The sequence below is a fragment of the Rhodopirellula bahusiensis genome, from assembly GCF_002727185.1.
GTDB classification, from domain to species: Bacteria; Planctomycetota; Planctomycetia; order Pirellulales; family Pirellulaceae; genus Rhodopirellula; species Rhodopirellula bahusiensis.
In genome coordinates this window covers 57,672-115,342 of sequence record NZ_NIZW01000020.1, presented here as the reverse complement: position 1 = coordinate 115,342, position 57,671 = coordinate 57,672, and the positions used below count along the sequence as shown (strand labels likewise).

Genomic DNA, 57,671 nt, shown 5'->3' with positions numbered 1-57,671 from the left:
TTCCAGGCGGGCTTGACGTTGTCGTGATGCTTCCAGAGCACGCGCCTGACGCAGTTGCATCGCCATCGATGGCATTTCTTCCGCGACCGAGCCGGCGGAGTGGACCAGTTTGCGATCCGATGGGCTGTCCACCGGATCGGCTTCCACGTCGGCTACCGCGGGCGTCATTGGAGGCAACGCCAAACGCTCAGCGTTTCTTTGGGGCGTGTCTCGTTGTGGCGAAGCCGAAAAGAGATCGTCCAATCCCTGTGCCGAAGCAGCTGGGGCCAAGGTTGCACCGATCAACAAAGCGAACAAATAAGGGACGGTCGATTTCATAGGTAAACCCAGGTGAATGGACTGATTTCGGTGGTGGTATCGACCCGTTCGAGAGGGAGTCTGATTGGGGATTGATCAAATCCCGCAGGATAGAAACGTCAACGCGCGGCTCGAAACGATTTTGGCAGACCGAACGAAAGCGGTGTTTTGCAGTCTGGAAGCAGTCATGACAGATGGATTCATCGCCGACTTTGGGAAGGTAATGAGGTTTAGGCAGGTGACAAGGGTTGGCTGAACGCCACGAACGGCCTGTTGCGATGGATTCTCGCAACGAGAGGGTGCAATTTATGAACGTTTTGCTAATCTAAAGGCTGGAAAGCGAATTCGGGTTGCCGAATCGATCTCAAGTTGTCCCACCTACTTCCTTCCCGAGTCACCATGATTCAACAAACTCTTCGTTGCGTATTCGCACTTGCATTGCTGGCCACAACCGTTGGTTGCCCACCGCCAGCTCCACCAGCCGACGTGGATGTCGACACCGACACCGCTCCTGTTGTCAGCGACAACGCCACCGGCGCTGCTGAAATGCCTTCGGACAACGTGACCGGCACCGCAGAAACTCCCTGAGTTTCCGACCCACTGGAATCGAAGTCAGAGGATTGAATTTGGTCACACTCGACCAAGTTGATTTGAAAACACTCGCTCGGCTCGCGGACGCTTTTGTTCGCGAGCCGATTGCGTTCCCGGTCTGCTTTGCCGTCACCGGAACACTTGGTGCGGGCAAGACGCGATGGGCACAAGAGCTCGCCCGAGCGATGGGTTTGGATGCATCAGAAGTGACCAGTCCTACGTTCACGTTGCTGCGAACCTATCACGCACAGCATCACACGTTGCACCATGTTGATGCGTATCGCGTTGGCGATGAGGACGAGTGGTGGGAGTTGGGTTTGGAAGAGTGTTACCAAGAGCCCAACGCTTGGACGGTCATCGAATGGGCGGATCGTTTTGCGGAAGCGATGCCACCGGACGCGATTTGGATGCAAATTGACATCCAGGCGGACTTGCCTGATTCCGGGACCCGCGAAATTCGGTTTCGATGTGAGGATCCCGAGCGTTGGAATTGGGTCGAGCGAGTCCTGCAAAGTTTGCGTTCAACTGAGTGAGTAATGCAGCAATTCATTGCTGCTGAACAGTTCTGCTCGGTCGCTTACAGCACGCCCTTCGTGCTCGGGATGGCATCGCTGCGAGGGTCGCTCTCGACTGCCATGCGGATTGCTCTCGCGGTCGCCTTGAAGACACACTCGCTGATGTGGTGAGCGTTGCTTCCGTAGTGCAACAAGACATGTAAGTTGCACTTCGCATTGACGGCGAAGGATTGCCAAAAGTGTTCGACCAATTCGCTGTCGAAGGTGCCAATCTTGGATGCCGCGATGGGAGCGTTGTATTCGAACGCATAGCGTCCACCCATGTCGACCGCCGATGTAACCAAGCATTCATCCATCGGCAACGTGAAGTGGCCGTATCGACGCACGCCCGCGCGGTTGCCGAGGGCTTCGTCAACCGCGGTGCCGAGAGCGATGCCGATGTCTTCGGCAGTGTGGTGATCGTCGACGTGCAAGTCACCTTTGGCTTCCACGGTCAAGTCAATCAACGCGTGTTTGGCCAGCAGATCCAGCATGTGGTCAAGGAAGCCGATTCCGGAGTTTCGTTTTCCCGCACCGCTGCCATCAAGATTGACAGAGAGTTTGATTTCGGTCTCGCCAGTCTTGCGTTCGAGGCTGACTTCGCGTGACGAGTTGGAATTGGAAGAGGTCATGTTGAGTCCGCTCGGGCGGGAAGAGAAAAGTTGAGTGACTGCATCGCTCGCTCGATCATCAACAAGCACGCATCGATCTGTTCGTCGGTCCCGACGCTGATTCGCAGTCCATCGCCCCAGTCGGGAAAGTCCATGTATCGGATCAGGATCTGGCTTTGTTTGAGATACTGGTGAATTTCCGCGTGTTTTCCTTCGGGATGGCGGCACCACACGAAATTCGCGTGCGATGGTGTCACGTCGAACCCGAGTGTTCGCAAACGCTGCGTCATCCGTTCGCGAGTGACATTCATTTTTGCAATCACATCGGACAACCAATCTTGGCATCCCATCGCTGCGGTCGCGGCGGCGATGGAGATCGCGTCGCAGTTGTAGCTGTCTTTGATTTTGGTCAGTTCCGCGATCACCTGCGGCTGCGCGACGAGGAAGCCAAATCGAATGCCCGCCAACCCATACGACTTGCTAAGCGTTCGCGTGACGAGGATGTTCTCATCGGATTGGACAAGGTCGAGACAATTGTCTTCCGCGAAGTCGGCGTAGGCTTCGTCGACGACCAGTGGGCAGTCCAGTGAGCTCGATAGTTCAGCGATCTGGCTTTTGGAAACGATCGTCCCGCTGGGGCTGTTCGGATTGGGCAACAGCACGAGTTTCAGGTCGTCGCGATTCTCGCCGAACGACTGTGGAAGTTCCCAAGGATCGTTGAACGGGACTTGTTCCCAGTTTGCACCTTGGATATCGGCCAAAGTGCGATACAGGATGTAACTGGGGTAAGGCAGACGCAGCGATTCGCCCTCACCGACGAATCCACGAACGAGCAATGTCAGGATTTCGTCGCTGCCGTTACCGGCCAGGACCCATTCCGGTCCAGGCAATCCCAAGGCATTCGCGGCGGCTCGTCGGAAAGAAGTCGCCATCGGGTCGGGGTAGCGATTCAGCGGGCCGGTCGCGGCGGCTTGGATCGCGGAGACAACCGGCGCCGGTGGTGGATACGGGTTCTCGTTTGTGTTGAGCTTGATGAATTTGCCCGGCGGAGGTTGTTCCCCCGGGACATACGGTTTCATCTTGGAAAGCGCGGGACGGTATAGCAACGAATCAACTCGGAGAAGAATGTTGGATGAGCAGTCGGGGGAGCAGGCATTGTAGTCATTTCACGACAACATCCCATTCCGGGCGAAGCCGAAATGGGATGTTGGGTTGGACGTCGTGGAGTTTGATTGACCGCGAACGGGTCACCGAGGTTCACCGGTTCGGAAAGAACGGTTGATTGAACGATGGTGTGCTGACAGCCGCGGGACGTTGTGTGCCAGATGGACGAGTGCTCGGGGTATTCGATGGATTCGTCGAAGGGCGTTGGGGAGTGTCCTTCTTTTGGATGTCGCTGAGGTTCCAGCGTTTTCCATTTAGCCCGTCGGATGGGTTCCAGCTGAGGCCGGGAACAAACATCAGCGACGCGATGCTGGGTCCATTGATCGACGCCGTGCCCCATTCGGTTTCGACCGTGATGAGTTTGACGTCTGTTGCTCCGGTGATCGAGTCACCATTGAGCATGACGACGGTGGTGGTCGCGTCGTTGGCAGAGGCGAATCGGATGCCGGCAACTTCCGACAACGGAATGCTGGCGGTGCCAAACGACGTTTGCATTTGCAACTGAGTCGTGTCGGTCAGCGTGCCTTCGATTTTGGAATCGTTGACCAAACCAACGGTCACACTGAGTGGCCGAGCCTTGGACGATAGGCCTGCGTCTTGAACCGGAGCCGCCTTGGTCGGTTCGGCTTTCGCGGGCGATGCCTTGGGAAGTTCTTCGTCTTGGGCGTGGGCCGAGACGGAAACGACAGCCAACGCGGCAGCCATCAAAAGGTGGAAACAACTGCGTTTCATCGGGAAGGCTCCGAGGAGATTCAAGCGAATGGGAGACCGCTCCCTCGACGGGGGCGGGCCAGTCTAGGTTAACCGATCAACGGAAAGAGAGAAGGCAACCCGCCAGACAAAACTGGCGGATTGATCCGTTGGCGATTGTCAAATCAGCCTATCTGGTGCGATCCATCCGAATACTTCATAGCATTCAGATTCTCATCGCTACTCAGCGAGCAGTCCGTCCATGGTCGAAACGAGCGATTTGACCGCGTCGACGCTGTTTTGGAAGGCCTTGGTTTCTTCGTCGGTCAGCGACAATTCGATGATGCGTTCCACACCACCGCTGCCCAGGACAACCGGGACGCCGACGTAGTAGCCACCGACGCCGTATTCCGAATCGCAGTAAGCGGCGACAGGAATGACTCGCTTCTTGTCTTTGACGATCGCTTCGACCATTTGGGCACAGGCCGCGGCGGGAGCGTAGTAAGCGCTGCCGGTTTTCAGCAGAGATACGATTTCGGCTCCGCCCTTGCGAGTTCGGTCGACGATTTCGTCCAGGCGTTCTTTCGAGATCAGTTGAGTGATCGGGATGCCGCCAACGCTGGTGCAGCTTGGGATCGGCACCATCGTGTCGCCGTGTCCACCCATCAACAATGCGCTGATGTCTTCGACACTGACGCCCAATTCCATTGCCAGGAATGTTCGGTATCGAGCGGTGTCCAAGACGCCAGCTTGGCCGATGACTTTGGCGGGTTCGAAGCCGGTGACTTTGAACATCTGCTGAACCATCGCGTCGAGCGGGTTGCTGACGACGATGATCACCGCGTTGGGGCTGGTCGCTTTGATTTCTTCCGCAACGCTGGTCACAATTTTCGCGTTGGTGGCCAACAAGTCATCGCGGCTCATGCCGGGTTTGCGTGGTAGGCCGGCGGTGACAACGATCACGTCGCTGTCGGCTGTGTCGGCGTAGTCGGTCGTGCCGACGATGTTCGAATCAAACCCCATGATCGGTGAGGCTTGCATTAGGTCCAAAGCCTTGCCGCGAGGCATGTCCTCGGTGCGGGGAATGTCCAACAGAACGACATCGCCGAGTTCGGCTGCCGCGCACCAATGAGCACAGGTGGCACCGACGTTTCCGGCTCCGACAATGGTGATTTTCGCGCGACGCATGGGATTTCTTGGGGGTAAAGGAGAGCGGGGACGGGCGGGGTGAAATCTTCGCTTATGGTGGCATCCATCGACGGAGCGTCAAGAGGGCACGGGTGCGGCGTTTGTGGCCAACCAGCCCGCAAAATGGCGGCAGCCGCGATTCCTCGATCGGCAGAGGTGGCGCTGCTTTGAGCCTCAATTCTACGGTCTGCAAGCGGACCGTGAATTTTGGGGTTTGCAGGACGTGAGAAAACGTCCTTCGTGCGAGTGAACGCGAAGATAAAAAAACGAGCCAGTTTTGCTTCATGCAAAACTGGCTTCGCTGTGCTACCAATTCAAATTGTTACCCGATGCAAACAATCCTTGTCGGCGATCGGAATTCAAGTTCACCAATGCACCTTGATTGCGTGAGAGAAATCAAGAAGCATCGTTGGGCAACATCGAAATGAAGGGAGTGACGTCCGTGTCAATCGAAGCAATGAAGCGACGACGTGGAGTCCAAACCGTCTCCCGTGAATCGTTCACAATCGTTGTGACGAACAAAAACATGGCGAGGCCCTTCGCCATGATTTAGTCAATGGAAAAATGCCGAGTCAATCAAATGACGCCGGATGGCGACCCCGCTTGCCAAGGGGAAACGTCGAAGAAAGTGTGGGGCGATCGGTGATTGACAGACTGAAAAGGAACTCTGGCAAACCGCATCGAACACACTCCGTTAGAAGAGACAAATCATCGACCACAATCGGTTGAACAGAACGTTCAATGCAACCGCCGCACAAGTGTGTGTGGGGATCGAAGATGTGTGGGTCAAGCGAGCGAAAATTTGGCGTGACGGTCGATCAATGTCAACAACAAAGTCATCAAAAAATCATTCGCGTCGACCGGTCGATTGATTTGACATTGGAAAATGCGACTCGTTCGAGTGAAGTTTTTTTTGTCAACCAACTTGGGAAGCAACTCACTTCCATTCGTGGATGCGAAGCAACAACATCGACGATGCGAAGTGTCGTATGATGTGCGCAAACAGGTTTCCTTTTCTTTGTTGTTGCATGTTGTCCGAAGGACGAACTCGATGACGTTTCAGTCGTTGATGCAACATCCGGTGAACGCACGTGAACGAATTGAATGCGCCTTCCGATGTCGTATCGGACGAATCGCAACCGCAATTGAATCCCCCGTCATTGGGTGTCGATTCAGCCGTTGATCCCGGCTATTGGTTCAGCGACGAATACGTTGCTCGCATGCGTCAAACGATTGGCCCCGATGCTTGTCGCGCGCTTTCGATCTATCCGCTGCCAGATCAGTTTCGTTTGTCGGTGATCGTTCCTGTCTACAACGAATGCTCCACCGTTGAATCGGTGCTCAACTCACTGCGCAACACCGGACTACCGATGCAAATCATCGTGGTCGACGACGGATCGAACGATGGCTCAGGGGAAACCCTCGAACAATGTCAAAATGACCACCAAGTCACGTTGCTTCGTCATCCCGAAAACCGTGGCAAAGGTGCGGCAATCCGCACTGCCATTGAAGCGGCGGAAGGCGACGTGATCGTGATTCAGGATGCCGACAGCGAATACGATCCAGGTGACTTTCGGGTCATGTTGCAGCCATTGTTGGCTGGTGAAGCCGACGTGGTTTACGGCACGCGTTACGGCCATTGCGACCGCCAGGTCTCTCCTTGGTGGCACCAAGCCGTCAACGGGTTCATCTCGTGGTTGGCCAGTGTCGCGATTGGTCCGCGGCTGAGTGACGTCGAGACCTGTTACAAGATGGCTAGCCGTGAAAACTTTTTGGACATCCTGCCAAAGCTGAAAGAAAATCGATTCGGAATCGAGATCGAAGTGACGGCACGTTGGGCCAGAAAGAATCTGCGTTTCACGGAACGGCCGATTCGCTATCACCATCGTTGGTACGACGAAGGCAAAAAGATCGGTTGGCGTGATGGCGTCGCTGCTCTCGGATGCATCTTCCGCTACGGCTTGCTTCGTCGATGAATTCTGGCCGGAGTTGTGCCCACTGGATTGTTCGTTTGAATGCTAGCAAGCCTCTCGCCAGCATTCGCTTCCATCGTGGTGAGGGCTATCCCGCGTGTAGGTTGAATTTTGATGCCTGAGCAAAAGATGGTTTCTTCTCACGTCAGTTTCACGACTTCTTCGTTTCTTGTTTGAGCGAACCTCGCGAAGACGAGTTTCACGATGGTTTGCGAGCGTGAAATGGTCGTCCACCGAAACAAAATCCAGCCCGTTTCGATCTGTCCTTTCGCGGAACGAGTTGAGTATGGTCGCAATCGTGAAACGGAGACTCAACGAGGTCTCAAAAGCCAATCGGCAAATTGCCTAACGCGGATGCCAGCCATCGATGGCGGCGGACGCGATGCCTCGTTGAGAAAACGTTTTCGTCAACCCAGCACATGCAGCGCGAAGGATTCGCCGAATGCACGAACGGACGATGCGAGCCGTGGCTCGAAGTTTGTTCGTTGCCTGCTGCGCGGTTCCGACCTGCGTGACGATGTTGATCATTTTGGTGTTGTGGTCGCCGTGGTATCACCGTCGATGCGTTCTCGCGACCGAAGCCTCGCTGGCTTTGCAGACAGGTTTGGATGTTCGCATCGGTTCGCTCGAACGTGTCAGCCCATCGACGTGGCAGCTGGGCGACGTCCAATTGCGAGACAACGAGACCAAACAATCGATCGGCCGCATCCGGATTGTTTCTTGGGTTCAAGAAGACAATCGAACCGTCGTGCGGTTGAGCCAACCCGAGATCCGTGCAGAGTACCTTGATGACGTTTGGCAGCTGGTGCACGACCGGTTCCTCTGCCGACCCGAACACACAATGAATCCGATCCGGTTGGCGGCTGATGACCTGACCATCCAATCCGCTCATTCGCAGCTCACGATTCGCGATTTAGACGGAACCATTTTGCCGGACGAGAAACAGGTCACGGCAATGCTGAGTTGCATGTTGGCGGGTGAGCGTCCGGACATCGAGCCGATGGAAATCGAAATCAAGCGGCGTCGCGATGAGGCTCAACCTCGGACGATTGTTTCGTTGCGGACGGGTGAGCTGAACGCACCGCTGGCTTGGCTGGCTGGTTATCATCCCGCGTTTCAAAAACTTGGCGACGAAGCAACGTTTCACGGAGCCGCGAAGCTCGCTCAGGTACCCAATCAATATGGCGGCGGGGCCGGCGGATTGAACTGGATGTTGGATCTCAGCAGCGCTCGGATCGAGAACATCGACCTCGCGAGGATGACTGAGTTCTTGCCGCACCGTTTGGTTGGCAAAGCGTCGTTGCAATTGAACCGTTGCCAGATTGTTCGCGGAGGCGTGGTCGATGTGGACGGAGTGGTCCAGGTTTCTCGCGGTTGGATCTCGGCATCGTTGTTGCCGCGATTGGCCGAAGACTTGGGATGCCAATTGTCCACCGCCGTTCCCGAAGACTTTCAATTTGATTTGATCGCGATCGACTTCGATTTGTACGATGGCAAACTCGCCATGGAAGGCTTGTGCAACAGCCAGCGTGGGTTTGAAAAGATGCCACCGGGAACCATGTTGTGCGCCGGAGGCCAGCCAATTGTGATGACCGGTCCGCAGCAGATTGCCGCGACGCAACTGATGCGTCTGTTTGCGGCTCCTCACAGCGTGTCGGTACCGGTGTCCGGGCAGACGTTGGAGATGCTTTGGTTGCTGCAACCGCCGCGTGGCCCACTTACCCTGAACGATTCCGTCGGAAGTATTCCCGGTTCGCCACAGTTCGATGAATCGGGACAACCCATCGGCGAAAACGCACCGCGAATCTCTGGTCGAATCAGCGGCTTTCAATCGGCTCCAGTTCCCAGCGACGCACCGCAGTCGCGTGGGTATTGGTAGACGGTCAAGGCGTTGGTCACTGAGTCGCAGCTGTCAGTCGTTTGAGTGATGGGTCCGTTGCGTTGCCGCCCAGGATCACTCGGTCGGCCAATGCATCGCTGCTGTTGATGGAGTCCACGTCTTGCGTGATCCGGTAGATTCCGGCCAGACATGCCGCTGACACGATGAAGCAACAAGCGGTCCAGTAAGGATGGTACGCTGGCCCATTGGCAGTGTTTTGAATCAGTTCGTTCATGACTGGCAGATCCAATTCGGCGACACGCTGGAGTGATGCTGACATCGCGTTGTTGGAAAAGTGAATCGCGATGCCCGGCAGCACGCTACCGGTTCGAAGAGCGATCCAGCCGAGCAACATTCCCATGAAGGTCGCTGAGATTGATTGTTGAAGAACACCGTGTGAGATACCAAACATCAATGCGGTGACCAACACAGCTCGCAGCGGATGACCGCCACGAACCAGTCCACCGAAGATGAATCCACGGAACGTGATCTCTTCGCAGATCGCAGGGACGAATGCCATCAACAGAATCACGGATGTCCATGGTGCCGATGCGATCTGCTGGGTGAATGGCAGCATGGCTTCAACAGCCTGATCGCTGAGCGGATACATCGTGCTGATCCATCCTGCCAATTGGATGTACAGCGGATGAAGCATGACGCACAGCACACCGATCACAGGCCAAGTTCGCCAGCTCGGAAGGCTGAGCCGCAGGCTGGTGCGAAGTGATGTTGTCAGCATGATCGACATCAACAACGTGGGGCCCAGGATCAATCCAAGTTGCGGGATCAGGACCAGCGTTGCGATTCCTGAGAACGTGGTTGGCATCTCGGTCACTGCCAACTTGCCAAAGAACAGTCCAACCAGAACGACGGCTCCGCAGCCAAACGCGACGGTGGGAGTGGCGGCCAATTGGCGGTCACGCCAAAGGTGTCGGAACCATGCTCCGAGTTCCCATTGATCGCCGTCGCCGAACAAAACGGATTCGGATTCGAATTGACGCCGAGCCCATTGGACGGCCATCCACAAGCAGATGCCGGTGACAAGTGCGACGGTCGGAACGTACGTGAGCGCTTCGAACATGTGTCCTTCAACCAACGTTCGAACGAGCAGGAACATTCCTGTCACGGGGATCAAGCTGGTGCCGAGGCTGAGCGTTGTGCCTGGCAACATGGGAAGCAGCACAAGCGGCAGCGTCAGCATCATCAACGGCATCAAGTAGTACTGGCCTTCTTTGCTGCTGCGTGCCATCGCAGCGACCGCGAGGGCCAATGCACTGAACAACGCTGACAAAGGAACGAGCGCGACAAACAACCACAGCATCGGAATCAACGGCGGCGTCCCCATGGATCCGCCGGCGGGACCGATCGCGATTTGGTTGAACACGAACGTGCTGGTTACCAGCATCGAACAAGCATTCAGGATCGCGGTCATCATGCTGAATGACATCACGGCGCCGAGTTTGCCCCAGACGATTTCGCTTCGAAGCGTGGGGCTGCAGAGCAATGTTTCCAAAGTGCCGCGTTCTTTCTCACCGGCGACCAAGTCGATCGCGGGATAGAACGCACCGGTCATTGCCCAGATCAGCATGATGAACGGCAGAAGTTTGCTCCAGAACGCGGCCTCGCGAGTTCGTTCCGGTGCGATGTCGACGTCACGAACTTGGAACGGGTCCAATACCGAAAGCTCCATCCCTGCGGATGACAATCGATTGCGAACCCATGTGCCGCGCCAACGATTCAAGATCGACGCCATGCGTTCTCGGGCGACCAACGATTGATCGGATGCAACGTTGTAAAACAGTCCGATCGTTCCCTGTTGATTGGGCTGCGTTAGGTCGACTCCTGACAAAGGCGTTTCAAAGCAAACCACGCAGTCATAGATCCCATCGCGAACCCAGGTTTCACTTCGTTCGCTCAAATCGCCGGTGCGTTGCAGTTCGCTGGTTTGATACGTCGTCACGTTCACATTTTGAACGCCTTCGGATACCGCGTCGGCGAATCGATATTGCGGCAACGCCTTTTCCGGTTTGTTCGTTTCCTCTTCGGCTTCCTTTTCAACCAGCAGCGGTGGAATGTCGCCGACCGCGGCCGATTGGACATGTTCCATTCCGATCACGCAGACCGAAATTGGGTGCTGTTGAGTGAACTGAGCGATCTGCAACAGCAGCATTCCGACGATGGGATACAGTAAGATCGGCAAGACGATGATCGTGAACAGCGTTCGACGGTCTCGCAATTGATCTCGCATCTCACGCGCGTAGATCAAGCCAATCGTTTCGAGTCGTGGTCGGTTGACCTTGGCAGCTCGTTCGCGTTTTTGTTTGGACGATTCACTCATCGAACAGCCTCCGTGGTAGCGAGCGTTTCAGTCGGGGATGGATTGCTTCCCAGCCCTTCGTTTTGTTCGTTTGCTTCTGCCGTTTCATGTTCGTTGAGCAGTGAGAAGAAAAGTTCCTCGAAGTTCTCTTCTTCGTGCCGGTCGACCAGTTCACCCAGCGTTCCTGAATCCAGGATGCGGCCACGATGCATGATCGCGATTCGATCGCACAAACGTTCGACTTCGCTCATGATGTGAGTCGAAAAGATCAGGCACTTGCCTGCTTCGCGTAGTTCGCGAATGACTTCCAACAGATTGCGAGCAACCAACACGTCCAGACCCAGGGTCGCTTCGTCAAAGACCAGCACGGGAGGGTCGTGCACCAAGGCCCGTGCGATGGAAACCTTTTGCTGCATCCCCGTGGACATTTTGCTGCCGGGCACGTCGCGAAATTCGTTCATGCGAAGTTGGCCGAACAGCTTTTCGAGTCGATCGTTCAACTCGTCGCGTTGCATGCCGTGAAGCCGTCCAAAGTAGCCGACCATTTCCCAGGCCGTCATTCGGTCATAAATCGCGGTGTTGTTGCTGACAAAACCGATGCGGCGACGGACCTCGGCGGGCTCATGCGAAACGTCGTAGCCGTCGATCGTTGCGATGCCAGAACTGGGACGCAGCACGGTCGAAAGGATTCGCAGCACAGTTGTTTTGCCGGCTCCGTTGGGACCGAGCAGTCCAAAGATTTCTCCTGGTTGGACACAAAACGAAATGTGGTCAACGGCTAAGAAACGTCCCCGACGAAGGTCTTCGTAAGCCTTCGTCAGGTGTTGGACATGAATCATGAGGTGTCAGCCAGACGCGGTAGCAAGCAATTAATCAGAGGTCCGCGGTCGATCCGCGCGGGTTCCTTTGGGAACCGTAACTCTCAGCTTCGTGTCAGGCCCCCAACCAAACACCGATTGCGTGCTGCAGAAGTCAAACCGACGACGTGATGGGCCGTTTGATCGGGCTGGTTCGGTCGACCGGATTGTGTCGATCAACCGACACCTTGCTCGTCATTCGCTTCGTAGCACCAAGCGATCCGCTTGAACGCAAAGAGAGATGCCGCCGGGAAGATGACCGCCATGGTTCGCGGCATCGTCGGCTTGGCCGGCTGAAGAATCTGCCGTTGGGGAGATTGATTGCGAGTCAGCATGAATCAGCATCGACAGTCGTTGCCAGTGATCCATCGTCATGGAACCGCGAGGCCAACCCAGGCGATCCCACGCCAGTTGGCTCGCCGCGACGATGATCGGCCGTTCGGTCGCCCAGTGGACGCTGTTGGTTGATTGGGCTGTTGAAAAATCGGAGTTGGTCGATCGCGACAGTCGCTCGGTGTGAACGGTCCATCGGTTGTCATCCAATTCCGAGTATCTTTCTAGCCACTGATCAGCCATCCGGCGAACCATCTCGTTCGTTTCACGTTGCAGGGTTCCTGCACGATGGATCGCTTCAACCACGTTCGGGTATCGACTCTCGACGAGCGGCAGCACATCACGGCGAATCCAATTGCGGGTGTAGTGCGTGAGTTGGTTGCTGGCGTCCTCTCGCCATGGTTGTCCGATCTCGCGAAGGCCGGCTCGCAAGGATTCGCGACGGACTTGCAGCAACGGTCGCCGCAGAACAATGTCCGCGTTTAAATCGGATGACTCTGCGATGCCGGCCAACCCGAGTGGCCCGGTGCCGCGAATGAAATGGTGCAGCATTGTCTCGGCTTGGTCATCGGCCGAATGGGCGACGGCCACGTAACGGCAACCGTGTAGCTTCGCGGTTCGCACAAAAAATTCGCGACGGATCTGTCGCAGCGTTTGTTCGTCGCTGGCCTGGATGGTTGCAGCGGATCTCGCTTGCTCACGAACACGATGCACGACGAGAGGCAGTTGCAATTGGTCGCAGAGTGCGTGAACAAATGCTTCGTCGGCATCGGATTCTTCGCCGCGAAGTCCGTGATTGCAGTGAGCCACGACGAGCGGTGCCGTGGGAATCGGTCGAGCTTCGTCCGAGCCGCTGATTGCACGTGACTCCTCCGCCCATTGTTCCGCCAGCAACCGAACCAACGCGACGCTGTCGGCACCGCCACTGCATCCGATCAGCGTTGCGACGTCGGATGACCTGCCGTGTCGGTTGGGCCAGGTCAATCGGATTGCGTCACGCAAGGATTGCCAGGTCGACGACTCGTTGGGATTTGTTGGAGGCACGTCGCCGATCATTTGGTGGTTGGGAGCGTCCTGCGGGGGCGAGTCCGTTTCCCGCGTCAGTGAGGTCGGTTACACTCGCGATTCCGTCTTAACACCACCGCTTTCAATCCCGTGCTTTGCATCGGACGTTTTGCTCATGTGGCTGATAATTTATCTGCTGTTCACTCGCTTTGCGACGGTTGGCGTTCTTTTTGCCAGCCCAGTTTCGCCGCGATCATGTGTGAAGCAAGGCGTTCCGCACCTCCTCGACCAATGGTGCGCGCCTGGGATGAACAAGCGGCTTCGAGAATCTAATGAATCCGCAACTCGCCACCACCATCCTCTATTGCCTGTTCTTCTTTTTCCTCGGTATTGCCGCCGTTTTGGCCTTCATCCAGCGTCAGGCCGTCAAACGCCGAGAACGGCTTGATGAAGAAGCCAAGGCGGTTCTCGAGACCGCTCGTCGAGAAGCAGAAACAAGAGGCAATCAACTCATCGTCGACGCTCGCGAAAAAGCACTGGCTGTCAAAGCCGATGCGGATCGTGAAGTGGCGACCATGCGCGAAAAAGAACAAATTCGCGATCGCAAACTGGACGCCCGGGAAGATCAATTGGCGTCCGGCCAAGAGTCCCTGCGGAAAGCCCAGCGTGGTTTGGAAAGCAGCCAAACTCGGCTCGCTGCGCAGATGCGAAACCTGACCGAGCAACGTGCCGAGCTGGATCGATTGGTGCAGGAAAGCCAGCGGTCGCTCGAGAAGGTCAGCGGCATGACTCAGGAGGAAGCGGCCGACCAGTTGATGCAATCACTCCGTCAAGATCTCGAGCACGAAATCGGTTCAACGGTGCTGAAACATCAGCGTGAATTGGGCCGACGAGTCGATGCGCAGGCTCGCGAGATGTTGTTGACGGCCATGCAGCGTTACGCGTCGGTGCACACCGCTGACACGACCACCAGCACGGTTGGCGTGCCGACCGACGACATGAAAGGCCGCATCATCGGCCGCGAAGGTCGCAACATCCGTGCGTTCGAAAAAGCGACCGGTGTGGACTTGATCATCGACGACACTCCCGGCGTGGTTGTGGTCAGCGGCTTCGATCCGGTCCGCCGCGAAGTCGCTCGCATGTCACTTGAAAAGTTGATCGCGGACGGTCGGATCCATCCGTCGAAGATTGAAGAAACAGTCGAGCAGGCCGGCAAAGAAATCCAGGCGTTCATTCTGCAAAAGGGGCACGAAGCCGCCGGCGAAGTCAATATATCGGGTTTGCATGATCGCGTGATCGAAATGCTTGGTCGATTGCATTTTCGGACCTCGTATAGCCAGAACGTGTTGCGGCACAGCGTCGAAGTGGCGTTCTTGTCCGGGATGATGGCGGAGATGATCGGTCTGGATGGCGACCTGGCCCGTCGTTGTGGATTGCTTCACGACATTGGCAAAGCGGCTGATCACGAACTCGAAGGCGGCCACCCCAAAATCGGTGCGGACCTTTTGCGTCGCAGCAAAGAAAACGACGAAGTGGTGCACGCCGCCAAAGGCCATCACGACGAAATTGTGACCGAGTTCCCCTACACGATGTTGGTCGCGACGGCCGACGCCTGCAGTGCGTCCCGTCCCGGTGCCCGACGCGAATCTTTGGAGCGATATGTCAAACGGATGGAAGAATTGGAATCCATCGCCCAACGGTTCGATGGCGTGCAGCAGGCCTATGCGATCTCGGCCGGTCGCGAGCTACGAGTGATGGTCGGCAGTCAGCAAGTCAGCGACGAGCGAGCCGCTGCGATCTGCCGTGACATCGCGTCCACGTTTGAAAAAGAGTTGACCTACCCTGGTGAAATCAAAGTCACCGTGGTCCGCGAAGCCCGCTTCACCAACACGGCGAAGTAAGACTGATTTGTACGACGGCCTTCCAAGGCCGTCGAGTGCGGTTTTGGCTAAACGGAAGACTAATGGACTGGTCTTCGACGGCCTCGGAAGGCCATCGTACGGTCTTTCGTCGTGTCCGGCGGCCTTGTTGGGCCACCTTACGTTCAGCCTGCCATCGGGACGATTTGGCTGAGGATAATCGTGGTGACCAAGCCACCGATCGACAGGGTCGCCAAGAGCGGTGTCCAGCTTCGCAGCGATTCGCTTTCGGTCAGCCCGCCCATTTTGGTGAACACCCAAAATCCGCTGTCGTTCATCCAGCTGCCCATCAATGATCCGCTGCCAACGGCGGTCGCAACGTAGACCAAGTGGAACGGCGGTTGTTGCCCGCCCAGGATCGCGGCCATCATTCCGGCACCGATGATCATGGCGACGGTGCTGCTGCCTTGTGCCACTTTCAAGACCGCGGAAATCGACCAAGCCAGCAGCAAAATCGCCAGCCCGGCGGCTTCACGGCCTTCGAAGAATTGCTGGATCGTGCTGGCGATGTTGGTCCCGCTGAGCATCGCTCCGAAAGCACCACCCGCGGCGGTGATCAAGATAATGACGCCACCACTCATCAGTGATTCTTCCACGTCCACGCCGACCTCTCGCCACGACAGTTGACGAACGATTTTGAAGGTCAGGATCGCCGACAAAGCTGCCAGCAACAACGCAAAGTTCGGGTTGCTCCACAGTCCGAGCGAATTGGCCGTCTTTCGCATTGAGCTGTCCCAGCGATGTGCGGCGAGCAATTCAGGGTAAGCCGAATCGAAAAGAGCCCGGTTCATGCGGCGACGATCAACGGGTTTCATTCGCAGTTGGTTGGCAGCCATCAGTTCGCTGCTGACCTCTGGGATTTCGACATCGTCAAACGCATCGGCGTCGTAGAAGTCGGGGTCGAGCAACGCGTCGTTCATCGCGGCGACAAACAGGGCTTCTTGTTCGGGAGTGGTCGGCGGTGCCTTCAAAGTTTCGCGTTGTTCATCGGTCAATTTCGAACTATTGACCATGCGGCCCGCTGGTGACAAGGCACTGGCGTCGGCGAATTTTTCGCTCAGGAGTTCAAAGCTTTCGATGTCCGCTGCGGTGACCGCCGCGCGATCTTCTTTGTCTGCCAACGTGGTGGCCAACGTGCCCGCACCGATCAAAGCAACCGGCAGGATGACAGGCAACATCGAGGCCCAAAGCGATGGAAGCTGCTCTTCGGCCAAGGGTTCGTGTTTGTCTTCGTTGGCACCCAGCGGACGCATTGGGACGGGCATCTTCTTGTCGACCACGATCGAGAAGATCAGACCGAGGATCGCGGATGGAATGGCGACGGCGGCACCGACGGCCATCATCATTCCAATGTCGACACCCAAGATCGCGGACACCAAAAGCGGGCCGGGTGTCGGCGGAACCAACGTGTGAGTGATCGCGCCGCCGGTGGCGATGGCCATCAGGTAACGCAAGTAGTTGGCTTGGGTGCGTTTGTGAAGGCTGCGAGCCAGCGGCACCAAGAGGTAGAAAACCGTGTCAAAGAAAACCGGCACCGCCAGGATGAAACCGCTGACCATCAATCCCAGTGAGGCTTTCTTTTCGCCGGTGACACCAACGGCGGTGCGGACGATTCGGTCCGCGGATCCGCTGTCGAGCATGCACTTGCCGATGATCGCCGCCATGGCGATGACGATGCCAACGCCGCCGGCTGAACCACCAAAGGCGGAAACGACAGCTTCCATCCGGGAGCCCGCATCGTCACCGGACTGAAACCCGATCAGAAGGCTGACGAACAATGCCGAGATGATCAGCGCCAGAAAGGCATTGAGCTTCAACCCGATGATCATCGCCAGCACGCTGACGATGCCTGCCAGGACCATCCAGATGGGAGTCATCGAAATGGATTCAGCCGTCTGCGCACCGACATCGCCGACCGACTCCGCGGCAAAAACGTCGCCCGAAAAAATCACGAGCGAAAACAAACCCAAACATGCGGCCAAGCGTTTCATCGCTGACCCATTATCCCAAGGCATCATCCGATTCGTATCCAATGTCGATTTGAAGGTCCAGAGTTTGGTGGGAAGGCAATCTGCCACCCAATTTCGGTCGCCGTGTGGTGCGATTCATTCCCTACAGTTCGACCGAACGCCAGATAGTAGCAGAAAGCGTCGCTGAGTTTGGGTTTCGGGCGTCGTTCGCGCCGTTTGGGTGGATCGCTAGGATGTTTGTCCCGACGGTTTTTTGCTTTTGATGACCCGTTTCACTCTCTGTTGATCCAACCACGCCATGACCGATTTCCGAACTGAACGCGACTCGATGGGTGAAGTCCGCGTGCCGCAAAATGCTTACTACGGTGCCCAGACTCAACGGGCGGTCGAAAACTTTCCCGTCAGTGGTTGGCAGCTGCCTCCATCGATGATCGCCGCGATGGGACGCGTCAAACTGGCTTGTGGGATCGCCAATCGTGATCTCGGAAAATTGACGGGCTCGGGCAAAAACCCGCTCAGCGACGGCCAAGTCGAATCGATGTTGTCCGCAGCCAAAGAAGTCGCCGATGGACAGCTGGTCGACCAGTTCCCCGTGGATGTGTTCCAAACGGGAAGCGGCACCAGCAGCAACATGAACATCAACGAGGTGTTGTCCAATCGCGCGATTGAAATCGATGGCGGCGATCGGATGGCCGAGGCGAAATCGATTCACCCCAATGATCACATCAACATGGGGCAGTCGACCAACGACACCTTCCCGACCGCGATTCATGTGGCGGCGGCCTATGAAATTGAGAATCGTTTGCTGCCCGCTTTGCGCCGCATGCACGAGTCACTGACGGAAAAGGCCCAGGCGTGGGACAAAATCATCAAGATCGGGCGGACTCACTTGATGGACGCGACGCCGTTGCGTTTGGGGCAAGAGTTTGGTGGGTTTGCTCGTCAGATTGAGTTGTCGATCGCCCGCGCCGAGGCTGCCCGAGACGCGGTCCTTGAACTGCCCGTTGGCGGCACCGCGGTCGGCAGTGGAATCAATACGCATCCGGAGTTTGGTGCTCGCGTCGCGGCCAGTTTGTCGGAGCAAACCGGCATCGCTTTCATCGAAGCGGTCAATCACTTCGAGGGCAACGCCAACCGTGACGGATTGGTGGACTCGCACGGAGGGCTAAAATGCGTCGCCCAAACATTGCTCGGTCTCGCCAACAACATTCGCTGGCTGGGCAGCGGGCCGCGTTGCGGTTTCTACGAAGTGAAATTGCCAACTCGCCAACCGGGCAGCTCGATCATGCCCGGCAAAGTCAATCCGGTGATGTGTGAGTCTTTGATGCAGGTTGCCGCTCGCGTGATCGGCAACGACACCTGCATGACGGTCAGCGGCGGATGCGGAGGAAACTTCCAGCTCAACATCATGATGCCCGTGATGGCCCATACCGTTTTGGAATCGATCGAGTTGTTGGCCGGTGGCGTGACCGCGTTCATCGATTTCTGCTTGGACGGCATGGAACCCAACGAAGAAGCTTGCGAAGCCGCGGTGGAGCAAAGCCTTTCGATGTGCACCAGCCTGAACCCGTTGATCGGCTACGAACAAGCCGCGGCGCTAGCAAAAGAAGCGTTCAAGTCCGGCCAAACGATTCGCGAGTTGTGCAAAGAAAAAGGGATCTTGGAGGACGACGTTTTGACCGAAGCGTTGGATCCATGGAAGATGACCGAGCCCCAAGCGTAGCTCCAATTTCCCCAACCTGTAGCTCGGCGGTCCCCGCCGAGACGAACCAACAAGTCCAGTACGATGGCCTTCCAAGGCCGTCGGTATAGATGTCGACCGACTTGGAAGTCCGTCGTACTGTCGCTCAACCCGAGAACCTCTGGTCGCGAATACTCTATAAATCCAATTCGTCCAGCGAATCGATCAAGCGATCCAAGTTGTCTTTGGGTTTCTCGTTCAGAGCAGCTTGGCGTTTTTTCAGGTTGTCGTCGATTCCCACCGCTTCGCGACCGGTGAGCAACAACTGCTCATCGCGTTCTCGCGCGGCGGTCGCGATCGGGTCGCCTTTGTCGGTAGGAGCACCGAACAACTGCGACAAATCGATTTTGAATCCTTCGTCGCCCTCGGTCACGGCTCCTGCGATGGCGGGAGCCTTGTGTTGAGGGAAGATGATCGCGTTCTCGGGACACACGCGACTGCATGCGGGACAACCTTTGCGGCAGTTGTCCGGTTGTTCGACCAAGATGTTTTCAACCCCGTCGACTCCGTAAACGCCGAACAAGCAGAAGTCGATGCACTCCATGCAATTGGTGCAGCGGCTGAAATCGATGACCGGGTACCAGCGTCGATTGGTCGTTTCATCGACTTCGACGATCTTTCCGCCAACAATCGGCAGCGATCGATCATCCGCTTCTTCGAGCTGGAGGATGCGTTTGATTTCGCCAACGAAGTCGTCCACCGATTCGGAAACCTTCAGGTCCAGGCAGTGGATCGTGCGATCCGGCCGAGGATACAAATCCGTGACCCGGTCGACTGGTTCTTGTTCTTCGGCGGCTGGATCTGGTTCCGCCAGTGATAGTTCTTCCTCGTCTTCGTCATCCGCACCCAGTTCGACTTCGCCGGTGGCGCCGCCGATTCCGTTGCGGTCCAGAACCCAGTGGGCGGCTCGTGAGAAAATCCAGCTGCAGACGATCAGGTCGCCTTCGATTTTCTGCAGCAACTCCAGGGATTCACCACCCTTGGGCAAATCGTACAGGTGAGGGACCATGATGACTTCGACGCCGTCGAGCTGGCCCGCGGCCTGTGCAATCGCCGTTTCCAGGCCTCGTTTGGCCGGGTTGCGAGATTGTCCCTTGGAAACAACCAGCGTGCACGTGGTGGGTTTGGCGGCGGAGATCATGTTTCATCCGAGGAAAGCAAATGAGGTGGCGCTTCATCCTGACTCTACGGAAGCGACAAATCAACCGGATTCAATTCTGCCGAGGGCGTTCTCTACGGCGGTGGACCTGTAGTCTATACTCTCTGCGTTAGCGTGATTTGTTTGCTTGCATGCGCGATTTTCCTTTCAATTGCCCAACGTCCCCGCCTCGCATGACTGTTGCTCTGTTCATCCCCTGTTACATCGACCAGTTCTACCCGGATGTCGCAATTGCGACGTTGACAGTGTTGGAACGTTTAGGGGTTCAGGTCGAATATCCGGCCGGTCAAACGTGCTGTGGCCAGCCGATGGCCAACACGGGGTGCGATTCCGACACGGCGCCGGTCGCGAAGCAGTGGGTGAAGCGGTTCGCCGGATATGACGCCGTGGTGTGCCCCTCTGGCAGCTGCGTGTCGATGATCCGGAATCACTATTCGGATTACTTCGGCCCCGAAGACACCGATTTTCAGCATCTGCGGGACAACACGTTCGAATTGTGCGAGTTCATCGTCGATCAGTTGGGGGTTCGTTCCATCCCTGGGCGTTTCGATCGCCCGGTCAGCATTCATTCCAGTTGTCACGGGCTGCGAGAGTTGCGATTGGGTGCATGCAGCGAGAACATGACTCCGCGAGAAGACAAATTGCGGATGTTGTTGGAATCACTTGAAGGAATTGAAATCAAACCCATCACCCGTGTCGATGAATGCTGTGGCTTCGGCGGGACGTTTGCGGTTGCTGAACGAGAGACCAGTGTGGCGATGGGAGTGGACCGAGTGACGGATCACATTTCCTCTGGCAGCGAAGTGATGGTCGCTGGCGACATGAGCTGTTTGATGCACATGAGCGGATTGATTCGGCGACGCAACATGCCGATGTCGGTCAAGCATGTTGCCGAAGTATTGAACGAAGCGATCCAGTCAGATTCCAGCGGTTTGGATCGGTCTTCGTCAGCGATGGCGAATCAGTGACCGACTGACGATCCGGCGTTCTTGTTTGTTTGAATGAATTCCAAAGCGAAGTGACTTCCTTGACCTCCACTCTTCCCATCGTCGATCACCCGAGTGCCGCTCGCGAATTCGTGACCAATGAGCCGCGGTCGCATTGGCACGATGACTCGTTGTGGTTCGTTCGCAGCAAGCGTGACAAACAAGCGCATTCAATTCCCGAGTGGGAATACCTTCGCGAGCAAGCGTCGACGATCAAGACCCACACGATCGCGAAACTGCCGGAGTACTTGCAGCAATTCGAGGCCAACGCGACTCGGTTGGGTGCGGTTGTTCATTGGGCGGCCGATGCTGAGGAACACAACCGCATTGTGCTGGATCTGCTTCGTCGCAACGACACGCTTCGCATCGTGAAGAGCAAATCGATGCTGACCGAAGAGTGCGGCCTGAATGAGTACTTGATCGACAACGGGATCGACGTCGTCGACACGGACTTGGGCGAACGCATTGTTCAATTGCGTGGTGAAACCCCCAGTCACATTGTTCTGCCTGCGATTCATATCAAGAAGGAAGAGGTCGGCGACACCTTTCACGAGCACCTTGGAACGCGGGCTGGCGAGTCCGATCCGCAGGTGCTGACCGAAGCGGCCCGTGGTCACTTGCGAGGCAAGTTCTTGAGCGGTGAAGTCGGAATCACCGGTGTCAATTTCGCAATCGCTGACACTGGCGGATTGGTCGTTTGCACGAACGAGGGCAACGCGGACCTGGGAGTTTCTCTGCCGCGAATTCACATCGCTTGCATGGGAATTGAAAAGCTGGTGCCGCGGTTTCAAGACCTTTCGGTCTTCACTCGATTGCTCGCTCGCAGCGCGACGGGGCAACCGATCACCAGCTACACATCGCACTTCCATGGGCCTCGTGACGAGAACAGCGAACTGCACATCGTGTTGGTCGACAACGGCCGATCCAAAATTCGCGACAGCAAGACTTTTCGCGAATCGTTGCACTGCATTCGCTGCGGCGCTTGCATGAACACATGCCCGGTGTATCGACGCAGCGGTGGGCACAGCTATCGAGCCACCGTGCCTGGGCCGATCGGCAGTGTGCTGGGGCCAGCGAAGAATGCGAAGGCTCACAAAAGTTTGCCGTTTGCATGCAGTTTGTGTGGTTCGTGCACCGACGTTTGCCCGGTCAAGATTCCGTTGCACCATCAATTGCTGGCGTGGCGAAAGGTGTTGGTGGGAAAACGTTTGGTCGCTTGGAACAAACGGATGGCGATGAAGGCCGCTTCGTTCTTGTTCCAGAATCCGCCGTTGTTTGCAGCCGCTGGCTATTTCGGACGAGTCGCTTTGAAAGTGTTGCCGAAAGCACTGACTCACAATCGATTCAACACGTGGGCGAAGGATCGAGATCTTCCCGAGCCGCCGAAGCAGTCATTCCACGAGTGGTATGCCAAGAATCGTCCAACGGCTTCGCAAGCGGTTTCAAAGGAGGAGCGGTCGTGAACGAAGCGCATTCCAACAGTCGGCAAACCGTTTTGGATCGATTGAAAGGTTGCGTCGTGGACGCGCCCGAGTTGCCCACGATCGATCCCGCTCGCGTGATCCAGTTCGAAGATCGTTTGCAGCATTTTCAAGAGACTTTGGCGTCGGTGGGCGGTGAAGCCCACTTGGTCAACACTCCCGGCGAAATTCGCGAGAAGTTGGATACCATCGAGGTCTTTCAGTCTGCTCGCCGGATCGCTTCGACGGTTCCGGACGCGGTTGCATCGACGGTGGACTTGGCAACTGTTGACGACCCGCATTCTTTGTCGACGTTGGACTGGACGATCGTTCGCGGCGAGTTCGGCGTGGCGGAAAATGGAGCGATTTGGATCGATGGAAAGACATTGCCTCACCGAGTCATGATCTTCATCGCCCAGTACTTGGCCATCGTGATTTCGCGATCCGATTTGCTCAACAACATGCACGAAGCGTACGCCCGAATCGGAACACCGGATCCTGGGTTTGGAGTTTTCGTATCCGGCCCTAGCAAAACCGCTGACATCGAACAATCGTTGGTCCTCGGAGCCCACGGTTGCCGCAAGCTACAGGTGTTCCTGTTGCCTTGATTGTTCAGCGGCGAGTTGCAGCGGTTGATAGAATGGTTTGGTCACGTCGGTTGAATGTGGCGTTACGGTTTCTCTGGTTGCGAATCAGTTGGGTTGCTGCAATATGACCACAATGAAAGAGATTCTGACGGCGGCGAAGGCTCTTCCCTCTGCGGAGAGAGCAAGGTTGATCGAGGCGCTTTGGGACGACATCTCGCCCGCTGATTGGGTGCCACCAAGCACGCAGTGGATCACTGAAGCGAATCGTCGAAGCGACGCCTATGACTCAGGCGAAATGTCTGGTTCTTCCTGGGGAGAGGTTCGAGAACGCGCTCGTCGTCAGGCCGGCCTCGATGACTAGTGTCATCGTTCTCGAAGGTGCTGAACGCGATTATTCCGAGTCGCTTGCGTGGTATGCGAAGAGAAGTACTGGTGTTGCCGAGGATTTCGACATTGAGCTGGATCGAGCATTCTCGTTGATCGATGCGGAGCCCACACGTTACCCGAAATGCGATGCTCGGCACCGCTTTTTTCTTTTACGTCGATTTCCGTTTCGAGTGATTTACCGTATCGAGCGCGACGCTGTGGTCGTGGTTGCTGTTGCACACGGATCGCGGGTTCCCAGCTATTGGTCTCACCGATGACCCCATTCGTTTGCTGTTGTCTCGGTGGCAAGGATTCATGTTGATTCGCAAGTTTGTCGCCGAAGATCGTGATGCCGTCGCGGACCTTTGGCTTACCGTGTTTCCACGTTCGACCGGGCACAATGACCCAGGTGCATCGATCGATCGCAAAATGGCAGCGAGCGATGACTTGTTCTTCGTCGCGATCGAAGAAGGGAATGTTGCCGGGACCGTGATGGCCGGGTACGACGGGCACCGAGGTTGGTTGTATTCCGTCGCCGTTTCGCCCGTCTATCGACGACGAGGCGTCGGGTCGCGATTGGTCCAGCATGCTGAATCGGAACTGACCCGTCGCGGTTGTCCCAAGGTGAACTTGCAAGTGATCGCGGACAACAGTGAAGTCGTTGCGTTCTACCGGTCACTTGGCTTTGGTGTCGAAGAGCGAATCAGCATGGGAAAGCTGACCGGTCAGTGATTGATGCGGCCAAGGGAAATCGGGGCGAAAGTCTGGCGTTCCCTAACCCGCGTCCTCGACCATCGCTTTTCGATGAGCGACGGCTTCTTTTTTGGTCTTGAACGTCAAGAAACGTTGGACCCCGTCTTCCTGCCAAGTCGCGACCCAGCGGCCGTAGAAGTTTCTGCTGACACCTGTAATGCCAGATGTGTTGTTGGTGGGTTTCTTGCGAGGCCCTTTGCGCCATTGTCGCTCGCCGAGCTCTTTGATTTTGGCATCACGCCATTTCTGGGCCTTGGCCAGTGACTTTCGGATCCCGCCATCGGAGAACCGAAAGTACTTGGAGTGCTGCTCGCCTTCGCGAACGATTCGAACGGTCCAGCCTTCGGGACCCCGGGAGATATTTAGGTTTTTTTTCTTGCTCATGCTTTCTACGATAACCTGCCCAAATCGGCCGATCAACATAGAGTTCACGCACGGTCCCCGGATCCCGCGGGTTCAAACCGGCGGAAAGCAGCGAATCAGGGCGATTCCCAGCCAACGGGCTGGGTCCAGGCTTGCTGTTTTTGGTCCTTGAACGACGGGTCTCGGGCAGGTTGGCTGCTGGTCACAACCGCCCGGATGTACAGCTCCTTTCCGGTCAGCGTGTATTCGGGCTGGAGGCTGGCGGATGTGGCGACGGTCACTCCGATCCGGTGTTCGTCGATCAATCCATCCGCTTTTGCCAGCGTCGCGATGAACTTGGTTTGGTAAGTCGTGTCGAGTTCGGATTGAATTTGCAGCGACAAGGTTTTCGATTCGGCGTCGTATTTCACATCGTCCAAGCTGACTCCGCTGGACGCATAGAAATCGCCGCGTTTCATCGCTCGGATCAGGTGCTCGGGCGTCAGGTATTGGCTGCGGACCATCACCCATCCGCGGCCGGGACGCGATCCGGGTTTACCGTGGTATTCGTGGCTGTCATCGGTCGCGATGCCCATCATCGGCGGGACGTTCAGAGAAGTCTGACGCAGAGCGTTGATGATGTCCCACATGCGTTCGATGCTGGGGTGTTCGTCATCGCCAAGATGGTTGACTCCCGGGTGCCCGTTGTAGACCTCGAAGAACCGTTCCGACACAACCGAGGCGAGGTCCTCGGCAGTGACGGCGTAATGGAAGTTCGGGTGGTTCACGTGAGGAAGAACTTCCCGGCCATGGGCCTTTTCATGTTCGAGAATCGCTCGGAGGTTGTTCTCGATCACTTGGCGAACGGTGTCACCGCCGGCGGGTTCCAGGGCTTCGGCCAAGTTGGTCGCGTTGATGTGGACCGGTTTGCCGTCGCCACGGTCGCTGATCTCTTCGGCCGGAATCATGATGAATTGATGGTGTTGCTCGACCAAGTAACGGAACTCATCGAGTGGTTTGAGTCGCACTTGGTAGTCGGCCTCGCCCTCGGTGCCGCGAGTTTCGACCCATGCGTCGCCGAATCGGGCTCGGTAGCGATCCAAAATTCCATCGTCGCTACGTTGCAGAATCTTCGAATACGCCATCCAGCGTGAGCCTTCGCTGAGAACGTTGTGATCAGTCAGGGCCAGAAAGTTGTAGCCTTCGGATTGGTACCAGTCCGCAATCATCTCAGGGAATTGATCGCCATCGCTCCAGAGCGAGTGTGTGTGGATATTTCCCTTCCACCATTGGGGTGCCGGTTCATCGGCGTGACACAAAGGTGTGAAACACGGAATGGTGAAGCAAAGTGTGACGAGGGAAAAAGGCAGGAGACGACGGTGCAAACGCTTGGTGAGTTTCATGGTGGAATTCAGGCGAGAGAGTTGGCGGGAGGTCGAAGGCAAGTTTCACGGAAGTCTTTCATGACGAGCGTCCTTTGTACTGGACGCTTCAGAATGAAACATTCGTTGCCCATCAAATCTTCATGGAGCGAGCCGCCAGAATCCTTGCGGTTTTGGCTCGAAAAGGAGCCTCAAGGACGGCTGGCGAAAAACTTCACGATTTTTCGGATTGCCGTCAAAGTTTACCCGATCGGAACCCGATACCTACTTTCGGATGAAGGTCTCGTTCCATTCGGTGGAACGTTGATGGGCGAGACTTTTGTAGGGGGGCTTTCCACACTCGGCCCGACCGGGGACATGCCATGCCGCATTCGCGGCACTCGTGGGGTATGTTCTGCGGCGGCACCGCGCCAGGGAAGTCCAGGGCATGAAACGCTCATTGATCCGTATGACTGCAAAACTGCAATTGGGAATCACCCTCCTGATCGCCAGTGGATGCGCACAAACTCAGCCGTTCTTCTTGAACGAGTCACCGGACCTGAACTACTATCTCAACTCAGCCACCCAGATAGAATATCCGGATGTGGACGTGGAGAGTCTGCCTGAAACGACGGAGTCGCTGCCTCCGCTGGCCCTTGGCAATCACGACTACCAGTTCTGGGATTTGACGCTGGAAGAAGCGACCAACATTGCGTTGCAAAACGCGAAGTTCTTCGTCACTACCAGCGGCATCGCAGAAACACGTCAGAACGTGGCGGAACAGTTCATCAGCAGTAGCTTTGAGCAAGTGGGTAGCGTTTACGACGTCGCTATTCAACAGTCGACGACTCAGTCGGTCCCGTTGACTGTCGACAGCAACGGCAACCGCACGCTGCCTCGTGGTGTTCTGCGAGCCAATCAAGTTGGTGGTGTCGAAGACGCGTTGGCTGAGTTCGATGCTCAAGCCAGCGGGTTCATCAGTTACAGCAACACCGATCGTCCACGGAACTCGGGCAACAGTGCTGTTTCGACCTCGCTGTTCCAATCGGATGATGTGACCGCACAAGCCGCGATCAGCAAACGATTCGCTACCGGTGGTGTCGCCACGCTGCGTCACCAATTGGTCTACGGCTACAGCAATTTGCCGACTGCACCGTTGGCACTTAACTCAGCATCACGAGTGGTTCCGAGCGACTACACCGTTACGATGGAAGCTCAAGTCCAGCAACCGTTGATGCGAAACCGTGGCACCTTGGTCAATCGCATTCCAGTTGTCTTGGCCAGCCTCAACGAAGACGTGTCGATCGCTGAATACGAACTGCAGGTTCGCAACTTGGTTCGTGACGTCGAGAACGCTTACTGGGATCTGTATGTTGCTTACCGCAACGTGGCCACTTCGGTGGTTGGTCGAAACAGTGCGATCGCAACGGCACAGTTTGCTCAACTCGCTATGGAAAACGGTACTGGCACGCTGCAAGAGTTGTCGCAAGCCAAAGGTCAATACTTCCAGTTCAAGGCACAGCTCGAAACCGCATTGGCGGGATCGAACCTGCCCGGCCCAGACCGATTCGGTGTCTACGGATCCGAAAACCGTCTGCGTGAGTTGATGGGCTTGGCGGCAACCGATGGTCGCTTGATTCGTCCCATCGACGAACCGACACTCGCTCGCGTCGAATTCGACTGGAATGAATCAGTCGCACAAATGCTGTACCTCTCGCCTGAACTTCGCAAGAGCAAGACTCGCGTCAAACAACTCGAACTGGAATTGATCTCGGCGAAGAATCAAATCCTTCCAGAGGTGAACCTGTCGTTGCTTTACCGCTGGGTGGGTGTCGGTGACACGCTTGGTCCTCCCGATGGTGGAACCGGCGAATTTCCTGAACCCGGAAGTTCAGCACTGGGCAGTTTGACCGGTGGTGATTTCCAGGAGGGGGCAGTTCGTCTCGAAGTGACTCCGCCCGCGATTGGTAGCCGCCGAGAGCTTGCTCGAATCCAAGGTTCGAAGTTCCGATTGGCAGCAGCCAGAAGCAAACTGCAGGAAGATGAGCGTTTGCAGGTCAGTTTGCTAACGGGGGCGATCCGCAAGGCTCAGTCGCACTACCAACTGACGCAAACCAACGCACAACAATGGCAAGCTTTCGAAACCGAAGTGGAAACTCGATTGGCTGAATTCGAAGCCGGCACACGAGACATCAACGTGGTCCTGCAAAGTCAACAACGAAAGGCTCAAGCGGAAATCAACTACTACCGTGCCTTGGCTGAATACAGCAAATCGTTGAGCTACGTCGACTACTTGAAGGGCACTTTGCTGGCCAACAGCGGCATCGTGTTGCGAGAAGGACCTTGGAACAAGAAAGCCTACTGGGATGCACTGGAACGTGCTCGTGAACGAAGTGCTGGCAAGAAGTTGCAGTACGGCGTGACTCGTCCAGGCGTGGTTCGCCAAGGGCCGGTTCGTGATGCGGACTCCGCTTCGCAAATCATTGGCAGTGGAACGACCACTCACGGACAAACGTTGCCACCGGGCGAGTTCGAAATGAACGCGGCTGACGGCCAAGTCTTTTTCGGCGATGCCAATGGCGAAGCGTTGCCAATGGACATGGGAATCGTTCGCGATCCAATCCGGATCGACGATCACCAACCGTTGATGGAGTACGGCAGCAGCACTCAAGAAATGTTGCAAGCTCCTCAGCCGATCGACCGACTGTCGCCACCCGTGACCGTCCCAACTCCGGCTCCTTCGATTGAATCGGCTCAGCCACTTCGATCGCCCGCCGCATCGTCCAACGATGGTGCGTCGTGGGGAACGGCTCGCCGAGTCCAACCTGCCGCCTACACGGCACCCGCGGCGACATCGGCTGCGGAACCCGCCGAGTACGCACCGCAACCCGTGCGACGGAAACCCATTCCTCGCTGAAGCACCTGAACACGAACCAGGTCTGAGTCACTGACCGGCTGATCGCTGGCAGACTCGGAACGGTTCTCATCACCTTCGTAGGGGCGGAGGCTTGGGTGGTTGTCGTCCGACACACGCGCGTTGGATCCACGACCCACCCCCACGACTAGCTCGACCGGTCTGCTTGCGGGCCCGTCGGGCTTTTCGTCGTTTTCAGGACAGTTCGATGGGCTTCCTAGCCCGTCGCGAACTTGAGCCGAGCACCGACGGGCTTGGAAGCCCATCGTACGGGGCAACTCGGAAGCCCGTTGTGGTTTTTGCAAGTCGGGACGAGTTGCGGTTGGCGGGTTAGGAAAGTTTCGGTGGCCTGCTAGCATGAACGTTGCACACCGGTCGACTCAATCCATCCAAACGTTGAGGACTCCCGGTCGTTCCTCACACCATTTCATCCCAAGTGTTTTTCGACCATGATTCGCACGCGATTTGCCCCCAGCCCGACCGGATACTTGCACATCGGAGGCGTCCGCACGGCCCTGTTCAATTGGTTGCTCGCCAAGCAATCCGGCGGCCAATTCATTCTGCGAATCGATGACACGGACGCCGGACGAAATGTCGAGGCGGCTCTGAAACCCATCCTGGATGGCTTTCGTTGGCTCGGGATGGATTGGGACGAAGGCCCCGATGTCGGCGGTCCACACGGTCCGTACTTTCAATCCCAGCGAGGCGACCAGTACCGAGCCGCGGCTGAAAAGCTGCTCGCTGACGGACATGCCTATCGCGATTTTGCCAAGCCGGATGAGTTGCAAACGCTTCGTGAAGAAGCTCAGAAAGCTGGCGAGGCGTTTGTCTACGATCGACGCTGGATGGCGGAAGACGATGCGGCCGCGGCCAAGTTCGAAGCCGAAGGTCGCCAAGGCGTTGTGCGTCTGAAGATGCCACGCGAAGGCCAATGCGTGATCCAAGATTTGATCCGCGGCGAAGTCATCGTCGAATGGGCGTCCGAACAAGACCACGTGATCGCGCGTGCCGATGGCAGCCCGCTGTATCACCTGGCTAGCGTCGTCGATGATCACGAACTGAAGATCACTCACGTCGTTCGCGCCGCGGAGCACTTGCCCAACACCGCTCGCCAAGTCTTCATCGCTCAGTCGCTTGGGTATGAGTTACCCACGTACGCTCACCTACCCTACGTGGCCGAACCCGGCGGATCTGCCAAGCTGAGCAAACGCAAACTGGACAAGTACAAAAAGAACCGCGACTTCGCCGTGTTGCTGGCTCACGGTGAAAAGATCGCCGAGCGTTGCAACATGCAAGTCGACGCGGACACGTTCAATCCCGTGTTGGTCGACTTCTACCGCGAGATCGGGTTTTTGCCAGATGCGTTGCTGAACTACCTGTTGTTGCTCGGTTGGTCGCTCGATGGCGAGACCGAGAAGTTCACGATCGCGGAAATGATTGAGAAGTTCACGCTGGATCGTGTCAACAAAGCTCCCGCCTCGTTCGACCCGGCTAAATTGCAATCATTCCAAGGCGACGCGTTCGCGGAACTGTCGGATGAGAAACGAACCGAGTTGGTGCGTCCGTTCGCGGTCGCAGCTGGCTTTGTCGCGGAAGACGACTCGGCCGACACGCTGTCAGCGGTTGTGGCCGCGGCGGGCGATCGACTGAAGATGGCCGGCGACATCATCGATTTCGATTATTGCTTCGTGGACGACTATGCCGTCGACGACAAGGCCTATCAAAAACGTTTGGTCAAAGCGGACGGAGCGAAGGAGTTGCTGGCGAAGTTGAATGAGACTTTGAAAGCAGCAACCGAGTTCGACGCCGACAGTGTGGAAACGACCGTGAAGTCATTCTGCGAATCGGAAGGCATCAAGATCGGCCAAATCATCCACGCGTTGCGAGTCGCGACGACGGGAGCGGCCAGCGGCTTTGGCATGTTCGATACGTTGGCAGTCTTAGGCCAAACCAAGGTCACCGCACGAATCGAAAAAACGATCGCGAATCTGCCAGAGTAGAACGGCTCAACCTGTAGCTCGGTGGTCCCCCACCGAGACGAATGCTAACTCACGGTGGGGGCCACCGAGCTACTGACAACAGTCGCCCATCGACTCCGATCGATGGAAACGGGCCTTCACGCCGATTCTTGCTGAACGCCGAGTCTTCGACTTTTCCCGGCTTCGCCGAGAGAGTTGACTCTCTCATCTACAAAAGCTGAACTTCGATCAGGTTGCCGTTTTGCCGAATCGGGAACACCGCCTGAAGCGGTTGCCGACTGGTCGTTTGCGTGCCCGTGTCCAGCTCGTATTGCCATCCATGCCAAGGGCAAGTCACGCAGCCATCGGCGATGTGACCTTCCGCCAGAGGACCGCCTTGATGGGTGCAAATGCCGTCCATCGCGTACCACCGACCCGCGTGAAAGATCACGGCAAGAATCCGATCGCCGACCAAAGTCTCTCGTGCGAAGGATTCGGTGTCGGGGTTGGCGGCCAATCGTTCGGCGAGGCCCGTCTCCACCTCCTCCAGGTCAAACGCGAGGTGCCACGGCAGATCCGCGCGGGGTTGGCTGCTGTGGTTCTGCTCCGCGAGTTCGTTGGGATACAAATCCCGCTTCGGTTTTGGATCGGAAGGGTTGGGTTGCGAATCGCTCATGGGGGCTGTCCGTGAAAGGCAGTTGGGAACACACAGTGTGGAGTTTGCCGTCAATCGCGGCGACCCCGGGGGGACACAGTTGTCGACTCGCCGTTACAATTCGGGCGTCCCTCAGCTCACACATCACTCCAACGAGACGATCGGATGAATTTCGCAATGCTTTCACAACTGGATGTGGCGGCGGCTCGATGCCGCTTCGGACGCAGAACGTCCGCTTTCCTGCTGAGCAGTCTGGTCGCTGCTCTCTGTTTGATTCCAACCCTCTGTCCTGCCGATGACGCGGCAAAAAAGGATTCGTCCGTGCCATTGAAACTCCGCGAAGTCGAGGGGATCAGCGAGTACGCGTTGCCCAACGGCGTGAAGGTTTTGCTCTTCCCCGATGAGAGCAAAGAGGTTGTGACGGTCAACATGACGGTGTTCGTTGGCTCACGTCACGAAGGCTACGGCGAAGCCGGGATGGCTCACTTGCTCGAGCACATGTTGTTCAAGGGCACGCCCACTCATCCGGAAGTTCCCAAGGTGTTGCAGGACCGGGGAGCTCGGTTCAACGGCACGACTTGGATGGACCGAACGAACTACTACGAAACGCTGCCGGCCAGCGAAGACAATCTCGAGTTCGCTTTGAACTTGGAAGCCGATCGGTTGCTCAACAGCAACATCAAAGGCGAAGACCTCGAAAGCGAAATGACCGTGGTTCGCAACGAGTTCGAACGCGGCGAGAACTCACCCATGCGAGTCTTGATGCAGCGGATCGAATCGGCGGCGTTCGATTGGCACAACTATGGCAAATCAACGATCGGCAACCGCAGCGACATCGAGCGTGTGCCAGTGGTCAAACTGCGTCAGTTCTATCGCAAGTATTATCGCCCGGACAACGTGATGGTCATCATCGCGGGCAACTTCGAAGTCGATCACGCACTCCAATCAGTCAACGATGCGTTTGGTAGCCTGCCAGTGCCAGGCACTCCGATCGACGAAACGTACACGGTTGAGCCACCCAAGGACGGCGAGCGAACGGTCGTGCTGCGTCGGGTCGGCGATGTGCAAGTCGTCGGTGCCGCGTATCACATCCCCGCGGGCAGCCACCCTGACTATGCCGCAGTCAAAGCACTCACCAACGTTTTGGGTGATGAACCGAGTGGCCGTCTGTACAAAGAAATGGTGGAAACTGAGATCGCCAGCAGCGTTTTCGCAATGGCATTCGGTTTTCGAGAGCCTGGTTTGCTGATGACGATGGCGGAAGTGCCCGAAGACCAATCCATCGAACAGGCTCGAGCCAAACTGATCGAGCTGATGGAAAGCGATTGGGATAAGAACCCAATCACGGAACAAGAGGTCGAACGAGCCAAGCAGCAAATGCTGAAGGCTCGCGAATTGGAGGCGGCCAACACGGACAAGATCGCTGTTTCGCTCAGCGACTGGGCCGCTCAAGGCGATTGGCGTTTGTATTTCTTGTACCGCGACGCGGTGGAGGCATTGACCGTTGATCAAGTCCGCGACGTGGCCAGTCGCTATTTGAAACGGAACAACCGCACGGTTGGATTGTTCATGCCATCGGAAGAATCGGATCGCGTCAGTGTGCCGGAGTCGCCCGATTTGGCAGCCTTGTTGAAAGACTACAAAGGCCGCGCCGCGGTTGCCGCCGGTGAGCGTTTCGATCCCGATCCAACCGCGATCGAAGAACGAGTTCAGCGCGGCAACTTGACTGGCGGAATCGATTACGCAGTGCTTCCCAAGAAGACTCGCGGTGGCTCGGTATCCGTTCTGATGACGCTGCGTTTTGGGACGCCGGAATCGCTGAAGGACAAATTGGGTGCGGTCGAGTTGTTGGGCATGATGATGGCTCGCGGAACCGAGGAACTCGACTACCAACAGTTGCAAGACGAGTGGACTCGGTTGCGTGCCGCGGTGCAGATCTACAGCCTGAAAGGCGTGCTGCAGGTTCAGGTGCAGACCAAAGAAGAGTTCTTGCCTGAAGTGATTGAGTTGCTGGGCAAGATTTTCCGTTCGCCACGCTTCGAGCCTTCGGAATTGGAGGTCATGCGACGCCAGGTCATCACCAGTTTGGAAAAGAACAAGACCGAACCGAACTCGCTTGCACCACGCCGGGTTCAGCAAATGCTCTCGCCGTTCGACAAGGACGACATTCGCTACGTCATGACGATCGAGGAAGAGATCGCAATGTACTTGGCAACGACGATTGAGCAAATTCGCCAGTTGCACGCTGAATACTTGGGCAACCAGGCTGGCGAGTTGGCCGTGGTGGGGAACTTTGAAGTCGAGCCAACGCTCGAGAAATTCCGCTCGGTCGTGGAAGATTGGGAAGCCAAACAGCCATTCGAGCGAATCGTGACGCCGGCTCAGCCTGATATTCCCGGTGCCGTCGTGACGATTGAGACTCCCGACAAATCCAACGCGTTGTTGTACAGCGGGCAGCAATACAAGTTGGCGGATTCGGACCCCGAGTACGCTTCGTTGGTGCTTGGCAACTTCATCTTGGGTGGCGGTTCGCTGAGCAGCCGTTTGGCCAACCGCGTTCGTCAGCAAGAAGGTTTGTCGTACGGCGTTCGCAGTGGTTTGACCGCCGCGAATTTTGCGGTGGATGAGAAGGTCAGCTTCACGCTGTACGCGATCACCAACCCGGCCAACAAAGACAAACTGCTTCGTGTGATTCGCGAAGAGGTCAATCGGGTGTTGGAAGAAGGCGTCACCGAGGAGGAGTTGGAGCAAGCCAAGGGAGCGTACTTGCAAGCTGAACGAATTGGCCGAACGGGTGATTCGAGACTGGCTAGCATGCTGGTGAAATCGGTCTTCAACGATCGCACGATGGAGTTCGTGGCGGATCACGAGGCGAGAATTCAGGCGGCCACGGTTGATTCGGTCAACGCGGCACTGAAAAAATACGTCGATCTCGATGGCTTGGTGATGGCCATCGCGGGTGACTTTGCGGCGGTCGAGCAACCAGCAGAGTGATCAAGCCGCAGTTCCGCTGCGATCGATTCACAAAAATGTAACGAAGCCGGACCGGGCGGGTGCCAGGTCCGGCTTTTGTTGTTTACACTCGGCACCAACATTGATCTTTTTCATCCGAGTGTTTCGTCCTTGTCCAGGGTTCCTGTTGGCTGGTGTTGTGCCGGTTGGGAGAGAATCCCTTCCGATGAGGTTCGTTTTTGCCTGCGTTGTCGAGCGTTTTTTATGACAACTTCATCCACCAACGATCCTGTGGGAACTCCAGCTTCCCCGGCGGACTTTCTGCAAACACCGTTGGATGCTTGGCATCGCCAAGCCGGGGCCAAAATGGTTCCCTTCGCCGGTTACGAGATGCCGATCCAGTACGAAGGCATCGTTGCGGAGCACCAGGCCTGCCGCACCAAAGCCGCTTTGTTTGATGTTTCGCACATGGGCCGGTTGCGGTTCGACGGCGACCACGCAGCCGAATTTCTCGATCATGTTCTGACGCGTCGCGTGACCGACATGGTGCCCGGCCAAGTCCGCTATGGAATGGTCTGCAACGCGGAAGGCGGCGTCCTCGACGACGTGCTGGTTTCGTTTTTGCAGACCCCGTCGGAACGACGTTTTCACCTGTTGGTCGTCAACGCATCGAACCGGGAAAAAATCCTGAAGTGGTTCGAGCCTCACTTGGCGGATTTTCCCACTGTCACCATGTCGGATCGCACCGAGTTGACCGCGATGATCGCGATCCAAGGACCGATGGCGATCGAAGTTTGCAAGAAACTGTTCTCAGTCGATCCATCGCGACTGAAAAATTACAACGCGTTCATCACCGACCAATTTGCGAAGCCGGTCATCGTCAGCCGCACGGGATACACCGGAGAAGATGGGCTGGAATTGATCGTCCGGGCGGAAGAAGCCCAGCGGGTATGGGAGAACGTCTTGCTCGCCGGTCGTGAAGCCGGGTTTGTTCCCGCCGGTTTGGGGGCTCGCGACACGTTGCGAATGGAAGCCGGGATGCCGCTCTACGGACACGAGCTCGATGAAACAATTGACCCGATCACGGCCGGGTTGAAGTTCGGTTGCAACCTGAAAGACCGTCACTTCATCGGCGAAGATGCCTTGCGAGCCGTCGCTGAACAAGGCCGCACACGTTGCCGGATCGGTTTGCTTCCCACCGGCAAACGTCCCGCTCGGGAAGGTTGTGCTGTGCTCAGTGTGGATGGCGAAACGATCGGGCATGTCACCAGCGGCGGGCCTTCCCCCACGTTGGGCGTTCCAATCGCGATGGCAACCATTGATGCCAAGCACGCGAAAGATGCGAGCTTCCAAATTGATATTCGTGGCAAGACAACGGATGCTTTGCCGACGAAGCTGCCGTTCTACAAACGGCCACCCGCCGCGTCTTAGTAGTGCGACGCGAGCCGTCGCGACGGCGGCTCGCGATTGTTGTTCAATAAGTTTTGATTCATCCATTTCCTTTTCATTTTTCATTGATTCGTTAGGAGCCTCTGATGGCACGAGACCCTTCGACCCTGCGTTATGCCGAGACTCACGAGTGGGTCGACGTTCAAGAAGAAGGCGGCGACAAGTTCGCAACGATTGGTATCTCAGCCTTCGCCGTTGAGCAGCTCAACGACTTGGTCTATATGGACCTTCCCGAAGTCGGACGGGTTCTCGAAATCGGCGAGGAATTCGGTGAAGTCGAATCGGTCAAAGCGGTTAGCCCTCTATACAGCCCGGTGGCTGGAGAAGTCGTCGCGGTTCACTCCGACCTGCCAGACAACTTGGACAATTTGAACGATGACGCGTTCGATTTTGGATGGATTCTGAAAGTGAAATTATCAGCGGATCTGCCTGATTCGTTGATGGACTATGCCGCTTATCAAAAACAGTGTTCCGAAGCAGGTTGATCGAATGAGTTATCTCTTTCACACCGACGAAGACCGCCGAGAGATGTTGAAATCAATCGGTGCAGAAAGCATCGATGAGATCATCAACGATCAGGTGCCAGAAGCGGTCCGTATGAAACGCCCGTTGGATTTGCCACCGGCCTGCAATGAGTTGGCGTTGACTGCCGAGATGACTCGGTTGGCCGCTCGCAACGCATCGGCCGATTCGCACGTATGCTTCTTGGGTGGCGGTGCGTACGACCACTTCATCCCTGCCGCCGTCGATGAGATCGCGTCGCGGGGTGAGTACTACACGTCGTACACTCCTTATCAAGCCGAAGTCAGCCAAGGCAATTTGCAGGTGATGTTCGAGTACGAAACCTTGGTCACGCAGTTGACCGGGTTGGGCGTCAGCAACGCCAGTTTGTACGACGGCGGATCCGCAGCGACCGAAGCTGTCTTGATGGCTTTATCGATGCAACGCGGACGCAACAAGGTCATCACGACCGATGTGGTTCATCCACAGTACCGCGATATCTTGGTGGCTTACCTCAAGAACATCGACGCTGAGTTGGTGGTGGTTCCTTCGGATGAAAATGGGCACTCCAAGCCCATGATCGATGCGATCGATGACAAAACCGCTTGCGTGCTGATCCAGCATCCAAACTTCGTCGGTCAACTCGAATCAGTTTCTGAAATCGCAGCCGCGGCCAAGGAAGCTGGGGCACTGACGATTCAGGTTTTCGATCCAGTCAGCCTCGGACGTTTGAAGCGTCCCGGTGACATGGGCGTCGACATCGCGATCGCGGAAGGTCAAAGCCTGGGCAATCCGCTGGCATACGGTGGACCCTACCTTGGCATCATGGCGTGTCGCGACGAATTGGTTCGTCGACTGCCCGGCCGAATCGCGGGACAAACGACCGACCGTCGTGGCAAGCGTTGTTGGGTGCTGACGTTGCAAACTCGCGAGCAACACATTCGCCGTGAAAAGGCGACCAGCAACATCTGCAGCAACCAAACGCTGTTGGCTTTGCGAGCGACCGTTCACTTGTCGTTGCTTGGCCCCGAGGGGCTGAAAGAGACGGCGGATCACTGCATCGCGAAGACGGCTTATGCCAAAGAAGTGATTGCGAAATCGGATCGATTCGAAATCGTTGGCGAGGGGCCGTCGCTGAAAGAGTTCGTCGTGCGAGACCTCGGTTCGGACGTCGATGGTTTGCTGGCGTACGCTCGCGACAACGGCTTGCTAGCCGGGATCGACATGACGCCGATGTGCGTCGGTGGTTCCGAGTGCTCGGAGACCGCGGTCGCTTTGCCGTCGCGATACGAGCAATGTTTCCTCGTCGCGGTGACTGAAAAACGTTCGCGTGTGGAGATCGATCGCTGGGCCAAAGTGCTCTGCGAAGCTCCCGCGATGGCCACGGTTTGATTCAACGAAGTTCACTCTTTTATTCACGCAACCATGCGAAACCAACAATCGACTCAGCTTCTGTTTGAACTCAGCCGCGCTGGCCGACGTGCACACCGACTCGGTGATTTGGACGTGCCGTCGGTGAATGTGGACGACTTGTTCGCGGACGAAGCCCTCGCCGAGACTCCACCGCCACTTCCTGAGCTTGCCGAAGGCGACGTGGTCCGCCACTTCGTTGGATTGTCGACGTTGAACATGAGCGTCGACACGCACTTCTACCCCTTGGGTTCGTGCACGATGAAGTACAACCCAAAACGCAACGAACGCATCGCGTCGTTGCCTGGGTTCCTGAACGTGCACCCGCTGCAACATGAGTCGGGTCTGCAAGGACTGCTTGAACTGTTGTACGAACTGCAAGGCATGTTCGCTGAGATCAGCGGGTTGCCAGGCGTTTCGATGCAGCCTGCGGCAGGTGCCCATGGTGAGTTGGCGGCATTGTTGGTCGCGGCGGCTTACTTCCGCGACCAGGGTAGCGATCGCAGCGTGGTTTTGACGGCGGATTCAGCTCACGGCACCAATCCCGCCAGTGCTCAAATGGCCGGTTTCAAAACCAAGACGGTCAAGAGCAACGCGAATGGTTTGGTGGATCTGGAAGATCTCAAAGCCAAGCTCGATGACAAGACCGCCGTGTTCATGTTGACCAACCCAAACACTTTGGGATTGTTTGACAGCCAGATCGAAGAAATCAACCAACTGGTTCACGATGCCGGAGCGTTGATTTACTTGGACGGTGCCAACATGAATGCGATCTTGGGCATCACTCGTCCAGGTGACTTCGGTGCGGACTTGATGCACTACAACCCACACAAGACTTTCTCAGGACCTCATGGCGGTGGTGGACCTGGTGCAGGTCCGATCTGTGTTCGCGACTTCTTGGCCAAGTATCTTCCCGGTCCGATTGTGACTCGCGTTGAGAACGAAAATGCGACGGGCGAAGAAGATCGCTACACCTATCAACTGACATCGCCATCGGATGATTCCATCGGGCGTGTGCGAAGTTTCTTTGGCAACACCGGCGTGTTGGTGCGAGCCTACATCTATCTGCGGACTTACGGTGGCGACGGTTTGCGTCATGTCAGCGAAGACGCCGTGCTCGGTGCGAACTACCTGCTCAGCAAGGTCAAGCATTTCCTCGATGTGCCTCACGGCGATCGTTGCATGCATGAGTTCGTTGCATCGGCGACCCGTTTGAAGAAGGAAAAGAAGCTTTCCGCGATGGACATCGCCAAACGGATTTTGGACTACGGTTTCCACGCACCCACGGTGTACTTCCCGTTGGTGGTTGATGAAGCTGTGATGGTGGAACCAACCGAAACGGAAAGCAAGCAAACCTTGGATGCGTTTGTCGAAGCCCTTTTCCGAATCACGGAAGAAGGCGAAGAGTTGATTCACGATGCACCGCACTCGACTCGAATCAGTCGACCCGACGACGTGACCGCGGCGAGACGTCCCGTCTTGAAGTGGACCGACGCGGCGGGCGAATCGACGAAGTGAGTGAAGCTTCCTGCATCCCTGGCCGACTGATCGAGTTGTCGCAGCACGCTGGTGCGGCGAACATGGCCATGGATGAAGCGTTGCTCAACAGCGTCGCTGCGGGAGCACCACCAACCCTGCGTTTCTATGTCTGGAAACGGCCGACGTTGTCACTCGGGTACTTTCAACCTTTGGCCGAAGCGAAGGCTTGGGCGGAGCAAACGGGAGTCACGTTTGGCGATGCCGGCGAGGTGGATCTGGTCCGCCGGTCGACGGGTGGCGGAGCCATTCTGCATGACGCCGAGCTGACATTGTCTTTAACGCTGCCGATGAATGTGTCGGACACCGGGGCTCGTGAGGCGACGTATCGAAACGTGCATGAATCGATCGCGGACGAACTCAAAGCTTTGGGCGTCGATGCGAAACCGTTTCGAACGCTGGGAGTCGGGGCGGTGGAACGGGAGCGAGACAGCGCAGCGATGTCTTCACCTGCAAGCAAACGTGACGAGCCATTTTTGTGCTTTCAGCGTCGCACCGACGAAGACTTGATCGTCAGCGGATACAAGGTACTCGGCAGTGCTCAACGACGAACAAAGGGAGCGTTGTTGCAACACGGTAGTTTGCTTTGGAGCGTTTCGCGTTTCGCGGATGTCTTGCCGGGGATGCAGCAATTGGCGGGACGGCGATTGGACTTGGATGGGTTCGTTCGCGGTTTGCAGCAACGATTGCAACGGAGCTTTGGAATTGATTGGCAGTCCGGTGCACTGCTGCCCAGCGAGCAGGCGGCGGCTGATCAAATTGTTACGCAACGTTACGCCAATTCGGATTGGACCACGAAGCGGTAGCCCACATCATTGCTTGTTGAAGTTGAATCGGAGTGCGAAAAGATAGCAGTGGGTGGATCCGCTCCCACGGAGAAGGTGGCGAGCGTTACACTGCAGGCTGTCCTTACTATACGCGCTCCTCGCCGAAGGCATCTCATGGCGATTCAATTCAACTGTTCATCGTGCAACGCTGTGTTGCGAGTCAGCGACGAATCGGCCGGCAAGTCGGCTCGCTGCCCCACGTGTCAAAGCGTGCAGCCGATTCCCGGGCCATCGGCTCCTGCCGCCGCCGAAGATCCCTTTGGTGCGTTCAAGTCGGAGTTCAACGAGCCTCCTCAGGCTCCGTCAGCCAATCCTTACGCTGCACCGGTGACTTCCCATTCACACGCAAGCGTGTCCGCGGGCGGTTATCAACCAACGGCAGCTGATTTTGGTGAGGCTTTTTCGCATGCTTGGCAAGCGTTCAAACCAAACATTGGCGTCTTGGTTGGGGCAACGGTGATCTTGTTTGGGGTCTCGTTCCTGATCAACGTCATCACATCGGTGTTCAATGCCATGGGGCAGCAAAACGATCAGATGGGGCTGCTTTTGCTTGGGACTTTGGTCAGCTTGTTTGGCAGCTTTCTGAATATGTTTCTGGGAATTGGAATGGCTCGCATTTGTTTGGGGGCGGCCCGTTTTCAACCTGTGAACGTTGGCATGCTGTTTAGTGGCATGGATGTCATCCTGCCGGTTTTTGGTGCAAGCATCCTGTTCGCGATGGGGATGTTCGCTGGGCTGTTGTTGCTGATCATTCCGGGGCTCATCTTCATGTTGTTGCTGTGGCCGCACTACTACTTCATCGTGGATCGCCAATGCGGTGTGATGGAATCCTTCTCACGTGCATTTGCTGTCGGAAAACTGAATTGGCTGACGTCGATCGTCCTGGCAATCGCCGCCATGGCGATCTTTGTTGCTGGTCTGTTGGCGCTCGGAGTCGGGTTGTTGTTTGCTGCCCCATTCGTTGGTGTGATGGTTGCCACGACCTACCTGATGATGAAGGGCGAGCGTCCAGGTCAGCCCGGGATGCCACAATCGGCGTTTTAGGCCTCAGGCGAATTTGCACATGCGAACGCTGAGTCACGGGCTTTGGTTGACGAGTCCAACCGGCGAGATTCCCTTGCCCAGTTCGGGTGCGGTGTGAATCGCATTCTGGACAAACGATCTCGCGAATTTCACTGCGTCGTTTAGGCGATCGCCTTTAGCGAGGCCGGCGGTGATGGCTGCCGATAGAACGCAACCGCTACCATGGGTGCGGTTGGATTTCAGTCTGGGTGAACGAAGCAATTGGACGCCGGTGTCATCGGCCAGGCAGTCGACCGATTCTTCGTCCAGATGGGCCTTGATCAAGACCGCTCGCGGTCCCATCTCGAGCAGTCTCACAGCCGAGATCGCAAGGTCATCTTCGTTGCGAATCGATTGGCCGGCCAACCGTTCCGCTTCGAAGGCATTGGGCGTCACCAGATCAGCCAGTGGAAGCAGGCAACTGATCAAGGTATCGACCGCGTTATCGTCAATGATGGCGTGACCATGTTTACTGATCATCACAGGATCGATGACCGTGGGGCATGCCGAGGCATCAAGGCAATCTGCGACCACGCGGATCATTTCAGAGTCTCCCAATGCGCCGGTTTTTATTACGGCCAAGGGCAGATCGCTGGAGACGCTCGTCCACTGCGCCCGTACGAAATCAACAGGGACCATTTGGATGCCTTGGACACCCTGGGTGTTCTGAGCCGTGAGCAACGTCACCACACTGCTGCCATACACGCCGAGGGTATGGAACGTTTTCAGGTCGGCTTGCAGCCCCGCGCCACCGGACGGATCCGAACCAGCGATCGTGAGAGCAACTGGAGCGGCATCGTGCATTGGGATGTCAGTGGTTGGCGTATTGAAGACGCGGGTCATCGAGGCCCAAGCGTTTCATTTTTTTGTAGAGCGTTGTGCGATTGATTTCAAGCTCGTCGGCGGTCGCGGCTCGGTTCCAATTGTGGCGTCGAAGCGAGTGGAGGATGATTTCTCGCTCGGGGCCTTCGAGAGCTTCCCGCAGGCTGCACCCGTCTAGTACCGCCGGGTTGAACGACGAAGGTCCGTTCGACGCGGTCACGCCGGGGGAATTTCCGATGCTGCCGATGGAGGCGTGTTGGTTGGCCGATGTTCCCAGCACATCCGGCGGCAGGTCGTCTTTGGTGAGCACACGATCGGTGGCAAGCAAGACAGCTCGTTCGACCACGTTTTCCAATTGGCGAACGTTGCCGGGCCAAGCGTATGACTGCAAGCACTTCATCGCTTCGCGGTCAAAACCATCCACCTCGCGGCCGGCGGTTTCAGCGGCTTCGCGGAGGAAATGATCGACCAGCAACGGAATGTCTCCGGTTCGCTCTCGCAGCGAAGGTAAGACAATGTTCACGACGTTGATTCGGTAATACAAATCTTGCCGGAATGATCCATCCGCGACGGCTTGGTCTAAGTTTTCGTTCGTCGCCAGGATGACTCGTGTGTCGACACTGCGAGTCTCCATGCCGCCGAGTGGTTCGAACTGGAGTTCCTGCAAGACGCGGAGCAATTTGACTTGCATGGCGGGTGTCGCCGTCGCGATTTCATCCAGGAACAGCGTTCCGCCATCGGCCAATTCAAATTTGCCGCGTCGGTCGGTGTTGGCACCGGTGTAGGCGCCTGCGACGTGTCCAAACAATTCACTTTCGAGCAAGGTGTCCGGCAGAGCACCGCAGGCGACTTCGACGAAAGGTCCGCTTCGTCGACTGCAACGATTGTGAATCGCCCGCGCGATCATGCTTTTCCCGGTACCGTTTTCTCCGGTGATCAGGATGGATGCTTTGGCATCCGCGACACTGTCGATGACATCGAAGATTTTCATCATTCGGTAGTCATGACTGAGGATGTTTTCCAGACCGCTGCGTTGGTCGAGTTGTCGACGCAGGGTTTCGTTTTCGGCCTCGATCTTGCGCTGGTTCATCGCTCGATCGATGGCCAACAACAATTCGTCGTCGATGACCGGTTTCGTCAGCAAGTCGACTGCACCGGCGCGAACGGCTTCCACGGCGGTGTTGGGTGTGGCGTAGCCTGTCATGACCAAGACGGGAGTCTCGGAGTGGTGGTTTTTGACGTCCGTCACCAACGTCATTCCATCTTCACCACCCAATCGCAAATCGGTGATCACCAATTCGAATGCGTGCTGCTTGAGCTGTTGGCGAGCATCGTCGAGCGTACCGGCCAGATGGATTTCGAATCCTTCTTCTGCGAGCCATTCACCCAGCGAGGTTGCCAAGTGGTGGTCGTCGTCGACAAGTAGGATCGAAGCAGCGGGCATCATGGTGCGATTCCGAAGCAGGGTGTTTCGTAAGGACTACTCCTTTCCTAGGTCATGTTTGACGATGAGGCAAAAAAGAACACGTGTTGCTTTCGGGCTGCATGCGGGGCGTTCGCCCCGGCACGAACTCAGGGAGCGGTGAAGTAATTGGCCAAAGGACTGCGTTTGAGCGATCCTTCACCGGTCCGCCGACTGACTTTGCCGCTGTAAACACGCAGTTCAGGGCTGGCATCCTTTTGGGAAGCCGTATCGGTTGCATCGATCGCAGCGGTCATGCGGTTGGATGTGTTTCCAGATGGCAACATGTGGCCGACTCGGTTCGTCGATGCATTGTTTGGAGCGGATGCAATCGGAGTCGTTCGTTCAACGGCTGATGGCTGAGGGCGTTTGGCAACGGATTCGGCCGACGGACTTGGTTTCTTGGCTGCCGTAGGGCGGTAGCTGGTTTCGATCTCTTCGGTCGTTTTCAGCAGGCTTTGGGTTGCTTCATCTTCCAAGTCCAGATCAACGACCAATTGCGTGTCGTTTGATTCCGAGGCTTCCGTTTCGTTTGGTTCCAGTTCACCTCGCAGAACGCGGACGTCACGTGGAGCGGAAATGCCTATCCGAACTTGATTGTTGCGAACTTTGATGACGGTGATCTTGATGTTGTCGCCGATGACAATTTGTTCGTCGATTTTTCGTGTGAGAACCAACATGGCAGCTTCCTTTGCCCAAGAAAAGAATCGTTTGTGAGGAGCGGACCGTTGCGACCCGCGGTTGTGATGGAGGACTAATGCAACGACGGTGCCAAACAGTCTTTGAAAACTTACGAGTCTTTCGTAAGTGGTTTGTGGGCAGGTGTTTGCGTTTTTTGGGGTGTGTTGACGTTTCGGCGAAGTGCAGATTTTGCCAGTAGCTGTTACAAGCCGATGTCAAGAATTACAAACCGGTCTGGACGCCCCCCGCAGCGGTCGACTATTCCCTGTTCTAGGCACGAATTCGATGCCCAAAATGAATTGGATGGGTCCCGCGATGCTTTCTCTTTCCACCCGAAATTATCAAATGCCGAGTCACATTCGGCCTAGGTTGCCGCTTGCGCCGAGACAAACGGCATTTGCCAGCGGTCTGGTTCTGAGCGTGGCCGCGTTCTTGATGCTGCTGGTAGGCGGTTCTTCCATCGCCCAAGAATTTCGCCTGGCAAACCATCTGGGTGGAAAGACAGCCAAGGCAAACACGCCTGACTTCACGCTGACAACCAAAATCTATTTCGCGGGCGAGCGAAAACCCAACTCGGTCCACAAGAACATCTTTGCTGAAGGCGTGATCTACAGTGTTTCGGAATCGGATCCTCGGTTTCTGACCGTGTTTGATTTGAATCAGTCCATGATTGTGTTGCTGGACCAGCAAACGAAAACGCGTTGCTCAGTTTCAATGGACGAGTTGACTCGATTGACTGCCCGCGCGGACGCGGCGGTCACGGACCCCACACGACGTGATCGATTGGGGATGAACGCGAGGGTGAACTCGTTGGGGAACCTCCGCTACGAGATGACATACCCTGGCGTGCGGTATGAGGTGGAGGGAGTGGTTCCTCCGTCGCCCGCGATGGCAATTGCCAACGCTCAGTTGGTTGATTGGGCATGTCGTCTCAACATTGTCCGACCTCGAGGATTGCCGCCGTTTGGCCGAATGCGGCTGAATGATGAATTGTGGAAGCAGTCACTGATCGGCGTGAAAACGAAATTGTCAATTGACCGGAATGGAGCCGAGGGCGAACCGGTCATGAAAGCAAACCTGAACATAGAATCGGCTTGGTCCGAAGGGATCGACGATGACGCTCAGCGTCAAATCGATCGAGCCATGGGTTACCGAGTCGTTTACAAACAAGTGAACTGGAACAAGTTCGCTGACTGAGTCGCCAGCGTTGTGATCGCTTTGGCAATGTTTGCCGCTGAAGGAAAATCCTTCGGTGGTGGTGTTACCATTGGTTGTCCCGCCTCGTTGTTTTTTCCTTTTACCTCGATGAAAGTCCCACGTCTCGTGAATCCAGTGATCGGAGCAGGCATCGCTGTGACGTTCAAGTTGTTTCGACTCACGTTTCAAATACGTGTTCGCAACGACCAGCGCGAACGTTTGGTGCAGCGGACGGGCAAGCAGTACGCGCTCGCAATTTTGCATGCTCATCAGTTGGCTGCGTTGTCGTTGTCCGCGCCCAAAGTGGGAGCGATGGTTTCTCGTTCACGCGATGGCGATTTGTTGATGCCGTTGCTTCGAGGCAATGGCTGTGTGCCCATTCGTGGCAGCAGTGGTTCGGGAGAAAAAGGTGGCGCAACAGCCCTGAGCAAAATGATTCGCCACGTGAAGGATGGCAATCCAAGTGTGATCGCCGTGGATGGGCCTCGTGGGCCTCGCGGCGTTGCTCAAAAGGGGATCGCGATGGTGGCGATCAAAGCCGACGTCCCAATCGTTCCCGTCGTGCTCATACCGCGTCGACGTTGGATCCTGCCAAAGGCGTGGGACCGAATGCAAATCCTGCTTCCGTTCACATTGGTGGATGCGTTGTTCGGCGACCCAATCTTTCCGACTCCCGGACAAACGGTCGATGACCTGAGGCAAAAGGTGGCTGAATCTTTGCGAGAGATGGAACATCGCATGGATCCGAAAGAGGCGGAACTCTGCGACCGCTTGTGCCGCGAAAAAGCTGGGAAACGGCGCGCTCGGTCCGGACAAAAGTCAGTCTCTGTCAATCGACGAGCTGATGAGACATCTGGATCACTCGAAGGAACCAGCAATCCTGAGTCCCGTACTCAGCCGGGATGTGATTCCGACAATCGATTTCAGGCCGAAGTCCATCGAGAAGCAGCCTAGTCTGTTCCGATATCGCGGCCCATTGATGGCAGATGTGAATGCCGGATGATCAAAGCCTTGTAGTTGGCTTTTGTTCACCGTTCCTGAATTCCCGGCGTTCTCGTCGATCCAACCTGCGATCGGCGACATTTTCGCGTGAGAACTGGCGGTTCTCACCTCTCACGAGTCTTCAAACCACCGGATTCAGCCGATCGATGACCGGCCGGCGTTACAACTGATTCCGTCCTCTTAGTTCGCTCGGTTCCTGTCGCCTCGCCGATTGGCAGGCGTCTTGGCGAAACGGGGCGGATGCTTAGAATCTGGGCTCTCGATCGCAACGCGATTGTCTTTGGAAATTCCTCTTCACCAGGCAGTGTCATCGTGGCTGAGCTCGCTCATCACAATTTGGATATCAAACGCGTCGCGATCTTGTTCGCCGGCGGACCCGCTCCCGCCGCCAACGCGGTCATCAGCACCGCAGCGTTTTCGTTCCTGGAAGAAGGTGCTCAGGTCTTCGGCATCAAACACGGGTACAGCCGTTTGGCGGAGTACACCGCTGCCGGACCGTTGCAAGAAGGTGCCGACTACATTCGGTTCACACACGATTCGCTGACCCATGCTCGCAGCAGCCGTGGCATCATGATCGGAACCGCTCGGACCAACCCGGGCAAACACGTCAGCAGTCCCGAGCATTTGAAAGATCCGGAGTTGGTCGCTCCGCTTCGCCGAGTCTACGAAGGTCTGTGCTCGCTGGAAGTCGACGCGTTGATCTCGATCGGCGGTGATGACACGCTGAAGACCGCCAACAAACTCAAGATGTTCCAAGACAACCTGCCCGGAGACGCGCGTCGTTTCCCAGTGGTTCACTTGCCCAAGACGATCGACAACGATTACTCAGGCATTGATTTCACGTTCGGCTTCTTCACCGCCGTGGAAACTTTGGCCGAAGAGATTCGTAACTTGAACTACGACGCTGCCGCGGGCCGTGCGTATTTCCTGTGCGAAGCCATGGGCCGCAGCGCCGGTTGGTTGGCGTACGGTGCCGCGATTGCCGGCGAAGCCAGCATGGTGCTCAGCGTCGAAGACATCACCGGCGCACTGGCTGACGAAGAAGTCGTCAATCAAGACACCGGTGAAACTCGCAAGATCATGGCGATGGAACGAGTGATCGATCGCATGGTCGACATGATGATGGCTCGCGAACGGGAAGGTCGCCAATACGGCACGATCGTGATCGCCGAAGGCATGGCCGAGTACTTGCCATCAAAGTATCTCGAAGGAGTCACCCGCGACGACCATGGTCACATCAACATCTCGTTGGTGAACCTCTCCGCGGTCATGTCTCGATTGCTGGCCGCTCGCTACAACGAGCGAACCGGCCGGACTCGCAAGGTGAACGGCTTGCAAATGGGATACGAATCTCGTTGTGCACCGCCACACGCTTACGATGTCATGTTGGGATCGCAACTGGGCGTGGGTGCTTACCGAGCTTTGGTGGAAGAGAAACTCAATGGTGTGATGGTTTCGGTTTCGGGCCAATTCGATTTGCACTTCGTGCCATTCGAAGAGCTGGTCGATCCGCAAACTTTGGTCACCAAAGTTCGATTCATCGAGCAAAGCTCTGACTTCCATCGTCTGGCACGGTTCCTAGAAACCTGCGTCGACAACTGATTGTTGTGTGGCGGGAGGATTCTCGCCTTTCTGCTATCAACTACAAACGCTGGGATGCCGACCGCTTTTGCGTTGACATCCCGGGCAAAAGAACGTTGCCCGCTGAGCTTGGACGATTCGTCGGATCACGCCATCCTCGCATCGCGGGCATGCCAGGTGTTCACGATCATAAACCCGGTGCATGTTTTGGTAGTTGCCTGGATTGTTCAACGCGTTGCGATAAGTCCCGTCGCTCAGTGTGCTGCCTTCGTGGTTGATGGCATCTTGTAGCACCAACGTGATCGCCGGGTGAATGCGTTCCCACTGCGGTTTGGTCAGCCGATCGCAACGTGTTCGAGGATCGACGCCGGCCAGAAATAGGATTTCCGCCGCGTACAAGTTACCAATCCCTGCGACGGCCGATTGATCCAGCAATGCCACTTTGATCGGGCGTTTGGAGGTCGCCAGATTCTGACGAAGTTCTGCGATAGTGACGCACATTGCATCCGGTCCCAGCCGCGAATCGACTTTTTCGCGGTAGTCACTATCGTCCATCCAGCGAATGGTTCCCAATCCGCGACGGTCCCAAACCAGCAGTTCAGTAGGGGATTCCGTGGGCGGATTCTCCGGCGATTCGTGCGGAGGTCGAAACTGAATTCGAAGTCGCAGGTGGTCTGGGTCCGGCGGATCGGCGAGCAACACCAGCCCCGTCATGCGGGGCTCGATCACAAGCCTCGATTGATCATCCAAGCACAGCATCACCCGCTTGCCACGTCGCTGAATCGCCACGATGAGTCGGCCACGTAGGCGGCGGTTGATGATGCTGACCGAGGGTTCGATCGTCATCGGTCGGCAATGGCAGGGCGGCAGTTCAACCCGCTCGATTTCGCGGCCGATGATTGGTGAGATGCCGCGGCACATCGTTTCGACTTCCGGCAACTCCGGCATCAGGATTCCAGTTGTAAGTGATCAGTGATCTCGATTTGTTTACAGACAAGGGCTCGTTCGGGTTCGGTCGCAATTATTTGCGGCTCCGTTTCACACCGGTTTCACGAGTGAGTTTTAAGTTGACTCGTCTGGCGTTGAAGATCGCTCATTCGTTATTGAAAAGGTATGCACGCGACTCACCTTCGACTGAATCAAGCGGATTCTGCCGAATCGGCTCCCCAGAATAACAACCTGCTCGGCCTGGATGCCGTGCGGGCGTGGGCTGCCGTTGGAGTTGTGATGTTGCACGCGTGCGTGCCCTACTCCGATCCCGATGTTCCTGGCCTGACCTGGGCGACAACCGACACACCTCACATGGGTCTGACGGCGCTGATGTGGGCGATCGAGATTGTCATCATGCCAATATTCTTGGTGATGGCTGGGTTTCTGGCGTTTCGAAGCATGTCCTCGCGAGGACCGCTGGCGACTTTGAAATCCAGAACTCGACGATTGGGTTGGCCATTTCTTTTAGCAGTCATTTTCTTGATCCCGGTCGACCTCTACGCGTGGTTGTTGGGTTGGTTGGCGGATGGCGTGATCACGCCTCGCCAGATGCGAGCATTGAAATTTGCCGAGGGACAGGATGAGCATCTTTGGGGATTGTCTCATCTCTGGTTCCTGCAGTACTTGATCCTCTACATCGCCGTTCTCGCAGGTGCTTGGAAGTGGTTGCAACGAATCGATCCGGCACGTGCCTTTCGGGTCGGCATGCCGCTAACCATGTTGGCTGCGGTGTTGGTGTTGTGCATTCATCCTGAAGTCGTGTGGGGATTCCAACACGCCTTTTTGCCGGTCCCTTCAAAGTGGTTGTACAGCGGTTGCGCCTTCGCGATGGGAGTGCTGATCGCACATGCGGATTCCAACCTGGTTTGGCTGAGGCAGATTGCAGGAAGAACTTGCGGTCCCAGTGTCATGCTTTGCGTTGCAACGACGGTCTTGGGCATTTGGGTGCTTCGGCAGACATCGTCCAGTGACGTCAACCAAGCGTCAGCGTTTCCGGTTGTGGTCAGTCCAATCACTTGGACGTCGCTCGCGTTGCTCACCGTCGCCAGTGCCACGGGTGTATCGCTGACACTGATTGGAATGGCGTGCAGGTTGGTGAAGAAGATTGATCCGATCACGCAACGATTGGCGACCGCATCCTTTGCGATCTACTTGTTGCATCATCCCATTTTGGTGCTGTTCCATGTCGCAGCCAAGCATGGCCTGCCCACGGTTTCGCCGGTGTTCAAAATGGCCCTTGGAACCACGGTGGCGGTATGGATTCCTGTGGGGATGCACTTCGTTCTTCGTGGCGTGATGGCTCGACGGGCTTCGAAGAATACCTCGCAAAGCGGTCAAGAGACCCCGTCTATTTTGCCGATGCCAATGGCCTCGGAGACATTGCCGTCGGAGCGGCGTTTGGCTGGCTAGTCGGTCTTAAGCACGTGAGCGGGAGTCCTTGGGCTTGATCACGTAGCGGCGTCTCTCCGAGACGCTGTCATTTGCGAGTTTCAGAGAGACTCGCCTACGTGAGGTTCTACCCAATCATTCCTGTCGACCTGCTTACGACAAGCCGGCAACCGCGTCTGCGAGACGTTCGTATTGTTCCAGTTTGTTGTAGGCCTGCGCTGAAATTCTCAAGCAGACGTTCGTCGCATCGAAGCGGAACACAGGAAGTTCAAAGCGATGCTCGTCCCGCAGTGATGTCCGGATGGCTTGAATTTGATCCGGCGAGTGATTCGCCCAAGACGGAATCGGAACCGTCGCGAGACTTCCTAGCATCGACTCCGGTGCGGGTTCCGAAAGGTTGAATCTCTCCAAAATGATGCGCCGCCCCGCGACGGCCAGTTGATGGTTGTGCCGCATCAGTCCGGCCAGTCGATTGGAATCTTCCGTTGGATGCAAACTCGCCAGAAAGTCGATTGCGGTTGGGAGAGCCAGCAGAGGCGACGGGTCGAAGGTTCCGGGCCAATTGAATTGGCTTTGGAATTTGCTCGGGCCGTAACCTTCCGTGTTCGCGCCATGGCTGATGATGGACGGTAGCACGTCGTCTTGGCAGTCTTGGTCGACATACAGAAAACCAGACACCTTTGGTCCGCACCACCATTTGTGATGATTCGCGGTGTAGTAGTCGGGCTGCAATTCGCTGAGGTTCAGGGGCAGCATTCCAGGTGCGTGAGCCCCGTCGACCATCACGCGAATGTTTTTGGAGTGCGCCAGTTCAATCAACTCGGCAATCGGCAGGACGATCCCTGTGGGGCTGGTCACATGGTCGATCAGCATCCACTTGGTCTTGGGCGTGATGCTCTGCTCGATCGCCTGCACCACTTCATCGGGATCGCGAATGGGGAACGGAATCGTTGCGGTGACCACCGACGCACCCGCTGCATCAGCGGCTTGCGCGACTGCGTTGATGCAGGCGTTGTAACCGTGGTTGGTCACCAAGATTTCGTCGCCCGGTTGCAGTGGCCACGAACGCACGACGGCGTTGACTCCTTCGGTGGCATTGCGAACAAACGCGATGTCTGGAGGTGACGCATGGATCTCATCGGCAACGGTTTGACGAACGAAATTTAATTTGGGTAGCAGTGACCGTTCCGGTGCCAGGAACTCGATGGGATCCTCTTCTAAGAGAGTCTGCCAATGCCGTTGGTCTTCGATCACGCAACGCGGTGTCGCTCCAAAGGAGCCGTGATTGAGGAAATTCAGGTCACTGCGGATCAGCCATGGTTCATGTCTGGTGTCGTTCAACGAAGGACCTGTTGGTTTAAAAGGATTAGTGTCAGGCGGGATGTCAAAGAGTGTCGCGATGAGTTGGCGTCGCGGCACCAGTGGAGCTCGCAAAGCGGCTATGATGAGTCGTCCAGCTGTGCCGACGCATGGCCTTGGGCCACCATCATCAACCGGGAACACAATGATGAGAAGCATTCACCGTCCATGGTTGCTCATTGTCACGTGTTTGTTGATGGCGCAGAAGACCGGCTATGCCGAGGAAGCGAATTCGGTGGTGGCGCATCGCGACCTGGTTTTTGCGGAGATCGAAGGCGAGGAAGATCGCCAGATTCAGTTGGACTTGTTTGTTCCGGCCATGTCACAGCCTCCGCCTCTTGTGGTGTGGATTCATGGCGGTGGATGGCGAAATGGATCGCGGCGGAACCCGAAGCTGATGGAAGTGACTGAAAAAGGATATGCACTGGCCAGTCTGAGTTACCGCTTCTCAAAAGAGGCAATCTTCCCGGCTCAGGTTCACGATTGCAAAGCGGCGATTCGTTGGTTGCGAGCCAATGCGGAACGGTATGGCTACAACGCGGACTGGATCGCGGTGGCGGGCAGCTCCGCTGGAGGTCACCTAGCTCTGTTGTTAGGAACGTCAGGCGACATTGCTGAATTGGAAAGCGAGATCGGTGGCAACCTTGATCAATCTTCTCGTGTGCAGGCCGTGATCGACTACTACGGCCCATCCGATTTCGTCTTGCGAGGGAAGACTCAACCCGAGCGAGCGTACACGGATCAGTCCGGCAGCTACGCGTTGCTGGGCGGCAAAGACGGGAAGGTTCCAGAATCCATGGAACGATTGGCCAGCCCGGCAGCCTATGTGTCTTCCGATGACCCGCCGCTATTGATCTTTCACGGAACAGCGGACAAGACGGTTCTGTTGGATCAAAGCGAACGGATGGTTGAATTGTACGAGCCACTTGGTCTGGACGTGGAATTGATCCAGCACGAGGGTGCAGGCCACGGCGGCAAGCAATTCTTCTCAGGAGATTCCCTGCAGCGAGCGATCGAGTTTTTGAACGCTCATCGACCTGGTTGAACCAAGAAAACTGGTGAGTGAGAGCCTATGATGGGCAACTGTTTTCGCTGTCTGCGTCGGCGAAATCGGATGACGGTTCCGCGGTGGATCGGCATCGAAGGCGGACGCTGTGGACTCATTCGGGGATTCGAGCATGGCATTGAGGTCGAGTGAATGGTTGTGTGGCGTCGTGACTCTGGTTTGCGTCATGGGGACGAGCCCAGTTGTTTTTGGCGATGAGGCCAAGCGTCCCAATGTTATCCTGGTGATGGCGGATGATCTGGGATACGCGCAGACGGGGTACTTTGAACATCCGTTGCTGAAGACGCCTGAGCTCGATCGATTGGCATCCGGTGGATTGCGTCTGGATCGGTTTTATGCGGCCTCAGCAGTTTGTTCGCCGACACGAGCGAGTGTGTTGACGGGGCGGTCACCCGAGCGAACCGGCGTGCCTTCGCATGGTCATGCTTTGCGACATCAAGAGCGATCAATCGCGACTGCGATTCGGAAGGCGGGCTATGTCACCGGGCATTTTGGCAAGTGGCATCTCAACGGCCTTCGCGGTCCGGGAGTTCCGGTTTTGGGCGAGGATCGATTCCATCCCGGGCGGTTTGGGTTCGATGTTTGGTTGTCGGTCACCAATTTCTTTGATCGTGATCCGTTGATGAGTCGGCGTGGAAAGTTTGAAGCCTTCGAAGGCGACTCGTCCGAAGTGATCGTGGAAGAAGCGTTGGATTTCGCGTCACGATCGGCACGGTCTCAACAACCGTTCTTCGCGGTGGTTTGGTATGGCACCCCGCACAGTCCGTTTGTGGCATCTGATGACGACATGCAGGCGTTGGTCGACGCGGGCGGGGACGCGGATGAAAAGGCAAAGTTGCAGAAGATCGTCGATGGAATGGATGACGAATCCCGCAATCACTATGGCGAATTGGTGGCCATGGATCGAAGTCTGGGAACTCTGAGAGCAGGGTTGGAGCGATTGCGAGTGCTGGACAACACGCTGATCTGGTTCTGCAGTGACAATGGTGGTTTGTCAGGCATCGAACCATCGACGACGGCTCCGTTGCGAGGACACAAGTCGCAGCTTTACGAGGGTGGGCTGCGCGTGCCTTGTGTGTTGCACTGGCCCGATCAGATTCAGGCGGGTCGCATCAGTCGGGTTCCAGCTTGTGCGACTGACATCGCGCCGACGCTGGTGGATTTGCTGGACTTGCCGGATGACTCTCTAATCAAGCCGGTCGACGGAATCAGCTTGCTGCCTCTGATTCAAGGCGTGGGTGAGGCTGTGGTGTCGCTTCGCGAAAAACCGATCGGGTTTCGTTTTCGCGGCAATTCGGCGGTGGTCGACAACCGGTGGAAGTTGATTCGCGAAACGCGAAAGCAGAAGGGGAAATCGGTGACGAGCGAACAGTTGTATCAACTGGACGAAGATGTCAGCGAAAGCAAAGACGTGACCGGAGACTACCCGGAAATTGCAACGCGTTTGAGCGAGTGGTTGGCCGAATGGAATGACTCCGTCGATGACAGCGTGTCGGGATTGGATTATCCCGAAGGCAGCGTGAATCCAGACCACGCTGAACCGAAGTTTTGGGCCGACGATTCGCGTTACGAAGTGTTTCTGGACGAGTGGCGTGAGCGACCGGAGTATCAATCGTTCTTGAAGACTCGGTTGGGAAAGTGAACTAACGGCCTTCGCGACGCATCGTCAATTCTCGTTGCATCTCCTCACCCAAGAAGTATTGGGCGGGGACGTAGGTGTTGCGATCCAACGGCACAGTCACGCGAACGGTAATGTCTTCCGTTGCATCGGTGATGTTCGCTGGTTCGACATCGAGCGTGAATTCATCGATTCCGATGGTGCCAAGGATGCGTGTCGCTTCGGCTCGGATTTCGGCGTTGGTTCCACCGGGAATGATCCCGACGCGGGCGCCTTCGTAGACAGCGTTGTCGACGGTGTGGCGAACCATCGCCACTCGCATGAATTCAAAACCTGCGAAGAAGAACAGGAACAGCAACGGGACGACGATGGCGAATTCGACCGCAACTGCACCTTGCCGAGAATTCGGTTTGGAGAGGCGATGGTGAGAACGTGTTGGCGATTGCATGGGTATTCGTCGGCAAGGAAGTGGTTTGGGAGTTCGGGAGGTCAGCGGTTCTATTCCGTCAGAACCGTTCCGAGTGTCAGGGCAATCTCTCGGTAGATCTCTCGTAGTTGATCGCCATTGGTGGCGTGGAAGTGACGTCCGCCGCCAATTCGTGCCACATCTTGCATCCGGCCAAAGTCGGCTCCGGCACCAAAGGTGATGGTGTGAATCGTGACGCCGTCCGCTGCGAGATCAGTGGCAACGACTCGTGGTTCAATGCCACGATTGTGTCGGCCATCGGTCATCACAATCATCGTGCGTTCGACAAATTCGGGTGGTCGACCACGCAGTGCAATCGCTTGGCCAGCTTGCATGCCACGGGAAATACTGGTGAAGCCGCCGGTTCGCAGGCCGTCCATCGCGTTTGTGATCTCGGCGAAGTTTTCGGTCAGCTGTACGTCTTCGCTGGCACGGTCGTTGTACGACGCCAGCCCGATTTGTTCATCCACCGGTGTGGTCGCGAGCAAGTCGGTGAAGATCTGAATGGCGCCTCGCAAATCATTGAAACGACTGCCGCTCATCGAGCCGCTGCGGTCAACCACCAGCGTGATGTCTCGTTCGACATAGGTTGCCGTAGCGAATGCTTCGGGTTCGAAGATCGATGTTCCTGTGATGTTTCCGAAGAACAATGGGACTGGCCCAGACAAAGATCCAGTGGTGCGTTGACCGTTGACTCGGACGCCGTTGAATGGGGCTTGCCCGGAGGTGAACGCGTACTTGCCATCGGCTTGACGTTCGGATCGCCCAAACTGAAAGTCGCGATCAGCCAGCAGAAGAGGTTGTCCGTTGACCAAATTGGCTTGAGCGATTTGTTGGCCACGTCGAACGGCTTCGTTGCGATCCAGTGTGTCGGCCAAAGTCGTTGCGGCCGCATTGGCTGCCGCATCGGTCGAGGATCGCAGTTCGGTTCGCGACAAGTGCATCTGAGCGATATCGATCGAGAATGCGACGACGATCAGGAACAAGAACATCATGATCGCGATGAGCACCAGCATCGCCCCGTGACGTTGCGGTGCACGTCGAGCTTGACGGAGATCGACGGCGACGCAACGATCGCGAAGTTGACTGGACAGCGTCGACTTGGAAGTGGAGGCGGGAAGCATGATGCAGTTCCGGACGAGTCGGTTGAAAGTGGGGCGAGTCAGGCGTGCGGCGGAAGTTCAAAAGGCGGCAGACGATCTCACTGTTTCAGCATCACCGTGTTGACGGTGAGCTGACGGTCGGTGAGGAATCGACCCAACAGAGGACTGTTTCTCGCACTCGAAGCGGTCACCGATGTCATGACCTCAGCAGCGCGATCGGCGTCCAGTGATTCGCCATTGGGGTACGTGATTCGGTAGCCGACGATGCCGCGAGAATCGAGGATCGATCGAGCTCGTGCCGCGGCATCAGCATTGCTTCGTCCATCACGAATCGCTTCGCGTGTGGATTCATATGCTGCCACGTTGAGTGACTGTTTTAAGAAGATCATGCTGGATGCTTCGATGGAACCAAAGACCAGCAGGATCAAGACTGGCAAGCAAACGGCAAATTCAACCGTAGCCACACCGGAGCGACGACGGCTTGGGCGTCGAATGGGAACATGTTCGTTCCCTCGTTTGGAGTTGGGTAAAGGCATCGGTTTGAAATCAGGCGTTGGTGGTGGATGAGCTGTTTTCGCTGCCGGCGGCGTCCGCTTCGGAGTCTGTCAGCAAACCGGTTCGTTGAGCCATGCTGTTGAACGAGTCGGCGACGTCTTTCCAAAAGTCATTGGTGCGGAATTTCAGGGGAGTGACCGGTCGGCCTTCGGCGGCGTTGAGGATCTCCGTTCGCAATCGCATGATTGGGCCGGCGAATCGATTGGTTAGCTTCAGCGTGTCCAGAACGAATGCTGGAATCAGTGCGAGCGAGATCAAGAAGAACGGTAGGAAACGTCGAACGCAGTCTTCGAGTGATTGTTGCCAGCTCAGGTCGGGTTGCTCGAAGAGTCGCAGCCAAAGCAGCAATGCGATGGAGTTGCACACAAACAAGACGATCCAGTGGAAGGCAATCTTTCGAACGACGCCGTACTGAACTGTGCGGTCAACGACCGTCGTGGATCGGTCCTTCCGTGATGGTTGTGTGCTGGCTGCGATGGACATGATGCAAACCGTTTGAACGTTTTGGGTGCTGACAGAGGGAAAGAGTTGTCGCAACCGCCATGATGGCAACGGTTGCATCCAACCCTAGTTCGCATGGTTCGACTGGCGACGCCAACCTGACGGGTGGCATCCGAGCAAACGAGAAAGTCGATGGACAAAGCCGGTTGTAACGATCGTGAGGGCGCGCCCCGGCAAGCTGGTTGGGTTGAATCGGGAGAGGGACTGGCTGACAATGAACAAATCCCCACGCACCTTCACCGAGTCCAATTCCCATGAACGACAACGGCTCCTCCTCCGACTCTCAATTCGCGATCATCCCCGATCGTGAGTCGATCGAAACGGTTCAACGTGATATCCGTTTTTTTCCCACTGAAAACACGTCGCCTCAGTTGCTGAGCCCCGATCAAATCGAGGCTTGGAACCGAGATGGGTACCTCGGGCCGCTCGATGTCCTCGATGCAAACGAGTCCGCTTCTCTGCGTGAGTACTTTGATGCGTTGCTGGCAGAGACGATGGCGGCGGGAAAAGAC

General features: G+C 56.4%; 50 protein-coding genes (2 of these 50 cut by a window edge). 28 read left to right on the top strand and 22 right to left on the bottom strand.

What is annotated here, in order from left to right; translation table 11 throughout:
* Window positions 1–318, bottom strand: the 5' portion of a protein-coding gene (locus tag CEE69_RS22970) for a malate synthase, glyoxysoomal (RefSeq protein ID WP_099262948.1). It extends 117 nt beyond the left edge of the window; 318 of the gene's 435 nt are visible here — the first part of the coding sequence; it begins with the start codon at window positions 316–318; its stop codon lies off the left edge, out of view.
* A 378-nt stretch (window positions 319–696) separates the two neighbouring features.
* On the opposite strand from CEE69_RS22970, the gene CEE69_RS22965 reads away from it, so the two are divergent.
* Entirely contained in the window at window positions 697–885 is a 189-nt protein-coding gene (locus CEE69_RS22965; RefSeq protein WP_099262947.1) for a hypothetical protein, read from the top strand.
* A 32-nt stretch (window positions 886–917) separates the two neighbouring features.
* Window positions 918–1,421: a tRNA (adenosine(37)-N6)-threonylcarbamoyltransferase complex ATPase subunit type 1 TsaE gene (gene tsaE / locus CEE69_RS22960; RefSeq protein ID WP_099262946.1), complete on the top strand. Its 504-nt coding sequence runs from the start codon at window positions 918–920 to the stop codon at window positions 1,419–1,421.
* Window positions 1,422–1,465: 44 nt separating this feature from the next.
* On the opposite strand, the gene hisB is transcribed toward tsaE, so the two are convergent.
* From hisB to mdh, 4 genes are all read right to left on the bottom strand, one after another.
* A complete protein-coding gene (hisB, locus tag CEE69_RS22955) occupies window positions 1,466–2,074 on the bottom strand; it encodes an imidazoleglycerol-phosphate dehydratase HisB (protein WP_099262945.1) in 609 nt (202 codons plus the stop codon).
* Window positions 2,071–3,159, bottom strand: coding sequence for a histidinol-phosphate transaminase (hisC, locus tag CEE69_RS22950; protein WP_099262944.1), 1,089 nt, complete (start codon window positions 3,157–3,159; stop codon window positions 2,071–2,073). Before hisC ends, hisB begins: the two co-directional genes overlap by 4 nt.
* Before the next feature lie 151 nt (window positions 3,160–3,310).
* Complete coding sequence (locus CEE69_RS22945; RefSeq protein WP_099262943.1) at window positions 3,311–3,949, bottom strand: hypothetical protein; 639 nt, start codon at window positions 3,947–3,949, stop codon at window positions 3,311–3,313.
* 198 nt (window positions 3,950–4,147) lie between these two features.
* Window positions 4,148–5,095, bottom strand: a complete 948-nt coding sequence (mdh, locus tag CEE69_RS22940; protein WP_099262942.1) for a malate dehydrogenase — start codon at window positions 5,093–5,095, stop codon at window positions 4,148–4,150.
* 1,091 nt (window positions 5,096–6,186) lie between these two features.
* Here mdh and CEE69_RS22930 point away from each other — a divergent pair.
* Together CEE69_RS22930 and CEE69_RS22920 are read left to right on the top strand one after the other, a co-directional pair.
* The gene (locus CEE69_RS22930) at window positions 6,187–7,071 is read left to right on the top strand and encodes a glycosyltransferase family 2 protein (protein WP_099262941.1); all 885 of its coding nucleotides are present in this window, start codon (window positions 6,187–6,189) and stop codon (window positions 7,069–7,071) included.
* Between the two features lie 439 nt (window positions 7,072–7,510).
* Window positions 7,511–8,947, top strand: coding sequence for a hypothetical protein (locus CEE69_RS22920; RefSeq protein ID WP_233215545.1), 1,437 nt, complete (start codon window positions 7,511–7,513; stop codon window positions 8,945–8,947).
* Window positions 8,948–8,963: 16 nt separating this feature from the next.
* Here CEE69_RS22920 and CEE69_RS22915 read toward each other — a convergent pair whose 3' ends face one another.
* The 3 genes from CEE69_RS22915 to tilS form a co-directional block, all read right to left on the bottom strand.
* A complete protein-coding gene (locus CEE69_RS22915; RefSeq protein WP_099262938.1) occupies window positions 8,964–11,285 on the bottom strand; it encodes an ABC transporter permease subunit/CPBP intramembrane protease in 2,322 nt (773 codons plus the stop codon).
* Window positions 11,282–12,103, bottom strand: coding sequence for an ATP-binding cassette domain-containing protein (locus tag CEE69_RS22910; protein WP_099262937.1), 822 nt, complete (start codon window positions 12,101–12,103; stop codon window positions 11,282–11,284). The genes CEE69_RS22915 and CEE69_RS22910 overlap by 4 nt, the downstream gene beginning before the upstream one ends.
* A gap of 213 nt (window positions 12,104–12,316) precedes the next feature.
* The gene (tilS, locus tag CEE69_RS22905) at window positions 12,317–13,498 is read right to left on the bottom strand and encodes a tRNA lysidine(34) synthetase TilS (protein ID WP_233215544.1); all 1,182 of its coding nucleotides are present in this window, start codon (window positions 13,496–13,498) and stop codon (window positions 12,317–12,319) included.
* Window positions 13,499–13,791: 293 nt separating this feature from the next.
* On the opposite strand from tilS, the gene rny reads away from it, so the two are divergent.
* Complete coding sequence (rny, locus tag CEE69_RS22900) at window positions 13,792–15,360, top strand: ribonuclease Y (RefSeq protein WP_099262935.1); 1,569 nt, start codon at window positions 13,792–13,794, stop codon at window positions 15,358–15,360.
* A 143-nt stretch (window positions 15,361–15,503) separates the two neighbouring features.
* On the opposite strand, the gene CEE69_RS22895 is transcribed toward rny, so the two are convergent.
* Window positions 15,504–17,396 (bottom strand): GntP family permease, encoded by a 1,893-nt coding sequence (locus CEE69_RS22895; RefSeq protein WP_233215543.1) that lies wholly within the window; start codon window positions 17,394–17,396, stop codon window positions 15,504–15,506.
* Window positions 17,397–17,646: 250 nt separating this feature from the next.
* Here CEE69_RS22895 and CEE69_RS22890 point away from each other — a divergent pair, with 250 nt between their 5' ends.
* Complete coding sequence (locus CEE69_RS22890; protein ID WP_099262933.1) at window positions 17,647–19,071, top strand: class II fumarate hydratase; 1,425 nt, start codon at window positions 17,647–17,649, stop codon at window positions 19,069–19,071.
* A 154-nt stretch (window positions 19,072–19,225) separates the two neighbouring features.
* Here the strand turns inward: CEE69_RS22890 and CEE69_RS22885 are convergent, their stop codons facing one another.
* Window positions 19,226–20,230 carry a 4Fe-4S dicluster domain-containing protein gene (locus CEE69_RS22885; RefSeq protein WP_099262932.1) on the bottom strand — a complete coding sequence of 335 codons (1,005 nt, stop codon included), beginning with the start codon at window positions 20,228–20,230 and terminating at the stop codon, window positions 19,226–19,228.
* Window positions 20,231–20,421: 191 nt separating this feature from the next.
* On the opposite strand from CEE69_RS22885, the gene CEE69_RS22880 reads away from it, so the two are divergent.
* The 6 genes from CEE69_RS22880 to CEE69_RS22855 all read left to right on the top strand — a co-directional run bounded on the left by CEE69_RS22880 (window position 20,422) and on the right by CEE69_RS22855 (window position 24,379).
* The gene (locus CEE69_RS22880) at window positions 20,422–21,216 is read left to right on the top strand and encodes a (Fe-S)-binding protein (RefSeq protein ID WP_099262931.1); all 795 of its coding nucleotides are present in this window, start codon (window positions 20,422–20,424) and stop codon (window positions 21,214–21,216) included.
* A 29-nt stretch (window positions 21,217–21,245) separates the two neighbouring features.
* Complete coding sequence (locus CEE69_RS22875) at window positions 21,246–22,697, top strand: lactate utilization protein B (RefSeq protein ID WP_099262930.1); 1,452 nt, start codon at window positions 21,246–21,248, stop codon at window positions 22,695–22,697.
* A complete protein-coding gene (locus tag CEE69_RS22870; protein WP_099262929.1) occupies window positions 22,694–23,302 on the top strand; it encodes a LutC/YkgG family protein in 609 nt (202 codons plus the stop codon). The genes CEE69_RS22875 and CEE69_RS22870 overlap by 4 nt, the downstream gene beginning before the upstream one ends.
* Before the next feature lie 103 nt (window positions 23,303–23,405).
* Window positions 23,406–23,642 (top strand): addiction module protein, encoded by a 237-nt coding sequence (locus tag CEE69_RS22865; protein WP_143549316.1) that lies wholly within the window; start codon window positions 23,406–23,408, stop codon window positions 23,640–23,642.
* Window positions 23,563–23,925, top strand: coding sequence for a type II toxin-antitoxin system RelE/ParE family toxin (locus tag CEE69_RS33755; protein WP_099262927.1), 363 nt, complete (start codon window positions 23,563–23,565; stop codon window positions 23,923–23,925). Before CEE69_RS22865 ends, CEE69_RS33755 begins: the two co-directional genes overlap by 80 nt.
* A gap of 37 nt (window positions 23,926–23,962) precedes the next feature.
* Window positions 23,963–24,379: a GNAT family acetyltransferase gene (locus tag CEE69_RS22855; protein WP_099262926.1), complete on the top strand. Its 417-nt coding sequence runs from the start codon at window positions 23,963–23,965 to the stop codon at window positions 24,377–24,379.
* Window positions 24,380–24,421: 42 nt separating this feature from the next.
* On the opposite strand, the gene CEE69_RS22850 is transcribed toward CEE69_RS22855, so the two are convergent.
* Together CEE69_RS22850 and CEE69_RS22845 are read right to left on the bottom strand one after the other, a co-directional pair.
* Complete coding sequence (locus tag CEE69_RS22850) at window positions 24,422–24,823, bottom strand: hypothetical protein (protein ID WP_099262925.1); 402 nt, start codon at window positions 24,821–24,823, stop codon at window positions 24,422–24,424.
* A 56-nt stretch (window positions 24,824–24,879) separates the two neighbouring features.
* Window positions 24,880–26,145, bottom strand: a complete 1,266-nt coding sequence (locus tag CEE69_RS22845; protein WP_099262924.1) for a CehA/McbA family metallohydrolase domain-containing protein — start codon at window positions 26,143–26,145, stop codon at window positions 24,880–24,882.
* 406 nt (window positions 26,146–26,551) lie between these two features.
* Here CEE69_RS22845 and CEE69_RS22835 point away from each other — a divergent pair, with 406 nt between their 5' ends.
* The gene (locus tag CEE69_RS22835) at window positions 26,552–29,020 is read left to right on the top strand and encodes a TolC family protein (RefSeq protein WP_099262923.1); all 2,469 of its coding nucleotides are present in this window, start codon (window positions 26,552–26,554) and stop codon (window positions 29,018–29,020) included.
* A 446-nt stretch (window positions 29,021–29,466) separates the two neighbouring features.
* Window positions 29,467–31,017, top strand: coding sequence for a glutamate--tRNA ligase (gene gltX / locus CEE69_RS22825; protein WP_099262921.1), 1,551 nt, complete (start codon window positions 29,467–29,469; stop codon window positions 31,015–31,017).
* Between the two features lie 187 nt (window positions 31,018–31,204).
* On the opposite strand, the gene CEE69_RS22820 is transcribed toward gltX, so the two are convergent.
* Window positions 31,205–31,651: a Rieske (2Fe-2S) protein gene (locus tag CEE69_RS22820; protein WP_099262920.1), complete on the bottom strand. Its 447-nt coding sequence runs from the start codon at window positions 31,649–31,651 to the stop codon at window positions 31,205–31,207.
* Between the two features lie 144 nt (window positions 31,652–31,795).
* Here CEE69_RS22820 and CEE69_RS22815 point away from each other — a divergent pair, with 144 nt between their 5' ends.
* The 7 genes from CEE69_RS22815 to CEE69_RS22785 all read left to right on the top strand — a co-directional run bounded on the left by CEE69_RS22815 (window position 31,796) and on the right by CEE69_RS22785 (window position 41,349).
* The gene (locus tag CEE69_RS22815) at window positions 31,796–34,624 is read left to right on the top strand and encodes a M16 family metallopeptidase (RefSeq protein WP_099262919.1); all 2,829 of its coding nucleotides are present in this window, start codon (window positions 31,796–31,798) and stop codon (window positions 34,622–34,624) included.
* Between the two features lie 222 nt (window positions 34,625–34,846).
* On the top strand, window positions 34,847–36,013 hold the full coding sequence (gene gcvT / locus CEE69_RS22810; RefSeq protein ID WP_099262918.1) for a glycine cleavage system aminomethyltransferase GcvT: 1,167 nt from the start codon (window positions 34,847–34,849) through the stop codon (window positions 36,011–36,013).
* A gap of 104 nt (window positions 36,014–36,117) precedes the next feature.
* Window positions 36,118–36,516: a glycine cleavage system protein GcvH gene (gene gcvH, locus CEE69_RS22805; protein ID WP_099262917.1), complete on the top strand. Its 399-nt coding sequence runs from the start codon at window positions 36,118–36,120 to the stop codon at window positions 36,514–36,516.
* Window positions 36,517–36,520: 4 nt separating this feature from the next.
* Window positions 36,521–37,924, top strand: coding sequence for an aminomethyl-transferring glycine dehydrogenase subunit GcvPA (gcvPA, locus tag CEE69_RS22800; RefSeq protein ID WP_099262975.1), 1,404 nt, complete (start codon window positions 36,521–36,523; stop codon window positions 37,922–37,924).
* 33 nt (window positions 37,925–37,957) lie between these two features.
* Window positions 37,958–39,460 carry an aminomethyl-transferring glycine dehydrogenase subunit GcvPB gene (gene gcvPB, locus CEE69_RS22795; RefSeq protein WP_099262916.1) on the top strand — a complete coding sequence of 501 codons (1,503 nt, stop codon included), beginning with the start codon at window positions 37,958–37,960 and terminating at the stop codon, window positions 39,458–39,460.
* On the top strand, window positions 39,457–40,284 hold the full coding sequence (locus tag CEE69_RS22790) for a lipoate--protein ligase family protein (protein WP_099262915.1): 828 nt from the start codon (window positions 39,457–39,459) through the stop codon (window positions 40,282–40,284). Before gcvPB ends, CEE69_RS22790 begins: the two co-directional genes overlap by 4 nt.
* Before the next feature lie 231 nt (window positions 40,285–40,515).
* Window positions 40,516–41,349, top strand: coding sequence for a hypothetical protein (locus tag CEE69_RS22785; protein WP_099262974.1), 834 nt, complete (start codon window positions 40,516–40,518; stop codon window positions 41,347–41,349).
* A gap of 33 nt (window positions 41,350–41,382) precedes the next feature.
* Here CEE69_RS22785 and thiD read toward each other — a convergent pair whose 3' ends face one another.
* The 3 genes from thiD to CEE69_RS33570 form a co-directional block, all read right to left on the bottom strand.
* Window positions 41,383–42,171: a bifunctional hydroxymethylpyrimidine kinase/phosphomethylpyrimidine kinase gene (gene thiD / locus CEE69_RS22780; protein WP_099262973.1), complete on the bottom strand. Its 789-nt coding sequence runs from the start codon at window positions 42,169–42,171 to the stop codon at window positions 41,383–41,385.
* Window positions 42,172–42,178: 7 nt separating this feature from the next.
* On the bottom strand, window positions 42,179–43,636 hold the full coding sequence (locus CEE69_RS22775; protein ID WP_099262914.1) for a sigma-54-dependent transcriptional regulator: 1,458 nt from the start codon (window positions 43,634–43,636) through the stop codon (window positions 42,179–42,181).
* Between the two features lie 125 nt (window positions 43,637–43,761).
* Window positions 43,762–44,331, bottom strand: a complete 570-nt coding sequence (locus CEE69_RS33570; RefSeq protein ID WP_099262913.1) for a carbon storage regulator — start codon at window positions 44,329–44,331, stop codon at window positions 43,762–43,764.
* Window positions 44,332–44,617: 286 nt separating this feature from the next.
* Between CEE69_RS33570 and CEE69_RS22765 the strand changes: the two genes are divergently transcribed.
* The 3 genes from CEE69_RS22765 (at window position 44,618) to CEE69_RS22755 (ending at window position 48,133) form a co-directional block, all read left to right on the top strand.
* Window positions 44,618–45,529 (top strand): hypothetical protein, encoded by a 912-nt coding sequence (locus CEE69_RS22765; protein ID WP_099262912.1) that lies wholly within the window; start codon window positions 44,618–44,620, stop codon window positions 45,527–45,529.
* 108 nt (window positions 45,530–45,637) lie between these two features.
* Window positions 45,638–46,483, top strand: coding sequence for a DUF374 domain-containing protein (locus CEE69_RS22760; RefSeq protein WP_233215539.1), 846 nt, complete (start codon window positions 45,638–45,640; stop codon window positions 46,481–46,483).
* A gap of 360 nt (window positions 46,484–46,843) precedes the next feature.
* Entirely contained in the window at window positions 46,844–48,133 is a 1,290-nt protein-coding gene (locus tag CEE69_RS22755; RefSeq protein WP_199169923.1) for a 6-phosphofructokinase, read from the top strand.
* 36 nt (window positions 48,134–48,169) lie between these two features.
* Here CEE69_RS22755 and CEE69_RS22750 read toward each other — a convergent pair whose 3' ends face one another.
* The gene (locus CEE69_RS22750; RefSeq protein WP_099262910.1) at window positions 48,170–49,060 is read right to left on the bottom strand and encodes an Fpg/Nei family DNA glycosylase; all 891 of its coding nucleotides are present in this window, start codon (window positions 49,058–49,060) and stop codon (window positions 48,170–48,172) included.
* 165 nt (window positions 49,061–49,225) lie between these two features.
* Between CEE69_RS22750 and CEE69_RS22745 the strand changes: the two genes are divergently transcribed.
* Window positions 49,226–50,512 carry an acyltransferase family protein gene (locus CEE69_RS22745; RefSeq protein WP_099262909.1) on the top strand — a complete coding sequence of 429 codons (1,287 nt, stop codon included), beginning with the start codon at window positions 49,226–49,228 and terminating at the stop codon, window positions 50,510–50,512.
* 132 nt (window positions 50,513–50,644) lie between these two features.
* Here the strand turns inward: CEE69_RS22745 and CEE69_RS22740 are convergent, their stop codons facing one another.
* Complete coding sequence (locus CEE69_RS22740) at window positions 50,645–51,832, bottom strand: aminotransferase class V-fold PLP-dependent enzyme (protein ID WP_099262972.1); 1,188 nt, start codon at window positions 51,830–51,832, stop codon at window positions 50,645–50,647.
* Window positions 51,833–52,046: 214 nt separating this feature from the next.
* Here CEE69_RS22740 and CEE69_RS22735 point away from each other — a divergent pair, with 214 nt between their 5' ends.
* Window positions 52,047–52,895, top strand: coding sequence for an alpha/beta hydrolase (locus CEE69_RS22735; protein WP_233215538.1), 849 nt, complete (start codon window positions 52,047–52,049; stop codon window positions 52,893–52,895).
* 133 nt (window positions 52,896–53,028) lie between these two features.
* Complete coding sequence (locus CEE69_RS22730; protein ID WP_233215537.1) at window positions 53,029–54,558, top strand: sulfatase family protein; 1,530 nt, start codon at window positions 53,029–53,031, stop codon at window positions 54,556–54,558.
* A gap of 1 nt (window position 54,559) precedes the next feature.
* Here the strand turns inward: CEE69_RS22730 and CEE69_RS22725 are convergent, their stop codons facing one another.
* From CEE69_RS22725 to CEE69_RS22710, 4 genes are all read right to left on the bottom strand, one after another.
* Window positions 54,560–54,982 carry a TadE family protein gene (locus tag CEE69_RS22725; RefSeq protein WP_099262907.1) on the bottom strand — a complete coding sequence of 141 codons (423 nt, stop codon included), beginning with the start codon at window positions 54,980–54,982 and terminating at the stop codon, window positions 54,560–54,562.
* 50 nt (window positions 54,983–55,032) lie between these two features.
* Window positions 55,033–56,124 (bottom strand): vWA domain-containing protein, encoded by a 1,092-nt coding sequence (locus CEE69_RS22720; protein WP_099262906.1) that lies wholly within the window; start codon window positions 56,122–56,124, stop codon window positions 55,033–55,035.
* A gap of 77 nt (window positions 56,125–56,201) precedes the next feature.
* Window positions 56,202–56,639 (bottom strand): TadE family protein, encoded by a 438-nt coding sequence (locus tag CEE69_RS22715; protein ID WP_233215536.1) that lies wholly within the window; start codon window positions 56,637–56,639, stop codon window positions 56,202–56,204.
* 10 nt (window positions 56,640–56,649) lie between these two features.
* The gene (locus tag CEE69_RS22710) at window positions 56,650–57,141 is read right to left on the bottom strand and encodes a hypothetical protein (protein WP_233215535.1); all 492 of its coding nucleotides are present in this window, start codon (window positions 57,139–57,141) and stop codon (window positions 56,650–56,652) included.
* 272 nt (window positions 57,142–57,413) lie between these two features.
* Here CEE69_RS22710 and CEE69_RS22705 point away from each other — a divergent pair, with 272 nt between their 5' ends.
* Window positions 57,414–57,671: the start of a phytanoyl-CoA dioxygenase family protein gene (locus CEE69_RS22705; RefSeq protein ID WP_099262904.1), read on the top strand. Its footprint extends 600 nt past the window's final position; the window shows 258 of its 858 coding nt (coding positions 1–258); the start codon lies at window positions 57,414–57,416; its stop codon lies off the right edge, out of view.

Bases quoted from the DNA above. Each gene is read 5' to 3' on its own strand.
- CEE69_RS22965 (WP_099262947.1), top strand. From the start codon at position 697: ATGATTCAACAAACTCTTCGTTGCGTATTCGCACTTGCATTGCTGGCC.
- hisB (WP_099262945.1), bottom strand. From the start codon at position 2,074: ATGACCTCTTCCAATTCCAACTCGTCACGCGAAGTCAGCCTCGAACGC.
- CEE69_RS22945 (WP_099262943.1), bottom strand. From the start codon at position 3,949: ATGAAACGCAGTTGTTTCCACCTTTTGATGGCTGCCGCGTTGGCTGTC.
- mdh (WP_099262942.1), bottom strand. From the start codon at position 5,095: ATGCGTCGCGCGAAAATCACCATTGTCGGAGCCGGAAACGTCGGTGCC.
- CEE69_RS22920 (WP_233215545.1), top strand. From the start codon at position 7,511: ATGCACGAACGGACGATGCGAGCCGTGGCTCGAAGTTTGTTCGTTGCC.
- CEE69_RS22915 (WP_099262938.1), bottom strand. From the start codon at position 11,285: ATGAGTGAATCGTCCAAACAAAAACGCGAACGAGCTGCCAAGGTCAAC.
- CEE69_RS22910 (WP_099262937.1), bottom strand. From the start codon at position 12,103: ATGATTCATGTCCAACACCTGACGAAGGCTTACGAAGACCTTCGTCGG.
- rny (WP_099262935.1), top strand. From the start codon at position 13,792: ATGAATCCGCAACTCGCCACCACCATCCTCTATTGCCTGTTCTTCTTT.
- CEE69_RS22895 (WP_233215543.1), bottom strand. From the start codon at position 17,396: ATGATGCCTTGGGATAATGGGTCAGCGATGAAACGCTTGGCCGCATGT.
- CEE69_RS22890 (WP_099262933.1), top strand. From the start codon at position 17,647: ATGACCGATTTCCGAACTGAACGCGACTCGATGGGTGAAGTCCGCGTG.
- CEE69_RS22885 (WP_099262932.1), bottom strand. From the start codon at position 20,230: ATGATCTCCGCCGCCAAACCCACCACGTGCACGCTGGTTGTTTCCAAG.
- CEE69_RS22880 (WP_099262931.1), top strand. From the start codon at position 20,422: ATGACTGTTGCTCTGTTCATCCCCTGTTACATCGACCAGTTCTACCCG.
- CEE69_RS22865 (WP_143549316.1), top strand. From the start codon at position 23,406: ATGACCACAATGAAAGAGATTCTGACGGCGGCGAAGGCTCTTCCCTCT.
- CEE69_RS33755 (WP_099262927.1), top strand. From the start codon at position 23,563: ATGACTCAGGCGAAATGTCTGGTTCTTCCTGGGGAGAGGTTCGAGAAC.
- CEE69_RS22855 (WP_099262926.1), top strand. From the start codon at position 23,963: ATGTTGATTCGCAAGTTTGTCGCCGAAGATCGTGATGCCGTCGCGGAC.
- CEE69_RS22850 (WP_099262925.1), bottom strand. From the start codon at position 24,823: ATGTTGATCGGCCGATTTGGGCAGGTTATCGTAGAAAGCATGAGCAAG.
- CEE69_RS22845 (WP_099262924.1), bottom strand. From the start codon at position 26,145: ATGAAACTCACCAAGCGTTTGCACCGTCGTCTCCTGCCTTTTTCCCTC.
- CEE69_RS22835 (WP_099262923.1), top strand. From the start codon at position 26,552: ATGAAACGCTCATTGATCCGTATGACTGCAAAACTGCAATTGGGAATC.
- gltX (WP_099262921.1), top strand. From the start codon at position 29,467: ATGATTCGCACGCGATTTGCCCCCAGCCCGACCGGATACTTGCACATC.
- CEE69_RS22820 (WP_099262920.1), bottom strand. From the start codon at position 31,651: ATGAGCGATTCGCAACCCAACCCTTCCGATCCAAAACCGAAGCGGGAT.
- CEE69_RS22815 (WP_099262919.1), top strand. From the start codon at position 31,796: ATGAATTTCGCAATGCTTTCACAACTGGATGTGGCGGCGGCTCGATGC.
- gcvT (WP_099262918.1), top strand. From the start codon at position 34,847: ATGACAACTTCATCCACCAACGATCCTGTGGGAACTCCAGCTTCCCCG.
- gcvH (WP_099262917.1), top strand. From the start codon at position 36,118: ATGGCACGAGACCCTTCGACCCTGCGTTATGCCGAGACTCACGAGTGG.
- gcvPA (WP_099262975.1), top strand. From the start codon at position 36,521: ATGAGTTATCTCTTTCACACCGACGAAGACCGCCGAGAGATGTTGAAA.
- gcvPB (WP_099262916.1), top strand. From the start codon at position 37,958: ATGCGAAACCAACAATCGACTCAGCTTCTGTTTGAACTCAGCCGCGCT.
- thiD (WP_099262973.1), bottom strand. From the start codon at position 42,171: ATGCACGATGCCGCTCCAGTTGCTCTCACGATCGCTGGTTCGGATCCG.
- CEE69_RS22775 (WP_099262914.1), bottom strand. From the start codon at position 43,636: ATGATGCCCGCTGCTTCGATCCTACTTGTCGACGACGACCACCACTTG.
- CEE69_RS33570 (WP_099262913.1), bottom strand. From the start codon at position 44,331: ATGTTGGTTCTCACACGAAAAATCGACGAACAAATTGTCATCGGCGAC.
- CEE69_RS22765 (WP_099262912.1), top strand. From the start codon at position 44,618: ATGCCCAAAATGAATTGGATGGGTCCCGCGATGCTTTCTCTTTCCACC.
- CEE69_RS22760 (WP_233215539.1), top strand. From the start codon at position 45,638: ATGAAAGTCCCACGTCTCGTGAATCCAGTGATCGGAGCAGGCATCGCT.
- CEE69_RS22750 (WP_099262910.1), bottom strand. From the start codon at position 49,060: ATGCCGGAGTTGCCGGAAGTCGAAACGATGTGCCGCGGCATCTCACCA.
- CEE69_RS22745 (WP_099262909.1), top strand. From the start codon at position 49,226: ATGCACGCGACTCACCTTCGACTGAATCAAGCGGATTCTGCCGAATCG.
- CEE69_RS22735 (WP_233215538.1), top strand. From the start codon at position 52,047: ATGGCGCAGAAGACCGGCTATGCCGAGGAAGCGAATTCGGTGGTGGCG.
- CEE69_RS22730 (WP_233215537.1), top strand. From the start codon at position 53,029: ATGGCATTGAGGTCGAGTGAATGGTTGTGTGGCGTCGTGACTCTGGTT.
- CEE69_RS22725 (WP_099262907.1), bottom strand. From the start codon at position 54,982: ATGCAATCGCCAACACGTTCTCACCATCGCCTCTCCAAACCGAATTCT.
- CEE69_RS22720 (WP_099262906.1), bottom strand. From the start codon at position 56,124: ATGCTTCCCGCCTCCACTTCCAAGTCGACGCTGTCCAGTCAACTTCGC.
- CEE69_RS22715 (WP_233215536.1), bottom strand. From the start codon at position 56,639: ATGCCTTTACCCAACTCCAAACGAGGGAACGAACATGTTCCCATTCGA.
- CEE69_RS22710 (WP_233215535.1), bottom strand. From the start codon at position 57,141: ATGTCCATCGCAGCCAGCACACAACCATCACGGAAGGACCGATCCACG.